Genomic DNA, 57,671 nt, shown 5'->3' with positions numbered 1-57,671 from the left:
TCCGGCCCCTGAGAACTACAAAATAGAGTGGATGGTGCGCAACGAGGACTTCTTTATTCTCCGGTGGGGCGAGCCAGACTTTATCCGTAGCCATATCAAAACTAATACAGCCGACTTCATGAACGGGTATTATATTGGTTCTGAGGGCTATATACCTGCTTTCGAATACTTCACCAAACCTGAAATAGGTCGCACCTGGAACTACGCCTTCGAGCGCCAGTGGTTGTTTTACAGTCTTTGGGGCAGGCTACTGTACGATATAAATACGCCTGACAAGGTATTTGAAGAACAGTTCAATCGAAAATACCAGATGGATCAAGGGCCGCAGATGCTGCATGCGTATAAGCTGGTGAGCAAGATGCCTTTAAGGCTGGCTTCGTTCTTCGGTTCTACCTGGGACTACACACTTTATGCTGAGGGGTTTATGTCGCCGGTAACTCCCCCCGGGTATGGCTACGACGATAAAGCCTCCTTCTTTATTTCATTGGAAGAGCTAATGGACCGTAAGGTGCTGGATCCGAGCTACATTTCTATCAAGGACTATGTGGCTATTCAGGCTGAAAAGAAAGAAGTCTCCAAGAGTAACAAAACACCGTTGGATCTGGCAAATGAGTTGACAGGCAATGCGGCGGAAGCAGATGTCTTGATAGAGACTTTGGTCACAAAAGGCTCTGTTTACACCAGTGAATACAATCAGGAAATAGATGATTTGAGAGCCTGGTCGCTCCTGAGTCGTTATTTTGCTAAGAAGCTGCAAGCAGGGGTTTATCTTGGGCTATTTAGAAAAAAAGGGGACGCACTTCAAAAGCAACAGGCAGTCAAGGCTCTGGAAGAGGCCCTTGCTATCTGGAAAGAACTTTCGGACGTAACCTCCAAAAACTACCTCGAAGTACCCTACATCGTTGGTGGTGTTTTTGGTTTCCAGGATGAGAGGAAGGACTACTTTTCATGGAAAAGCCTTACTCCAGAAGTGGAAAGAGATATTGAGGTGGCTAAATCTGCCAGCTTCCAGAAGTGACTTTTTGAGCAATTACCCGAAGCACTGCTGATCTCTTTTTGGGGTAGGAAGCTATTTCTCACGTTGAGGAATCGAAAACGCCTCTCGCACCTTTCAGGAAGCGAAAATATAAGATTGGTGTTCATTTCTTTAACCAATGCTAAAAGCCCTATATTTGTCCCATAGTCAAAAATGAAAGTCAGAGGGTACATATTCACACGCAAGTTCCTTGCTTACTTCCTTGCCCTCTATTTGCTTAACTATAGCATCGATGGCAGGGATGCACAGCCCGACCATGTGGCCGAGGATCTGACCCACAACGACATTGAAAGTATCCTGGAATTTGCTTTGGAGTCGGTGCTGGGTATTGAAAATGCCATGCAGGAACACGATGAGCAGGATGGCGAAAATGGACACCCTGGTGTTCATCATGTGGTCTACTGTCAGCTGCCCCTGCTACCTACAATTTCGCTCGGCAATGACTTTGTGAGTGTTGTTCACACCTTCGGAAATCCCTTGTCTCTCATTTCACAAAATTTTTTGGAGATTAGCTCTCCACCGCCCAAAGCCTGAGCATAAACCCAAAGTTTCCTGAGTTCAGCTTTTAGCTCTTGCATTTTTGCATCATATTGAACCTGAGGAATTTTGGTGACCTGCTCCTGCAGCCAAAATGCCATATTGAAACTAACCGTTAGCCTGGTAGGTTATTTGTGTTTGCTGGGATAGTCCAACGGTATTTTTCCTTTGTGTGGCGAATTTCGGAGTAGTCGAATACAGACAAAAATGTTTTTCTAAGGCAAATTCTGTCAAAAAGTTTCTTCAAATGAAAAATTACCCTTTTCGGGAAAAACTAAATTATAAGTTCGATAATTTGATGTCAGCCGGTCCGGTGGCACTCATACTTTATCTCACTATTTTCTCTACAGTTATACTATCTGTTTTTACCTGCATCCTCTTTTTTGCCAATATTCGCCCCGATGAAGCGCTGCCTGACGGCTACATCAATATACTATGGTTCGGCTTGATGCATACGCTTGACCCTGGCACATTGGCGGAGCATGAGGGGGACTGGATTTACAGGTTCTGGATGTTTGTGGTCACCGGGTACGGTATCATAGCGCTCAGTACACTGATTGGTTTGATTTCAAACGGAATCATGGACAAAATTGATCGGCTCCGCAAAGGAAGATCCCGTATTGTGGACGACGGCCACGTGTTGATTCTGGGGTGGTCTTCGAAGATTTATACCATTGTGTCTGAATTGATCATAGCCAATGAAAACCAGAAAGATCCTCTTATTGTGATTTTGGCAGACAAGGACAAGATTGAGATGGAGGACAAGATTCGTGACAAAATACCCGACCATAAGAACACCAAGATTGTTTGTCGTACCGGGGATCCCATTGACCTGCACGACCTGGATATAGGGAATCCCGCAGGGTCAAAGTCGATCATCATTCTTGACAAGGAAAATGAAAACTCAGACAGCCAGATTATCAAGACAATTCTGGCGATTACTTCTAGCGATACCCGAAGGGAGACGCCTTACCACATTACCGCCGAGATAAAGCACAGCGAGAATTATGAGGTGGCCAAGATGGTAGGAAAGGAAGAAGTAGAACTGATCCTTTCAGATGAATTTGTGTCGAAGGTGATGGTGCAAACCAGTTTGCAATCCGGGCTTTCTGTTGTTTACACGGAGTTGATGGACTTCGGAGGTGATGAAATCTATTTCATGGAGGAGCCAAAGCTGGTAGGTAAAACCTTCCGAGAGGCCGTTTTTAGCTACGAGGATTCTGCCATCATTGGTATGCAGTCGGCTAATGAAGTTGAGATACTGATTAACCCACCGATGAACAAACTCATACAAAAGAGAGATAAGCTCATTGGTATCACAGAAGATGACGATACGATGGTTGTATCGGGCAAGTCGTTTGTGATCGACGAGCAGCGCATCGTTCGGAGAGAAAAGAAGCCAAGTGTCGTAGAATCTATTCTTGTTATTGGCTGGAACCACAGAGCCAGCCTGGTGATCAGGGAGCTGGATAAGTATGTGGATGAAGGATCCACCGTGCATATTATTTCAAAATTTAAGCTAAGCGAAGAGCGCCTGGACAAACTACAGGCTTCGCTGGAGAATATCAGGTTGGAATTTCAGCACAGCGACACGACCGACAGAACCGAGCTTGAAAAACTCAACTGCCAGCAATACAATTACATCATCATGCTGTGCTATCAGGACGACTTTCCACTTCAGGAAGCAGATGCACAAACGCTGATTACCCTGCTGCACCTCAGGAATATACTGGAGAGTGCCCCCACAAAGGTGAACCTGGTTTCGGAAATGATGGATATCCGCAATCGCCAACTGGCAGACGTAACCAGCGCCGACGACTTCATTGTGAGTGATAAGCTGCTTAGTTTGCTAATGACCCAGGTGGCAGAGAACAAGTATTTGATGCGTGTTTTCGAGGAACTGCTTGACGCCGACGGGGCTGAAATCTATATCAAGCCAGTTACAGATTACATTTCTTTAGAGGCAAACAGCATGGTGACGACCAATTTTTACGCAGTGCTGGAGTCAGCCGCACGCCAAAATGAAATTGCCATTGGCTATCGACGGATGTCAGACGCTAAAAATGTGGAGATGGGCTATGGAGTGGTGGTGAACCCGAAAAAGTCGGACCTGATAGAGTTCAGCTGGAAGGACAGGGTGATCGTGATTTCCGAGAGCTAGTCTCATGCCTGAGGGGGAATGGAGCAGGGCAATTAGAAGTTTTCTTCAAAAAGGAGCTCTTCATCTTTTCCCCAAAGCTTTACATAGTTGACACTTCCTGTTCCCTGAAACCGGAATTTCAATCCAACCACTTCGACTGGCCCGAAATGGAGGTTCAGGCTATCGTATGCCAATTCATCGTTGATAAAAAGCCGCCCTGCCATATCTTTTACCTCATACCTCACCTTTACCCAATCTGAGAAGTCTACTCCCAATGGCGTCGGGTCTTCAACTTTTCCATCCACGTCGTACAGCGCCAGGCCGGAAATGCAGCCCTTGATGGCCAATGGAACAATAAGCGCTCCTCCTGCCAGCAGGAGATGAACCTCGGTATGCTGACAAATGCCGGCGCCTTCTCTAAAATCATTCCGTAGTTCTGCCTCGAACACTAAGTTATCGGACTGCAGTCCCTCAAATGCCTTCACATAGAAGTAGGATGTCCAGGGCGTTTCTGGCTGCAGGTGAATATTGTTACTGGTCAGCTTTTCAAGTGGAAGCCACAAAGCCCCATTTCCTTTGATTACATCTTCCACTTTGAAATACACCGGCACCGTCTCCTGCTCTACCAAAGGCAACCAACCCATTGAGGTGATATAAACAGGGTGCTGTTTCACAATACTGTCGTTGACTACCAGCTTTGCCTGAAAGTAGCCGGGGTAGTAGTAGATAGAGGTGTGTACCTTCTTGTCGTAGGGTACCTGTTGGCGAAGCCTTTCGTCCCAGCTTTGTTGGATAAAGACCGTGTCGGTAGCGCTGGCAGGCGATGCGTCATAATTGAAAATCACAGAATTGGGCACGCCTTCTGATACCGCCTGCTTACTGCTGAAGCTGAACAGGCTGGCATCGGGCAGAGGCTTTACCTCTTCCTCGTCTTTGTTCGAAATATAAAACAGCAGCCATGCTCCCAGAGGAAGTATGACTAGCAATGAAAGAATGATGCCGACGGGACGGCCTTTTTTCGTCTCTGCCGAAGTCGGCTCCTTTTGGTTGTGTTCTTTCGGCAGGCTGTTGGTGTATTGATAGGCCTTCCAGTTCTCATGACCGAGGTACTGAGCAAGCGCATTGAGTGTGGTGGCTGTTGGCTTGCTTTGGTAGTCGATAGTACCCCACAGGCGCTTCAAAGTGGCCACGCTGAGGTTGGTGCCAGTGGCAGCATGGATTTTCTCGCTAAGCGCCTTGAAGTCGTTGGTAGTCCACGCTTCGCCAGGCCCCCAGTTGAGCCGCTTCTCTATTTCAACAAGACATTCTTTTATATTGTTATCGTCTGACTCCATGCCCAAAATTTAGCTGAATAGGGTTAGAAAAAATAGTTGAACCGACTTGAGCAGGTTTGAACAGACAAGTCCGGGCGTTTTTCGACAGTCTGTTATTCTTTTCGATTGATTTGTTGAAACCAAAACTCAAAAGTATGCAAAGAATATTACTTGTCCTGCTTGTGTTAGTATCGCTTCCTGGTCTGCTCAATGCTAACGGCTCCCTCAGCCACCCCCAAATCAAGTGGCGGTTTGAAACCGGAGCACCCGTGAGGGGTACGATTTCAATCAATGATGGCAAACTTTACTTTGGGAACTCGGCAGGTACCTTATACTGCGTTGAAAAGGAGTCGGCCAGGGAAATCTGGCAGTTCAAAGCTGGGGGTGCCATTGTTTCGCAGCCACTTTTGGCAGGAGGAAAGGCAATTTTCCAGGCAAGAGACAACAATGTATATGCCGTTGATGCCCTTTCAGGCAAACTGTTGTGGTCATTTCAAATGGAGAAGCCCGTTCCACACACCTGGGGGTGGGACTATTACGATGCCTCGCCTGTTGCCCATGGCAGCAATGTTTTGATAGGTTCAGGCGACAATAATCTCTATGCGCTCAATTTGCAGAATGGAAAACTCACCTGGAAATTCTCCACGGCAGATAAGATAAGGGCTACGCCGCTCGTGAACGGGAACAAAGTGTATGTTCCTGATTTCAATGGATTTCTTTATGTAGTGAATGCTGCCAGTGGCAAAGAGGAAGGGAAATATGAGACCGAGGGGGTAAGTTATTACACCGAAGTGTACGGATGGGACAGAACATCATTGATCTCCAGGCCAGCCATGAAGGACAATCAGGTGGTGTTCGGTGCAAGAGATGGTGGCTTGTACAGCATTGATGCTAGGTCCCTTGAAAAAAAGTGGAGGTTTACTTACGGATCCTCCTGGGTCGGGAGCTCGCCAACAATTGATGGAAATACGGTATATGTTGGGTGGTCCGATGCGCTTGCTGTTTCCGCAGTGGATATGAGAAGTGGGAAGGAACTGTGGAAATTCGATGGAGGATCCTATTTCTACTCCACACCTGTGGTGGACGAAAAGCACGTGTATATTGGTTCGTTCACGGGCTTGGTTTATGCATTTGAAAAAGCAACCGGCAGGGTGGCGTGGAAGTACCAGACAGAAGGAGCCGTGATGTCTTCGCCTGTTCTCGACGACGGTACGCTCTATGTCGGGAGTGACGATGGTTCCTTGTATGCCTTTGAGGAAGGGGAGGAAAGAATGCTTGCTGTTTACTTCCCGGAACTGAAGGCACAAAAAGAGATGATAAGCTCAGAAAAGATTTCGCCATACCTGGAGCCCCTGGGCTATGCCCGGCTGGATACCGCTACGCTTACCACGTTCATGAGAGATCGGATTGCCGACAAAAAACAAAGCAGCATCGTGTTTGCCCATCAGTATATGCCAAAGGCGGTGGTAGGGAAAGAAGCTGGGGGAAGCCTGCTGAACCAATATATGGAGGCGGGCGGCAGGGTAATCTGGCTGGGTTATTTTCCTAACTATTGGGTGACCAACAAGGACTTCAACATTGTGGCATCCAATGCCCAGTATTCGGCCGATTTGCTGGGAATATATTTTGATGTCAACATGGACTTTGGTGTGTACTACGCAAAGGCAACGCCAGCAGGCCGCCATTGGGGGCTCCCCGAATCGTTTGCCTCTTTGGGATCATCGATCTCTGGGGGTGAAGGCATTGTACCCCTGGCAATGAATGAACATGGGCGGGTGGCTGCCTTTTGGAAACCAATCGGTAGTTTGAAAGGCGGGTACATCTCATTTTGTTCGTGGCACTACATGCCTATTCGGCAAGGCGATTTGGAAACAATAAGAAAGCTGGCCGAACACGGACTTTAGAGCAGGGAGATTTGGAGAGAAGAACGAGATTAGCAAACTTGGAGGCGGCAACAACCATCGCTAAAATTCTGCCAACCAATGTTTGCAAGTATTACCAAATCGCTGCTACAGTTACACCCTTTTTCAGCGCATGAGCTGGACCTGATCACGGTTCGCCTTAATTCGACTCAGTTAAACAAGGGTGAATTCTTGCTAAAAGCGGGGCAGATTTGCGGTGGACTTTTTTTTCTTGAACGGGGCAGCCTGGTGCAATACCGGCAGCATGATGACTCAGACACTATCGACGGTCTCTATTTGCCTGGCGACTGGGTAATTGATAACCTTAGTTTTGTTTCCAGAAAACCGGCTCTGGCCAGCATTGCCGCTTTTGAAGACTCGACGGTGCTGGGACTTGACGTTAGTTCAATTCATGAACTCATAGGCATTTCTCCGGTTTTCTTTGTACTCGGGAAGCTTCTCGAGCACAACTTCATTGGGGTGGAGGGCAAGCTAAGTCCAAAGTCGATTGACGAAAAGTACGTGGAGCTACTTACTACCCGGCCTTTGCTCTTTCAGGTATTTCCCCTGAAACACATTGCATCATATCTCCAAATCACACCAGAAACGCTGAGCAGGATTAGATCCCGAATCAAGTGATTCATTTCTTGATTACGATCAAGTCTTTCCATTTTTAAACTCTCTATAATTGTCCATCATTCAAACAGATGAAAGATGGACAGTAGACTGGAGAAATCAAGCGGAATAGCCATTATCATTGGCTCAGTATTCATGGTGCTCACAATGGTGCTGCACCCGGCTGGTGGCGATACAGCCCGCATCAGGCAAATGTCTGACATCATCATCGCCAGCCACTCTTTGGCAATTCTGTCCATCATTGTGCTCTGCTATGGCCTTTTGGGGCTCGCAATCAAGCTCAAGTCCGACATTGTTTTGTCCTATGGAGGTGCAGTGCTTTTCGCCTTTAGTGCCGTAGCTGTGATGATGGCAGCGGCATTGAATGGCCTGGCAGTACCGTTTTTCATGGAACGAATGGGCGAGATCACCAGTGAAAACAGTGGCATGATAAGAACTGTGCTGATCTACAACTACTCACTAAACAAGGCATTCGACCTCATCTTTATCCTGGCGTTGTCTGGCGCCGCCGTTCTTTGGTCGTGGGCGATTGTAAGAACAGGGCTGCTAAGAAAGTGGTTAGGGTGGCTTGGATTGGTGGTTGGCACCCTCGCCATTGCTATGACGCTGTTGGGGTTTGTTTTTACCGACCTGGAGGGGCTTCGCATTTTTATCGGGGCTTTTGTGATTTGGCTTCTTGCAGTTGGCGTGGCATTAGCCAGAACCTCAGCTACGTCGCAGACATGATGAGCGCACTGTAAATGCCCCCTCGCTGAAACTGTGAGGGAGTGGTGCCCAGCCTGGTGACAATTCCAGCCGATGTTTCGGTCAGCAGGTTAGTCAGCGAACTGAAGCTGAGCGGGTAGGGCACCCACATATTTCCTCGGTCCGTGTCATATTCTACCACGATCAGCCTGCCGCCTGGAAGCAAGCTGTCCAGCGCCTTCATAAGAAATCCTTTTTGATCCTTCACATAGTGAAGAGAATTTGCCATCAAAATGCCATTCGCCTTCAAATCTTCTGAGCGCAATGTGGTGAAATCTGCAACCCTGGTTTCGATACGGGTGGTACCTTTGAGGTCGCTTTGGGTGGGCGAGAATGAACTCCTTTTATCTATTGCAGTAACAACACTGCCTGAAGGCAGCAGTGGAGCCAGTGCCCTAGTAAACAGGCCATTGCCAGCGCCCAAATCAAACCACGATTGGGCATCCCCGGCGTTGGACACGCCATTCTCTATCAATTTGATTGCGGTGCTCAGTTCCATTTCTGTGTGGAGACTAAACATTGAAAGCCTGAGAAATAGTTTAACTTGTTCATAAAAACATCATGGTGCTGAAAGTCATTAATTCAATTCTCATCCTGTTCTCAGTGTACATGGGCTTCAAACATGGCTGGGGAATGGTAAGTGCCGAACCCAAAATGCTGGAGATGTTTGGCAAATGGGGCATGAACAAGAATGCCATTATCATTTTTGGTGCTGTGGGAATTTTCGCCACCGTGTTGATTCTGTTTCCCAGAACCTTCTTCCTGGGCAACTTTATCACGGCTGCCAGCCTTTTGTTGATTGTGGCCCTCTGCCTGCAGCAGCGTGACTTCAAAACGGCGCTCATTGAGCTTCCTTTTATGATTTTGCCCCTGGTAATGATCTATCTTAAACACCCGTTAGCTAAATAAAGACCAGACCTTGGCCATAATCCAGATTTCAGCATTTATTTTTGTGTCGAAACGCAAATTTGAATCGGGCATGTTGTCAGAGCTGGATCAGGAAAAATTAATCAGGCGCTTACACAAGAAGGTGTGGGCGGTGCAGGAAGACTTCGGCCTCATAGAGGCTGGGGACAAGGTAATGGTGTGCCTTTCAGGAGGCAAAGACAGCTACACCATGCTCGACATGCTGCTGCACGTGCAAAAGTCGAGACAGCACGACTTCGACATCATAGCGGTCAATCTCGATCAGAAGCAGCCGGGTTTCCCTGAAGAAGTGTTGCCCAACTATCTGACCAATCTTGGCGTTGACTTTCGCATAGTAGAAAGAGATACCTATTCCGTGGTGGTTGATAAGGTACCCGAAGGCAAAACCATGTGCAGCCTTTGTTCCAGGCTCAGGAGGGGCATTCTCTATACTACAGCCGAAGAGCTCGGGGCCACAAAAATTGCGCTTGGGCATCACAGGGAAGACGTGCTGGAAACGTTTTTCCTCAATATGTTTTTCAGCGGCAAGTTGGAAGCCATGCCAGCGAAGTACCGTACCGACGACGGTAAGCATGTGGTGATACGCCCGCTGGCTTATTGCAAGGAAGAGGACATCATTCAGTATGCTGAGTTAAAGCAGTTCCCGATCATCCCCTGCAACCTCTGTGGCTCTCAGCCCAATATGCAGCGCAAGGTGATCAAGCAGATGATGAAGCAGTGGGAGCAGCAATTCCCTGACCGCACCGAGATCATGCTCACGGCCTTGAAGAACGTTTCCCCATCGCATCTGTTCGATAAAGATATTTTTGACTTTGAGGAGCTGGTTTCGAAGGTCGGGAGGGTAGATGAGTTTGTGCCGTGAGGCATCTCTTCACCAGGCATTTGCTCTGGCTTTCGAACTTCATTGAGTTTCAGATTAAGAAACCGTCGTAAGCGATTAACTGCTTGCCTACGAAAGGAGTGTGAGGTATTAAAGAATTCACTATTCGGCAGACACCGTTTATCATTCAGGCGCTCACATGTATAGGCTTCTATGTCGATGAGGCTACTTTTTTAATATAGACTATAGCGGGTTTTCTGCCAAAGGTACTTCTACTCCAATTCTTTGTGCTGCCTGCATCAAATTCGTAAGCATTTGCGCCAAATTTGCACGTGCTCAAGGGGCTTTTCTCCGACCTTGCCTTTCAAATAATCAGAAAAAATGAAAGATCAGTTTCCCAAGGTTACTACAGCTTTTTGGCTGTGGTTGATGGCTACATTTTTGGCTTGTGCGCTCACAGGATGCCAGGAAGACGAGCTACCCAACGACGACCCGGCGTTCGACGAGGTACTGTCAGCAGCAGGTAAAACAGCGCCGGCAGAACCCGACAAAGATGAAATCACGGAAGTAGAGAAGGACACAGTGAACGGTCATGTGTATTCCTACGAGAAGCATGACATAGTGGACAATGTAGAAAGCATCGTGTATCTCGGCTTAAATGACGATATCATCTGGCCAGGAAACCTGATAAAGGGAGAGAAGGCCAATGACTTTGTATATGAACCCATTGTCCTTCTGCGGGCTCCTATCACTTTTTCTATCTCTCTTGAGAGTTCGTCAGTTGGTGAAAGCCTTAGTCAGACTGTAGATGAGCCCAAGCTCTCCACGGTGAGGCAGGGCATTTCGGATTTGCTCAAAAAGGCGGTAACCTCCGACACCAAAGTGCCAGCCAAGGTGGATTTCACTTACCAGGAGATGCACAGCGAGTCACAAATGAATCTGTTTGTGGGGGCCGATATCAACTATGGAGCTGGGAGCCTGAAGTCAAAATTCGATTGGGAGTCCAGCACAAAGAAGACAAGGATCATGGCCAAGTACACCCAGATTTACTATTCTATTGATGTGGATCCGCCCGCTTCGCCCCGTCGTTTTTTTGGCTCGTCAGTGTCGGCCGAAGAAGCTGAGTTTGCAATGCCAACGGGTTCATCGCCGCTTTATGTGGCAAGTGTCAGCTATGGCATGATGGCGCTGATCTTTATAGAATCCGATTACACGTCGGATGTGATGGACCAGGCATTGCAGGTGGCCTACGGAAAAGGGAACCTGGATTCGGAAATATCGGTGGGAGTGTCCACAAGGAATGTGATGGAAAATTCAAGCATTTCCATCGTGGTGTATGGTGGTTCCACCGCTGGGCTGAAGGACCTGGAAACGGGCATGCAAGGCTTCCTCAACGTGATCAGTGCAAGTAAAGACTTTACGAAGGATTCTCCGGGCGTGCCTCTGGTATATAAGTTCAGGCATGTAGTCGACAACACGTTGGCACTGGTGACACTTACTTCGCAATATACCCTGGTGAAAACCCTGCAAATAGAGCAACGGGTGCGGGTGCGGGTCAACCGGTTTCTTATTGTGCAGGCAGACGACGAGGGGTTTGATAACGATATAGAAATAGACCGGCTGTATGTCTACGCCAATGCTTTTGAGCGGGAAAACTCCTCAAGCGATTTTGTGCGGATTAATCCCGTGGATCAGCAGGTGTATGCCTACTCAAGCGGGGGAGACGGCCATGTAGTGGGCTCGGGGGCTATCATCCAGGCAGGTAATTTTATCGATTTGACCTTTCATACGAATACCCACGACTACTCACTTGCCAAAATCCAGCTATCAGCGTGGGCACGTGACTATGACGGTGGAAGCGCCAACGAGGAAGACCGCAAGTCGATTGAGCTGTCCAGCGACCAGTTCACCGCCAATCCTCACACCATCAGACTCAGCTCCGCCGATTTCGAAATTGATGCCGAAATTTCTCTGGAACTGCTCAATTGACCCTCAAACCATTCGGTACTTTAATCTGCTCGACATGAACTATAAAGCACTTTTTATTTTTCTTTTTGCCGTTTCCTTTTTGCCCAGTCATGCCCAATTTGTTCTTGATGAGATCAACAATGAGTTTCTCGGGCAAGACCGGGGGGGCGACACCGCCGCCTGGGCTGACCTTGATGGTGATGGAGATCTTGACCTTGTCATTGCTCCGCCTGATTGGCTGTTTCTTGAACTGTACGAAAATAGGCACGGAGTTTTCTTCCCCATCGAAACGGGGGCTTACGGAACAAATGGCGGCAGTATTGATGCGGCAGACTATGATGGTGATGGAGACCAGGATCTGCTGGTGACACGTGCCAGATCTATCGGCGTGGATGATTTTTATGCCCGGCTCTATCAGAACAATGGCATGGTGTTTTCACTTGCAATCAATTCAGGCCTGCCTGGAGTAGCTTCCCACGATGGGAAATGGGGCGATTATGACGGAGATGGCGATCCCGACGTGGCTGTGATCGCAAAGAAAAATGGAAAGTTCAGGGGTGTCATTTACCGCAACGATGGTGGCTACTTTACGGATATTGGGGCTGACCTGCCTGTTTCTGAAGAAGGGTCGCTCGACTGGGCCGACTATGGAAACGACGGAGACCTGGATCTCCTTATCACCGGCTACGATCCCCTGCAGGGGGTGCATAGCTCCATCTATGTTAACAACGATGGCGTTTTTGAAGACCTCTCTGCCGGACTGGAAGGGGTGATGTATAGCACGGGGCGATGGGGCGACTATGATAACGACGGAGATTTGGATGTCGTTATTACCGGGTCCACGATCAGCATTGACCTGTATCCGTTCGGTTTGCCCAAATCTGTGATTTATCGCAACGATAACGGCGTATTTACCGACATAGAGTCGGGCATTGACGACTTACTCTTTAGCCATGTGGAATGGGGCGATATGGACAATGATGGTGACCTGGACTTGCTGCTCACCGGTCTCCCCAGTTATCAGGATGTGCCGCCCGTTTCAAAAATCTACCAGTATGCCGATGGTGCCTTTACTGATAGTGGAATCGACCTTCCGGGAACAGTGTTTGGAGAGGGGCTTTGGAGTGATTATAATGATGATGGCGTGCTAGACTTTCTACTCGTTGGACACGGTTCATGGCTTGATGACCTTCCACATGTGAAACAATTATATACCACGGCTCCTGCTGTCCATGGGCCACCGGTGGCACTGCCTCAAAACCTGACCCTGGAGCTGGATGGAGCTGGAGTGGCCACAGTTCAGGCTGGTGACCTTGACTTAGATAGCTATGATCCGGGGGGTGAAGAATTGACTTTCTCGGTCGATAAGTCTGAATTTTCTTGCGTTGACGTGGGAGAAAACACCGTTGAGTTTACCGTGACGGACGCTAGCGACAATACGTCAACCGCTTCAATCACCGTAACGGTCGTTGATGCGCAGGCCCCCGTTGTGCAGGCGCAGGACGTAACCTTGCAGGTGGATGCCGACGGAAATGCTACCCTAAGTGTTGACCAGGTGGACAATGGCTCCACTGACAACTGCAGCTTTACTTCCAGCTTGAGTAAAACTGCATTTAGTTGTGCAGATGTTGGAGAAAATACGGTTGAGTTTTCGATAACAGACGCTGGTGGCAATACATCAACCGCTTCAGTTACCGTAACGGTCGTTGATGCGCAGGCTCCCGTTGTACAGTCGCAGGACGTAACCTTGCAGCTGGATGCCGAAGGAAATGCCACTCTCAGTGTTGATCAGGTAGACAATGGCTCCACTGACAACTGCAGCTTTACTTCCAGCCTGAGTAAGACATCATTTACCTGTGCTGAGCTGGGAGAAAACACCGTAGATTTTACTCTGACCGATGCAAGTGGCAATACCTCAACCGCTTCGGTTACCGTAACGGTCGTTGATGCGCAGGCCCCAGTTGTACAGTCGCAGGACGTAACCTTGCAGTTGGATGCAGATGGAAATGCTACCCTGAGTGTTGATCAGGTTGAGAATGGCTCCACTGACAACTGTAGCTTCGCTTCCAGCCTGAGCAAGACATTTTTTACCTGTGCTGAGCTGGGAGAAAACTCCGTTGATTTTACCCTGACCGACGCTAGTGGCAATACCTCAACCGCTTCAGTCACCGTAACGGTCGTTGATGCGCAGGCTCCCGTTGTACAGTCGCAGGACGTCACCTTGCAGTTGGGTGCAGATGGAAATGCTACCCTAAGTGTTGACCAGGTGGACAACGGTTCCACCGATAACTGCAGCTTTACTTCCAGCCTGAGTAAAACTGCATTTAGCTGTGCAGATGTTGGAGAAAATACGGTTGAGTTTTCGGTAACAGACGCTGGTGGCAATACCGCAACGGCGATGGTCACCATAACAGTCGTTGATGCGCAGGCTCCGGTTGTGCAGGCTCAGGACGTAACCTTGCAGCTGGATGCCGACGGAAATGCCACTCTCAGTGTTGACCAGGTGGACAATGGCTCCACTGACAATTGTAGCTTTACTTCTAGCCTGAGCAAGACTTCATTTACCTGTGCTGAGTTGGGAGAAAACACCGTTGATTTTACCCTGACCGACGCAAGTGGCAATACGTCAACCGCTTCAGCCACCATAACGGTTGTTGATGCGCAGGCACCTATTGTGTCGACAAAGGACATCACGCTCTATCTTGACGCCCAGGGAAAAGCTATACTTGCTGCCGGGCAAGTTGACAATGGTACAACCGATAATTGTAGCTTTACTGCCAGTTTGAGTAAAACCGCCTTTGACTGCTCGGATTTGGGAGAACACCAGGTTAGCTATAAGGCCACTGATGCCAGCGGAAACGAATCGACTGCCGTCGTAAGTGTCAATGTTCTTGATGAATTGCCTCCGCAGGCGGCTCTCAAAAACATTGTAATCAACCTGGACGAAGAAGGGAACGGCAGAGTCGCCGCAGCGGAGGTAGATGATGGCTCCACAGACAATTGCTTTTTTGTAATAAGCCTGAGCAAGGAAACATTCACCTGCGACGACCTCGGCGAAAATGAGATAACTGTTACCCTGACAGATGGATCGGGCAATGAAACGCAGGCGACAGTTATTGTTACTGTTGAAGGAGTATGCCCTGCTGAACAGCCGGGTGCGCTTGGTGTGGAGGACAACTTACATCAGCTGACAGTTTACCCGAACCCAACGTCAAACAGACTTTTCCTTTCACCGCAATCACCGTTTGAACAAGGCGACCAGTTACGGATTGTCGATAGTTCGGGGAAAATTGTGTTGACCGTACAGGTGAAAAAGAAGACAGAACAGTTAGAACTTACCGTTGGGAATCTTGAAAGGGGCATCTATCAGTTAATGGTTTTCAAAGCGAATAAATGGGCCAGAACCCCTTTTATAAAGGACTAAGGCTGATGGCAGCTTGCTCAGTTGTATCGTCTTTGTGGGGCAAGGCAGCAGAGAAGCATGACAGTCGGCGGTGGTGGACAAAGCTCATTGGCATGCACAGCGAATGCGATGGATATTTATCTGTCTTCGTACATGATTTTAGTTTAAGTTTAACTGGCCAACCAGTTTTAGTTAGTTTTAGAAATGAAGAAATGCTGCCTTCTCATTGTTTCCATTTTTACAATACAAGCGCTATATGGTCAGGTGTCCAAAAAAGACAGTCTACTCCACGAGCTCTCCGTAACAAGCAGGAGTGATACCACCAGAGTACTGGTGTTGTTGCAGCTTTCGGAGATAGCGGTCGAAAGCGGTGAGGAAAAGGATTTTTTGGCCCAGGCGTTAAATGAGTCAAAACGCATGCAGTATGAGCATGGAGTTGCCGAGTCCTGTTATTCTCTTGGGTGGTTGTCTTTCAGGAACGACGAATACGACGCATCCTTAGCATATTTTTCGCAGGCGTTAGATGTTTTTTCCTCATTGAGCGACCAGCTGGGTAGCGCTAAAACGCTTTCCCGTATTGCCACGGTTCGGGAGGAACTGGGAAGCTACGAAGAGGCATTGGAGTATTACTTCCAGGAACTGGAAATTCTTGAGGAGATAGATGCGAAATACTCCATTGCCAACTGCTACAACAATATCGGGAACCTGTTTCGGATACAGGATGACTTTGACAAAGCGATGTTCTACTTCAAGTCGGCTTTGGCCATTCAAAATTCGCTTGAAAACGAACTGAGTGCCGCCGGCGTCCTTAATAGCATAGCGCTTGTGCATGGAGAGCTTAAGCAATACGATAGTGCTATCCATCTTTATTATCAGGTGCTGCATGTTGCTGATGAAAATAGTAGCAAGAACCTGGCAGCAATAGCTTCCAATAATTTGGGCAAAGACTATCGGAATATTGCAGCCTACGACAGTGCCTTGAAATACTTAAAAAGAGCTGATGAGCTGAACGTAGCAGATGGCAGCGCCAGTGGGCATGCGCTGGCGCAAACAAACCTGGCGGAGACTTACTTGCTGAAAAAGGACTATGGCGAGGCCCTGAAATATGCTAACGAAAGCTACAGACTTGCGAAAGAATTGGGAAATAAAAGACTGATAAGCAGGTCTTCCAATCTACTTTATCAAATCCATGAAGCGGGAGGGGATTATAAGAAAGCTTTTGAATACCTCAAAAGTTATAAGATATATGAAGACAGTCTTTTTGACAGTCAAAAATATGAGTCGATAGCCAAACTGGAGCTGGCCTACAATGTGGAAAAGAAAGAACAGCAAATAGCTGCGCTCCAACGAGAAAATGAACTGGCCGCACTGCGAAGAAACATTTTGATAGGGTCGGTAATTGTTACAGGCCTAATTGGTTTCCTTCTCTACAATCAGCAGCGCCTCCGCAGCAGGAAGAATAGGTTGCTGCTGGAAAAGGAAAAAGAAGTCGATCGCATGAAGTCCAGGTTCTTCGCCAATATTTCTCATGAGTTTAGAACTCCCCTTACGTTACTCATCGGCCCTATTGATCAAATAAAACAGTCGGTTTCCGATGAGAGGCTCCAGCTTTTTCTCGACATCATGAAAAGAAATGCGGGCAGGCTGCTGGCACAGGTAAATCAGTTGCTGGACTTGTCAAAGCTTGATTCGGGGCAGCTAAAGCTCAAAGTAGTTGAGTTTGATTGTGTTCCTTTTTTAAAGGGTATAGTGATGTCTTTTGACTCTCTGGCCCGGACACGTAAAATCAACTTTGGTTTCAGCAGCGAAGTGGATCAGCTAATGCTATGTGCAGATAAAGATTCGCTGGAAAAGATAATTGTCAACCTGGTAACCAATGCGCTAAAATTTACCCGTGCTGGCGACACGGTAAGTGTTGCCGTGTTGAAGGTAGAAGGCAGCCAGTTGCTGCCGTCCGGAAGTGAGGCGCTGGAGATTGTGGTGAAAGACACTGGGATAGGATTTGATGCGCAGACTGCTGAGCATATTTTTGAGCGATACTATCATACCGAGAGCGACATGCAGGCAAGCACAGGCATAGGGCTGGCCTTGGTGAAGGAGCTGGTGGAGAGCCACTCGGGAGCTATTGAGGCGAAGGGTGTTAAGGGAGAAGGCAGCCTGTTTCGGGTGCATCTTCCGCTGGGCAAAAGCCATTGGGAAAGATTGACTATATACCCAAACACTGCGGACTATACAGCTGAGGTTATGGCAGACGACGTGCCCCTGAATGATGCTGAGGCTGGGACAGACACCGGGGCGGAAAAGACGCTGCTCCTTATTGAAGACAACGAAGACGTGCGGTTGTTCATCCGCAAGATCCTTGAAGATCAATTCAAGGTACTAGAAGCCCCCGATGGCAAGTCAGGAATCCGGCAAGCGCAGGAGCAGGTGCCGGACTTGATCGTGACTGACATCATGATGCCGGGAATGGATGGGTATGAGGTAACCCGACAGCTAAAAACCCATATGGAAACCAGCCACATTCCGGTGATCATGCTTACAGCCAAAGCAGACCTGGAAAGCAAACTCCAGGGCCTGGAGACAGAAGCGGATGACTACCTCACCAAACCCTTCGAGGCGACGGAGCTTTTGGCAAGAGTGGATAACCTGATTCAATCAAGGGCAAAGCTCAGAGAGCAGTTTAGCCAAATTGTTACTCTCAAGCCGAAAGGAGTGGCTATTACATCAATTGATGCTGCCTTTCTTGATAAGCTTATGGTTTCCATCGAAGATCATCTGGATGACGCCAACCTGAGTGTGGAGTATTTGGGTGGCCTCATCGGAATGAGCAGAAGCCAATTGTACCGGAAGCTACAGGCCATCACCGGCCTTTCGCCTAACCAACTCATACGTGATATCCGATTGGCCCGCTCTATGGAATTGCTGAAGAACAATTCGGGCACAGCAGCGGAAATCGCCTACATGGTTGGGTTTAGCAGCCCCAATTATTTCAGCAAGTGCTTTCACGACAAGTATGGCTTTGCGCCCGGCGAAGTACGCAAGCAGTACGACCCGCATAGCAGCGGCCTATGACGGGCAGCGATGACGAAAAGGGGAAGTAGTGGGATCACTACCTCGGCCAAAAAGCAGGTTTTTCAAGCGTTCCATGGTACCGGCAGTCGCCACATTCGGCAGGGATCATAACGATGGGCTCAATGGCGGCGATCAGGTAATCCCATTGCCTGTAGAGACCAAAGTCTACGGCAGTTAGCGGATAACGGAGCTCAGCAATGCAAGGGTCGCTGGGGTACTGGACTCCCTGGCCAAGTAGTGTTACTTTGTCCACGAAGAGCATTTTCTCCGACACCGCCCCCGCATCAAAATAGCCCAGCACAGCCGCTTCCGGGTCGTTTACCTGTCGGATGTTGCCCCTAATTTCATAAGGCTGGGGATCGAACAGTGTGCCAAGCGATTCGGAAGTCTTTTGAAGCTCGTACCAATAGCGGTAGGATGGCTCACTAAGGGCATATTGTTTCACCAGAATGCTATACAGGCCACTCAATTTGTAGCCACCTGTGCTCACGTAGGTCACCTCGAGTTTCTTTACACGATCCTCGGTATAGCTACTTGTGTTGGCCACCAGAATGTTGCTACCCGGGTGAGTCGCATAGCAAAGTCCCAGCCTGGGATTTCTGACTACGAAGGCATCCTGCGTGGGATCAGCAACCCAGTCGCCAGGGTAACTGAGCTTCACCTCGTAAGTTTCTATGTAGTCGTATCTGTAAAACCTCGTTTGGCCGGTGCTATCATGCGCATCCACGAAAATACTGATCCCATCATTCACTTCTCCTGCCACATCAGTGAGGCGAAGTTCCCGCTCGTAATATACGCTGTCGATAGGAGGGCTTTGCTTTAGCTGCACGATGTCGGATTGGTACTGATCGCCCGACGATGCCACGATGCTGAGCTGGTATTTGCCCCCTATATGCCCGATAAATACGTTTGGATCACTCTGGTAAACTCCGGGAGCTGTTTCCACGAAAAGATATACTTCCCCTTCTTCATCGACAACGGAGACCGCCGCCCCGGCTTCCGGCAAAGCGCCAGGACTGCTGAGTGGCGCTGTTCTGCTAAGAGTGATCGTGTAGGGTTCGGTGCTGTTGCTTATAAAGCCATCTACCACCAGCACACTTTTGAATCCGGGGTCTTCCGGTTCAAATGGCTCAACGCATGTGCTGAGTAAAAGAGCGATAAGAATGCAGCTAAATCTTGTGAACAAGGCGGTGAGGTTTTTACTCAGAGTCTTAAACATTTTAGCGAGGCTGCGCCCCAATGCCCGGTATTCACTAAATAAATTTTGTTCAAAATACTCACCTCCTTTGCCTTCTAGAGCCAGGTTTCCGGCAGGAATGGTATAGATAGGACTTGCAACCCTCGCATTTGGGCCGGCCTGGCAGGCACGTGAAAAAGCTACTTTTCGTAAACTACCAGGGGAAAATCGTTGCCATAGGAATAGCCTGAAGGGAATTGCGGCTTTCCCTTGTGGGTTTGTGATAGCTCTGGCACTCGTGATTCTACCCAGGCACTCAGTTCCTTGATGGTGATCTGCTGGTCGGCATTGGTGCCGTCAGCAGCTCCTGTGAGGCCTTCCAGCAGGGCATAGGTAAACACACCATGTCCCAGCGATTCGAATTCAGTGGCAAACTGCTCTGAACCTGCTGCCATTAGCCAGAAGGTACCAGTGCTTCTGGCCAGTCGGGCGATGGCCCTTTCCTCGGCGGCGCCCCTGGCAGCTACTGCTCCCAATGCAGCGGCGGACTGACAGGCATCGAGGATATACACCTGCTTCTGAGCGTTAATCGTCTGCGCAATGTCTTTCAGCTGGCTGGCCGACAGTGCTTGTTCAAACAGCTGTTCATCCCTGCCATATAGCTGGGTGATGTTGTGTGGCACAAGGAAAAATTCGGATGGCTCTGAACCACCTTCCGACCTTACCCCGTGGCCGGCATAGTAAAATACAAACAGGTCCTGCTCCTTGGCCGACTGACTTACAGTTTGCAGCGCCTTCATTACGCCCTCTCGGGTGAAGTCTTCATTGCGGACGGTGATCTTTTCTACAGTACTAAAGACGCCCGAAGCTCCTTTTTCCATGGCAGTGGCGAAGGCATCAGCATCGGCAATGGCATAGTTGAGATTGTACTTGGGATTGAGGTAGCTGTCGATGCCTACTGTGACCAGGTACAGCCTGGGCGGATCGTCACTTTTGCCCTGGTAATTCACCACGAGCTTTTTCTTCTCCGACTCCAGGTTGTCGGCGGTTGCCACTACAGCGTAAAAGTAGTTTTCCTCCCCGAAGGTGGTGGTCAGGTTTACCTCAAACTGTGCGAGCCCATTGACAGGTGCTGCTGTACCCACTAGCTTGTTATTATGAAACAGCTTAAGCTGACTGGCATTTTCAACGTTCTCGGTCACCTCCAGGGTGATGGTAGATGCACGGGTGCCCGACTTTACCTTGGGTATTTCCTGTCTGTCAGAAATGGTTGCGCCATTGAAAGACTTAATTCTGAGTGAAGGGACGCTAGCTATCTGTGCTTCCATATCCACTTCAGGGATGGCCGCTTCACCTGTCATCAGTTCGGCCAGCAAGCCTGGACTGAATTGTTGGTTGAAGGTGCTCTCCAGCTTCGTTCGGGTGAGCGATTTTCTGGCCGCCCAGTACAGCTTTTCCGATGCATCGGTAGTCCCGTCAAACCGGCCATCTCGGGTTACAACAGCCAGGCTGCCTCCTGCATCCACAAAGATGTAACCGACAATGGCATTCTGAGATGCACTGTAGATCTGATTGATATTGTCGCCGTAAGCGTTGATGATTACTTTGTCATCGCTTAGGGTGTAATGTGGATGCGCAAGGTATGTTTTGGGGCTGAGCATCCTGTTTCGTTCGTTCAGGCTGACCTTGGTGGTAAACACCTTACCGTTGCCATGGATGTCGAACACACTAAAACCACGGAAGCCGACCGTGCCCAGCACTTTGTCTTTTACCCGAAGGAAGGTAAGGTAAAAACCCACGTCGTCACGCTGTTCGTTAGACTTGCCATTTACTACGCCAAGAATAAATAGCTCCGTACCTGCATCGGGATTGGCTGGGGGAGCATGTCTGAGCACAGGAACAGAAATGGCTGTTTCTACAGATCTGTTTTTCCACCCAATGACCTGGCCTTTTTCCAGGTGATCATAATCTGTCAGGTAGATACCCTCATACTTCTGTAGCAACGTGCCCGTTTCGTACTTGTATTCGAGGGAGTAGCGCTTTTTGAAGCCGCCGATTGAAGGAGTTACCAGTATTTTTTTCTCAAAAGGGCTGAAGGAAATAATAGAGATCTTCTTTGGATGCGAAATGGTAGCCACGAGAGTTTTGGTGGTGGCGTCCCAAATAAATGCATCGTCTCCGGATACGATACCAAAATGGTTGCTCACAATTCCCACGGCGATCGTTTTGATAAACCCTTCCGTGTTCTGTGTAAGGGTAATATTCCCAGTTTCGAGGTCTACAAGCCGAAATCTGTTTTCTTCTACAAGAAGGATGCTTTGCTGGTCTTGGGTGAAAACAATCTCTTTGACGTCTTCGATGTCTATTTTAAAGGTTTTGATAAAGGTAGTATGCAGCAGGTCGAGCACGCTCAGCTCGCCATTACTTAGCAGGAAGGCAGCTAGCTTCTTATCGGGCGACACCGTCATGCCCAGCTGTCGTGCCTGAAGAGCGTCTTCATCATATTCCAGCCGTGTGGCATCTACAACCTGGCCCTGAAGGCTCCATGCCGAAAGCAGCAACAAAAAAAATATGGAACAGGTGAGCTGTTTCATAGAAGGAAGGTAATAAATTTTTAAAGGCGATGCCAGTTAAGAGATTGTTGGGTGTCTCAGCGAAACGTGTCGGTTGTTTCCCCTATGTTCCCCGGTGTGTCTTCACACCGGCCCTACGAAGTATCATCGTCATAGGCTGCTGGTGCGTGGAGATACGCACCAGGACGGGAGTAAGACAATGTTGTGGCACCACTGAACTTCCCACAACCACGTCATCTCTTGGCTATCACTGCACTGCGAAATGACGGTGCTTTTGGTGGCGAAACTAGGTTAACTCTCCTACGATACTTCCAATGTTTGCGTCATCAAGAGCAAAGACCTGCTTAAACTTTCAATAATATTTGAAACATCTATAAGTATCATTACGTTTGCCTTCATATGGAATACAACGAAGCGAAAAAGAAGTTCATAGAAGCCTGGGGCACCCTCGGTTCCAACTGGGGGATCAATCGGGCCATGGCCCAAATCCATGCGTTGTTGCTGATTTCTACAGAGCCATTGTCTACCGAAGACATCATGGACGAGCTGCAAATGAGCCGTGGCAATGTCAACATGAATGTCAGAGGGCTGATGGACTGGGGCATCGTGAACAAAGAGCACAAGATAGGAGAGAGGAAGGAGTTCTTTACCGCAGGAAAGGACATTTGGGAGTTGGCCAGGCAGGTAAGCAAAGAGAGAAGAAGAAGGGAAATTGAGCCAATTATCAAGGTGCTAAGTCAGGTGCAGGACGTGACAGGAGATAATAAGGAACAATTGAAGGAGTTTAAGAAAGTAACCAGCGATTTGCAGGATTTCTCTCTAAAAGTGGATGGCGTACTGGACAAGTTCACGAAGTCTGATCAAAACTGGTTTTATAAGCTGCTCATGAAGCTCTGATATTTTTTTTGAAACAAACTTTCAAAATTTATTGAAAATAATGGAAGTATCACTAAATCCCATATATCATGAATTACAACATCGTTAGTTACCTGATTTACATCCCCGTGAGCGTGGCCATCACAGTATGGGTAGCCTCAACACTGTTCAAGAACGGCAGACTATTTCTGGTAGACATTTTTCATGGCAATGCAGAGCTGGCCGACAGTGTGAACAGGCTGCTGGTCGTCGGCTTTTACCTGATCAATGTAGGCTATGCCATCTACACACTGCAGATCTTCGGCACCATCGACAGCGTACAGGTCGTAATGGAAAAGCTCAGCACCAAGCTCGGCGCCATCATTCTTATTCTTGGTGGCATGCATTTCTTCAATTTGTTTGTCTTCTTCAAACTTCGGAGCAGGGCTAATCAAACTCTTCAACCTACCCAAAAATGATCCGGTTCAACTTCTTTCTACAGTCAGTCCTTTGCGGGCTGGCTGTTCTACTCGGGATGGCACAGCTGGCCTTTGGCGAGTCAGTTTATTGGCTGCTCATATTAGCCCTGCCGCTGGGCGTCACGCAGTTTCTGGCGTCCATTCAGCTGGCGGCTTCCGCACAGCACCGAAGCAAACCGGGGCTGGTGCACACGACCGTGTCCACCCTTTACCTCGTCACTGTCATGTTTTGGGGAGACAATGCTCCTGTACTGATCATTGCCATTCCGGCGTGTCTGGCTGTGTTGTTTTGGTATGTTTCATTTCAAGCCTACAGGCAAACCCAATTATGAAAAAAATCATCATCGCCGGGGGCTCCGGTTTTTTAGGAACGGTGCTGGCGGACTATTTTGTTGCCCGAGGGGCACAGGTTGTCGTGCTTACCAGGACCCACCGACTGAACACGCCCGGCATCCACTACTATAAGTGGGATGGCCGCACTCTCGGCTATTGGACAAATCAGTTGGAGGGGGCCACGGCGCTCATCAACCTCAACGGCAAATCAGTCGACTGCCGCTACACGGAAAGTAACAAGCAACTGATTTACGATACCCGAATAGATGCCACCTACGTACTCGGCAAGGCCATCAGCCAATTGAAAAACCCGCCAAAAGTATGGGTCAATGCAGCCTCGGCCACTATCTACCGGCATGCACTCGACAGACCCATGGATGAGGCTACCGGAGAGTTGGGTGAAGGGTTTTCCGTAGATGTGTGCAAGAAGTGGGAGCAAACCTTCTTTGATGCTGACACACCAGGTACCCGCAAAGTAGCCTTACGAACAGCCATCGTGCTGGGCAAAAATGGTGGAGCCTTGCAACCGCTGAAGCACCTCGCTAGGCTAGGGATGGGTGGAAAGCAGGGAAGTGGCAACCAATACTTCAGCTGGCTACACGAAGCGGACTTTGCCAGGGTTGTGGACTATGCAATTGAAAATGAGCAAGCAAATGGAGTGTATAATGCTGCTGCGCCTCACCCTTTACCTAATAGTGAAGTGATGAGGCTTCTCAGAAAAGCGGTAGGCAGACCTTTTGGCTTGCCTATGCCAGCATGGATGTTAAAGATGGGTGCATGGCTCATCCAAACGGAAACCGAACTGATACTGAAAAGCAGATGGGTAGTTCCCCAGCGGTTGCAAGAAAGCGGGTTCGAGTTTCAGTATCCGAAGCTTGATATAGCACTGAGTGAACTTTTAAAGAGGTAAGAGGCCCGAACCAATGACCGATCATTTCCATAATAGGTTTTCTCAAGTGCAAAGAAACTTTTAAACTCTTAGTTGACTTTAATCGGTCATTCATCGTATTCTTGAAAACATGGAAGATTTGATCAGGAAAAAACTTACTCAAATAGAGCAAGATTACAATATAAAGGTACTTTATGCGTGCGAATCGGGATCTCGTGCATGGGGCTTTCCCTCGCCAAATAGCGACTATGATGTACGGTTCATCTACGCCCATAGCCTCGACTGGCACCTGTCGTTAACAGATAAAAAGGATACAATAGACCTTCCCATTAATGACGAACTGGACATCGGAGGGTGGGAGATCAAAAAAGCACTACAATTGCTGTGGAAATCAAACGCACCCATTCTCGAGTGGATTCAGTCTCCCATAGTCTATCAGGCGGACCTCACCTTCTTATCAGGCATACGGGAGGTGGCTGCCCAATGCTTCTCACCAATCGCTACTATGCATCATTATCTGAGCATGTCAAAAAAATACCTCGAGGCGTGTAGTAGCGAAGAAGTAAAGCTGAAAAAGTATTTCTATGCGCTTCGAACTGCTATTGCAGGTGCCTGGATCCGGGAAAAAGGCTCCGTTCCTCATATTGAAATAACAAAAATGTTAAGTGTTGCCGGTGAAGAAGTTCGGGATAAAATAATATCGCTTATCGAGCTCAAAGCCACGCAGAAAGAAGACTATCTTCATCCTCAGGAACCAGTCATTTTACACTTTCTGCGGGATGTGATTGAACAGAATGAAACTGCTTTCCCATCACTGTCACCCGGAAAAGGCGACTTTGATAAACTGGAGGAATTTTATCGAAAAACCGTCAAGGCCGAATAATGTCAATTGAAGAATTAAGAGCCAGAGACATCATCATATTTGAGTGCCTAAGTGGAAGTCACGCTTATGGACTTGCCACCCCAACCTCTGATGAAGACATTAAGGGAGTATTCATTTTGCCCAAAGTGGACTACTATGGGCTAAATTATGTCGAACAGGTAAGCGACGCCACCAATGACACGGTTTACTACGAGTTAAAACGCTTTGTTGAATTGCTGGCCAGAAGTAACCCCAATATGCTGGAAATGCTTTATACACCCGATGATTCGGTACTGAAGATTCATCCACTGTTTAAGCGTTTGAGAGAGATGGATTTATTATCGAAGCAGTGTAAAGAAAGCTTCGGAGGATATGCCATGACACAGGTACGAAAAGCAAAGGGGCTGAATAAGAAGATTCTTAATCCAGTGGAAAGAGATCGAAAAAGCGTGCTGGACTTCTGCTTTGTAGCGCAAGGACAGGGCTCAATTCCTGTGATAGACTTTCTGAATAAAAATGGTATTAACCAAACTGAGTGTGGGGTAGCGAATATTCCTCATATGCATGAAGTATATGGGCTTTATCAGGGGCCGGGAGAGTTCAGGGGAATTGTTAGCGGATCGGAGGCAAATGATATTACGCTTAGCTCAATTCCATCAGGACTAGCCCCTGTTGCCATATTGTCCTTTAATAAATCTGGCTATTCAAAGCATTGTAAAGAGTACAAAGAATACTGGGAGTGGGCAGAAAAACGAAATGATGTACGGTATCAAAACACCCTCCAACACGGTAAGAATTATGATGCCAAGAACATGATGCACACATTTCGACTGCTGACCATGTGCGAAGAAATTGGCAGAGAAGGGAAGCTCCATGTGCGAAGGCATGACAGAGAGTACCTGCTCAGTATAGAGACGGGAGAGTTTCAGTATGATGACTTGCTGCAGCGGGCTGAGGAGAAAATTGGCGAGATTGAAGTTGCCTATGCGACATCGGCATTGCCCGAGTTCCCCGATGTTGCAGAACTTAACAGAGCGCTGGTCGACATGCGGGATCAGTTTTATCGGAACAGGTAGGTCTAAGTTGCAGGCGAGCGGTTCATGATCCACCTGTTTCTGTTCAGCGTCTTCATTTGAAATTAAAACTGTGAGGGTGGTTTTTTGTTCTTTGTAAGTGGACGAATCACCTCGGTTGTTGTATATTAACCAACCGTGAAACTAAAGAGTATGAAACAGCAATTCTCTCTGTCAGTTGCCAGTCCATGCACTGAAAACTGGTCCAACTTCCAAACCACACCCGAAGGCGGGTTTTGCCAGTCGTGCCAAAAGACTGTTGTTGATTTTACGAAAATGAACGATCAGGAAATTCTCAGGTATTTCAGCGACCGCCAGTCCCACACCTGCGGACGATTTCACCCGGCGCAGCTCAAAGAATATGCTCAGGTGACTGCACCCACCACGCATGCAGGTTGGAAATGGTTGCAGGCCGGATTTCTCACGGCGTTGCTGATGTTTGAAAGCGGAAGGGCCGATGCGCAGACTGTTTCTGGAAAAGGAGAGGTTGAGGATGTGCAGAGTAAAGATAGCAAAGAGGAAAAGAGTGTGGCGAACCTGGAAGGATATACGGCGAAGGGAACCATAGTTGATAATGAAACAAAGGAAACTCTTGCAGGGATTACTGTTGTCTTAAAAGGTAGCACAACCGGGGTTGTTTCGGATATTGATGGGCAATTTGTATTTCCTAAACCATTGATGCCTGGCGATGTCCTTGTTTTTAGCTTCATAGGATATAACACTCAGGAGTATATTGTCCCCAAGAACGCAGCATCAAATCTTGAAGTCCCCCTCGAAATGAATTTGAAGTTTTGCTCCATGATTATGGGGCAGTTATCTATTGACCACATTTACGCAACCAAATCAAACCCCTTCCGCAACGCATGGCAAAAAGTAGCCAGCCTGTTTTGAAGCAGATGCTCCTTGTTGTGCTTCACGTTCTTTTTTCGGTGCAGCTATGGGCACAGTCACCAGCAATAGCGCAGGCGGATTTTGCCCGGGCCGACAGCGTTGCTGCGCTTTACCCGGGCTATTCTCTGGCCAACCTTAACGGTCTTTCTCATAAGCTCACCCAACCCTTTACCAACGACATTGAGAAGTTCCGGGCCATTTACCGCTGGGTGTGTAATAATATAGATAATGACTTTGAGTACTTCGAACGCAACCAAGCCAAAAGAAAAAAGCTACTTAGCGATGCGGATGCTCTTGACGACTGGAACAGGAAATTTGCGCCGCAGGTATTTAAGAGGCTGCTTCAGCAGCACTCAACGGTGTGCACTGGCTATGCCTACCTGATCCGGGAGCTGGCGTACCATGCCGGCATTGAGAGTGTGATCGTAGATGGCTACGGCCGTAATGCCGAAGCTAATATTGGTGGGCCTGGAGTGCCCAATCATTCATGGAATGCCGTGCAGCTCAGCGGCCAGTGGTACTTATGTGACGCTACCTGGTCGAGCGGCACCATCGATACGCAGCAGGGCTTGTTTATCAAGCAATTCAGAGAGGCTTATTTTCTCACGCCGCCGGAGCTGTTTGTGCTCAACCATTACCCGCTCGACACCCGCTGGCTGCTGATGGAAGCCCAGCCCAGCCTGACCTCCTATCTCAACGGGCCATTGGTTTACAACGATGGCATAGGTCAGGAAATCCTTCCGGTAGCACCAGCCACTTTTCATGTTACCGCTACTAGGAAAGTACCTATAACCTTTCGCTTCAGTGCTCCGATTCAACCAGAAGAGCTGACCCTAGAAATTGTGCAGGGAAGCCATGTACTTGATCTCAGTCCAGAGGTCACTCCGGAAGCAGACGGACTGTACAACATCATCCACACTTTCCCCGCTCGTGGCACCTATGCCCTGCATGTGAGAAATAGTGGCAATTACCTCTTTACCTATGAAGTAAGAGTAGGGAAGTAGTAGCACCCTTCCGGAGTGAAATGCTCTGATAAAAGGGGTTACTCTAGCCACTCTGCATGTGTAACCCCTTTAATGACCGGAGCGATAAAGGGTTTTTTCATAGTGCAAGCTGGCCAGCGCTGCCCAGACTACAAAAGTTTGGGAGCCCAGCCAGCGCAGGTTTTTCGCAGCACCGCTGCCAGCCAAGCAGCCTTATGCTCAACAGACAAAACTTTTGTAGTCTTTGTTGCTGCTCTCCGCAACTCGGAGCTCAATGGCCTTTCTAAAACCAAGTAAACTTCCCCCGCCTGGCGCACCCTTCCGGAGCCAAATGGTCTGATTAAGGGGGTTACTCTAGCCACCCTGCAAGTGCAACCCCTTTAATGACCGGAGCGATAAAGGTTTTTTAGTAGTGCCAGTTTCCATCCCGGGACCGCCAAAGGAAGGAGGGCGTTGTCTTTGCACAGTTACTGGAAGAACTGGCCAGGCAATCGGACGTGGTAATGACTGTGCGGGTGGCGGCGCCTGGTAGCTCGGTAGACAAAAAGAGAGCTTCGCAGTGGCCCTGGAGGCCGCCATTTGATGTTGTCTATGATCATTATGTAATAGAAAAGGTGCTTTTTCGAAGCACCCGGGAGAAAATGCCAGCGACTAAAGCAGGCAGCGAACTGAAGGCAGTTTCCGCTCGAAACCCCTTCCGGGTGCAAAAGAAACGAGCTATTTTTTGATTATTCTGACCTGTTGGCGCATGCCATCATCCAACCGAATATTGACCAAATACATGCCCACCGGCACATCAGCGAGAGACACTGTTAGGGTTCGTCCTTTTGCGTTTTGGTTCGAATACACGGTCTTTCCTGCCATATCCACTACCTGTATTGATGCAGCCACCGGGCTCTTCATGAATTCAATAATAAGATCTTTACTTGTTGGGTTAGGATAAGCTTTGAAATAAACGGCATCAGTTTTCATTCCAAGGAGTCCTTCGTCTACATCTTCCAGTGTTATGGACAACGATCCATTAGAATGTCCGCCGTTGCCGTCGTCAACACCAATCGTCAGCTCAAAGGAGGGCATAGTTTCAAAGTCAACTGCGTCACTATTATTGACAGTTACCTGCCCACTAGCAGCGCTTATGGCGAAGGCGTCGCCAACATTGCCGTTTTCTATGGTAAAGGTTAGTGCATCTCCGTCAGGATCACTAGCGGCTATTTTTGTCACGAGAAACCCTACTGGTTGCTGTTCCGGTATAGAAATTGACATATTTTGCACAGTAGGTGCCGAGTTACCCACGTCTTCGTTGATGTCTGCCAGGTTCACTGTGATTTCCGCCGTCACAACACCGCCTCTGCCATCAGAGACTTCAACCGAAAGCACAAATGTTGGTGTTGTTTCAAAATCCAGGGCAGCAGGATTCAATACTGACAACTGACCTGTATTCGAGCCAACTTCAAAGGCATTGCCAATATTGCCAGCTGTGATCGCAAACACCAGGTTGTCGCCATCTTCGTCGCTTGCAGTAATGTTGCCGACTATTGTTGCGAGCGGACTGTTTTCGTTGATGGTAAATGTTTCGTTGGAAGCATCTGGAGGATGATTGCCAGTTTCGTCCACGTCGGTAAGCTGGACGGTTATTGAAGCCGAAGCACTGGCGCCCTGGTCATCAGTTACCTGAATCAGTAGACTGAAGGAAGGGTTTGTTTCAAAATCCATAACCTGGGTGCTGGCCACCCTCAGTTGCCCCGTTGAGGGGCTAATCGAGAAACCTTCTTCAGTATTTCCCTGGACAATAGCAAAGGTCAGGGCACTTCCCTCTGGGTCGTTGGCCTGCACGGTTCCCACAACGAATCCAGATTGGCTATTTTCCGGGATAGTAAAGGTTTGCGCACTAATAGTAGGTGCGGAGTTATCGTCTTGATCTGTTACTGTGACCGTGAGCCCAAGTTCGGTAGAGAAGGCACCGTCACTTGCGCTGATAGTTACTTCATAGGTATTGGCTTGGTCGGCGTCGGTTGGATTTTCGAAGTCGGGTGGAACAATAAAACGGACAGTTCCGGACCCGGCGTCTACACTAAAGAACTGTTGATCATTGCCCCCGACTATGCTGTACGACAGTCCCACGTCCGAACCACCACCATCTCCATTATTGGCATCTATATCTATTACTGTCTCACTGCTATTCTCGGGGAACGACACCTCCCTGCCCGACACGAAAATGGGAGACTCGTCAACATTGGTTACCGTAATAGTAACCGTTTGCATCGTATTATTGACCCCGTCGCTGGCCTTTATTTCAACAGAATAGGTATTGTCTGTGTTTGCATCCGTCGGATGTTCAAAGTCCGGTGGAACATTAAAATATAGGTATCCAATATTTTGATCTATGTAGAAGCTGGTCATGTCAGTGCCACCCACCACGCTATAGGTGACCAGCTCGTCATTCGTCGGTCCGTCACCATTATTGGCATTAATATCCATTGCAAAGGACGTCTGATTTTCTGGATAATCTGCTATACTGGCACTTACGAAGATGGGCGGATCGTCCATATTGGTAACAGAAACTATCAGGGCCTGCACTGTGGTATATTCGCCATCTGCCGCACTTACTTCGATCAGGTAGGTGTTGTTGCCGTCATTATCGCCGGGATGTTCAAAATCAGGCGGGTTTTTGAATGCTAAAACACCAGAGGCGGTAACAAGGCTGAACAACGACTGGTCAACACCACCACTAATATTGTAAGTGATACCGTCGTCGGACGCCCCACCGTCTCCATTGTTAGCATTGATGTCGATGACAGCTTCACTGGTGTTTTCGGCGACGATTGGCGTTGAAGAGGTTACAAAAACGGGTGCTTCATTCACGTCCGTTACCGTTATGGAAACAACCTGCACTGATGTATGACCAGTATTGTCCCTTGCTGTCACTTCCACCTCATATACATTGTCAGCATTGGCATCGCCCGGGTTCTCAAAGTCAGGTGGCGACACAAACTTCAAAAGGCCATCGGACGTTGACGGAAAGGTGAATTTGGCCTGATCTGCGCCACCACTGGTAAAGTAAATGAGACCTTCGTCGGCTGATCCGCTTTCATCGCTGGCGTTGATATCCAGCACCGTCCCAATCCCGTTCTCCTCAAAATCGGCACTGGAAGCAGAAAGGAATACGGGGTCTTCGTCAATATCGGTCACGCTGATGGTAATGGTTTGGGTGGCGGTGCCGTTAGAGGCGCTACCATCATCAATGGTTACATCAATAACATAGTCATTGTCGGTGTTGGCATCAGTAGGTGCGTCAAAGTCGGGGGCTGTAGCGAAACTCAATTCGCCAGTTGCCGGGTTGATCGAAAAGATTGATGCATCCGCTCCACCACTTATAGTATAGGTGATATTGGCATCTGCTGCACTTCCCTCTCCATCAGTGCCTTGTACGTCCATTGCAATTCCTGTTCCGTTCTCCACAAAATCTGCGCTGGTAGCTGAAAGAAAAGTGGGTGTATTATTGTCTCTGAAGTCTATGCCGGCGCCAGTGCCGGCAGCTGTGGAATTAGCAACGGCGGATGCATCGTTGCCTGAAAAGGCAGCATTTAAGAATGTAATGACCAGCTCTGCTACATCGTCGGCATCTTCATGGTTGTCGGCCTGACCTGACCATCCAAGGATAGCTGAACGCCCTGTGGGATCAACGGATAAAATGGGAGAAAGGCCAGCAGGAGCTCCGGTGATTGTGTAGTCAGCAGACAATGTCATGGTACCGCCGCTATGGGCAAATGTATCACCAATCAAATCTACCGAGAGTCCACCATTTACACTGCCATTGTTTAAGGGTGCTTCGTAGAAGCCGTTTACTGAAATGGCAAATTGATTGATTTCCCTTTTCGTTGGCCCAACCCCCTGATCCAGCCCCACCGTGAAAAGTACTTTACCATTATTCCCCAGGACTATACCGTTCGGTAGCATTGCCCCCGCAGGGATTGTGTAGGGGTTGCTATCGTAAGTTACATCTGACGTCAGATCGAACGGGCTGGAAAGGCTGTATTGATGAATTTTCTTGCTCAAAACACCCGACACCAACAATTTCTTTCCATCAGGTGAAAAAGCGAGATCACTGGCAAGCGTTTCCTGGCTGCTGACATCGAAAAGTTCCCCTGCGTAAGCCAATCCGTCGGTTATATAGTAGTAGGCTGGCAAATCATATTGCGCTATCGATTTACCTCCATTACCAATCACAAACATCCTGAGACCGTCGTTACTGAAAGCCAGGCCTGTACAATTGTTGACCTCAGGCTGGGTATTGTAGGCGTTTCCATCAAACGTCACACCCGACGTGGTGCTAAAAGGTGTGGATAAACTGTACTGCCTGAGGTCACCATCAACGCCAATTACAATGAGCTTTTCTCCGGAAGGGGTAAACGCCAAACTTACCGGCACGAATCCTCCTGCAGACAGGTCAAGTGGAGTCCCATCAAAAGATACGGATGAGGTGACATCAAAGGGAGTTGTGAGGCTATACTGGTTTAATTCTTTGGCTTCATAGCCCACCACATACATTTTGTAGCCGTCGTTTCTGAAAACCAGGTCGTATGGCGTCATCTCTTCAGCCGATAAGTCAAAGTGATTGCCGCTGTAGACAATAGCGTTGCTGGCGGTGATGTCAATAGATGGGTGATAAGTAATCGCAGGATCGCCTGTGAAGCTAATAAACCAACCAGTGCCTGCCGAAACTGCCTGGTCAATATATGCGGCTCCTCCATTAACAAATGCTGCATCGGTAAAGGTTAATTTTAGGTTGCCCACGGCATTAACGTAGTCGTGTGCGATGGCATTTCCTGTTAGGGTGAGCACAGCAGACTTGCCATCAGCATAAACGTCGATTTGAGGTGTAAGACCTGCTGGAAGATTGGCGATGGAATAATGTGTGCCCGCCGAGAGGGTGCCACCGGCATTCGTAAAACTGCCTCCCTTAAGCCTGATCATCCCTTTTCCGTTTATACTGCCATCGTTGGCTCCTGCCTCTTCAAAGCCGAAAGCCAAATTGTATTGGCTAATCTCTTTGTCTCCGCTTCCCAGTACAAACATCCTGGTTCCGTTGGGATGCAAAATGATATCCACAGGATTGGATTCCTCGTTGGCTACACTGAGAGGACTGCCATCGAATGTTACACCTGAGGAGATGTCGAAAGGGGTAGCCAGGCTATAGCTATTGATCTCATCGTCGCCTTCACTGACGATAAACATTTTGGTGCCAGAAGCATTAAAAGAAATGCCTCGGGGGCTGGTGTTCTCGTTGGATAAACTGAAGGAAAATCCACTATAACTTGTGCCGGAAGTAATATCAAATGGGGTTGCCAGATTGTACTGATACACAGCTTTACTGGTGGTGCCTACTACAAACAATTTGCTTCCTTCCGGATCAAAAACAAAGCTTGTTGGTGAGGCATCCTGTGAGGAGAGGCTCAATGGATTACCTTCCAGGCTAACACCCGAGGAGATGACAAAGGGAGTATGCAGGGCATACTGGTTGATCTCTTTCTCTGCACTACCAAGCACATACATCTTGTGGCCATCGTCGCTGAAAGCGACATCCTGCGGAAAAGTGAGTGCTGAAGATACATCCAGCGTATTGGCCTGGTGAATAGCCCCTAAGGTGATATTGAAAGGAGCAATAAGCTTGTATTCATGAACCTCTGCATCCAGACCCGTGACAAAAAGCTTTGACCCATCCTTGTTGAAAGCAAAGCCGGCCGGAACGTTTATATCGGCAGACACATCGGAGGTTTTGCTATTGTGGATAATTTTATTTGTCTTCGCCAGGTCAATTTCTGGCGAATAGGTCAGCTTTCGTTCGTTGAACCGAATACCCAATTTGCTGTTCCCTGCGACTGCATTGACGATGCCTGCAGCGCCAACACTGGTGAAGGCATCGTTGGTAAAGGTGAAAGTGAGGGCACTGACATCATTCCAAACTGTGGCGTTTCCGGAGAGGGTCAAAACGCCATAAACACCGGAAGAGTGCACCGCAATGCTTGGTGTGAGCCCGGCTGGTAGGTTGCTAATGGTAAAATGAGTAGGTGAGGTAAGGGTGCCACCTGCATTGGCGAAAGTATGCCCCTTCAGTGTGACGATCATTGAGCCTTCCAGGGTACCATCATTAGCGCTGGTTTCGTGGAATACATCGCTGCTTTGGCTGTACTGATACACTGTTTTGTTTTGCAAGCCCACTACATACATGTGGGTATTGGTATTATTGAATGTCAGGCCGGTAGGAGTGGATTCCTGGGATGAAATATCAAACGCCACGCCATCGTAACTCACACCTGCCGTAATGTCGAAGGGAGCCCCTACACTGTACTGGTGAACCTTCTTATCACTGGTACCAAGTACAAAGAGCTTGGTGCCGTTGGCATTGAAGGCAAAGTCGGTAGGACTTGATTCTTCATTCGAAACATCTATCGCTGTGCCATCGTAGCTCGGCCCACCCAGGTTGATGACGTCGTATGGTAGCGTAATTGTGTACTGACGCACATTGGCATCATCGCCCAGCACAATGATTTTGGTGCCGCTGGTGTTGAAGGCTAAATCTTCCCAGGAATTACCCCCCGGTGTGCCGTTATAGGTCACGCCTGAGGTTATTCCAAACGTGGAAGAAAGGGCAAATTCATGAATACTGCTGCTACCGGTACCCACGGTAAACATTTTGTTGCCATAAAGATCAAAAGCCAGACCGCCTGGATGGCTTTCATACGAGGTAAGCGAGTAGCTGTTGCCTGTAAAACTAACATCAGTGAGGTCAAAGGCATTGGTCAGACTGAATTCTGATATTTTTGAGAAGGCGGCAAGTTGCCCTCCAATAATAAACAGGGCTTGTCCATTCAGGCTAAAACTCAGACCACCCGGAACTACCTGCTGGGAGCTAATGCTGTGGGAAATACCACTATAGCTGACAGAGCCGGTTTGTGAGAAGTCAATAGGAGCAGAGTAGTTCAGGTAGGGTGCCTGGGCCAGAGTATTCTGAAAAATAGTAACAACAGTAGCCAGGGTGAGCAGGTAATTTCTCATAATGTTCGGCTTAAGTTGAAATGAATATACTCACTTTCAGTGAGATAGACTAGTTTGACCAGGGTCAATATTTGCTGGCGGGAGGCCGCTATGGCCTACTAGCAGAACAAGTTGAAAGTGTTGTTGAAGCCTGGATTCATTGGGCGAAAAATGGCTTGTCAGGAGGCTTGACAGACTTTGAGTCGTTGGCAAGAGTACTGAAATAATACGTGTTGCGGGGCACTTGCGATGGAGCCGATTGCTATCGGCTGAGCTGACCGCTAGTCGTCCCTACGGGATTTGGCAGTCAGGCGTCGGTACGGCGGAGAAAGCCCCTTGGGCAGCGGCGGTCAGGCGCCGGAACTCTGGTAGAAAGGCAACAGTTTGGTGTGATTCCTGGTTGAAGCGTATTTTTGGAGAGATACCCCATCACCTTAGAATTATACCCGCCTCGATGCCACCGGTAAGGCCTCCATAAGTCCCATAGGGACGCCAGCCCGGTAAAACTGGTGCTTACAGCGAGGCTGAGTGCCGTAGGTACGACATATATAAGTGAACTTCCTTCAGGGTCTTCTACAAGGGACGCTGGGAACCGCACAAGCCGCAGCTTTTTTCCTTCCCTTAAGTGGCTTTAACCAATTGGTTGTTCTATCTTATATCAACCGTGAAGCGAAACGCTATGAAAAAGCAATTCTCCCTGTCTGTAGCAAAGCCATGTGATGAAAAATGGTCTGATTTCGAAGCCAAGCCCGAAGGCGGGTTTTGCCAGTCGTGCCAAAAGACTGTTGTTGATTTTACGAAAATGAACGACCAGGAAATTCTCCGGTATTTCAGCGACCGCCAGTCCCACACCTGCGGACGATTTCACCCGACGCAACTCAAAGAATATGCCCAGGTAACAGCACCCACCACGCATGCAGGTTGGAAATGGCTGCAAGCCGGATTTCTTACGGCGTTGCTGATGTTTGAAAGCGGAAGGACCGATGCGCAGACTGTTTCTGGAAAAGGAGGGGTTGAGGATGTGCAGAGTAAGGATAACAAAGAGGAAAAGAGTTCAGTGAAGCAGGCAGTGCATACTGTCAAAGGCACCATTATTGACCGAGAATCAAATGATGTTATTCCGGGCGCTAATATTTATTTAAAGGGTGATACAATAGGAGTGGTTTCAGACATGGACGGAAAATTTACGTTTCCCAAGCCATTGCAGCGGGGCGATGTGCTGGTATTCAGTTTTATCGGCTACGATCACAAGGAATATACCGTGTCAAAAGATGCACCAGCCATTATTGACATACCTATGAAAATGTGCTACGATATCAAGGGCGAAGTATCCGTCAACCATATCTACACCACCAAATCAAACCCTTTCCGCAGCGCATGGCAAAAAGTAGCCAGCTTGTTTTGAAACTGACTCTTCCTGGCCTTCCTTCAACATTTCCTGCGAGTGACTTTGAGCACTGAAGTAGCCGCAGCTTTTTTCCTCCCCTTAAGTGGCTTTAACCAATTGGTTGTTCTAACTTATACCAACCGTGAAGCGAAACGCTATGAAAAAGCAATTCTTCCTGTCTGTAGCAAAGCCATGTGATGAAAAATGGTCTGATTTCGAGGCCAGGCCTGAAGGCGGGTTTTGCCAGTCGTGCCAAAAGACTGTTGTTGATTTTACGAAAATGAGCGATCAGGAAATTCTCCGGTATTTCAGCAACGGCCAATCCCACACCTGCGGACGATTTCACCCTGCGCAGCTCAAAGAATATGCCCAGGTAACAGCACCCACCACGCATGCAGGTTGGAAATGGTTGCAGGCCGGATTTCTCACGGCGTTGCTGATGTTTGAAAGCGGAAGGGCCGATGCGCAGACTGTTTCTGGAAAAGGAGAGGTTGAGGATGTGCAGAGTAAAGATAGCAAAGAGGAAAAGAGTGTGGCGAACCCGGAAGGATATACGGCGAAGGGAACCATAGTTGATAATGAAACAAAGGAAACTCTTGCAGGGATTACTGTTGTCTTAAAAGGTAGCACAACCGGGGTTGTTTCGGATATTGATGGGCAATTTGTATTTCCTAAACCATTGATGCCTGGCGATGTCCTTGTTTTTAGCTTCATAGGATATAACACTCAGGAGTATATTGTCCCCAAGAACGCAGCATCAAATCTTGAAGTCCCCCTCGAAATGAATTTGAAGTTTTGCTCCATGATTATGGGGCAGTTATCTATTGACCACATTTACGCAACCAAATCAAACCCTTTCCGCAACGCATGGCAAAAAGTAGCCAACCTGTTTTGAAGCAGATGCTCCTTGTTGCGCTTCACCTTCTTTTCTCGGTGCAGCTATGGGCACAGTCACCAGCAATAGCGCAGGTGGATTTTGCCCGGGCCGACAGCGTTGCTGCGCTTTACCCGGGCTATTCTCTGGCGAACCTCAACGATCTTTCGCATAAGCTCACCCAACCCTTCACCAATGACCTGGAGAAGTTCCGAGCCATTTACCGATGGGTATGCAATAATATAGACAACGACTTCGAGTACTTTGAACGCAACCAGGCCAAAAGAAAAAAGCTACTCGACGATGCGGATGCCCTCGACGACTGGAACAGGAAATTTGCGCCGCAGGTGTTTAAGAGGCTGCTTCAGCAGCACTCAACGGTGTGCACTGGCTATGCCTACCTGATCCGGGAGCTGGCATACCATGCCGGTATTGAGAGTGTGATCGTAGATGGCTATGGCCGCAATGCCGAAGCTAATATTGGTGGGCCTGGAGTGCCCAATCATTCATGGAATGCCGTGCAGCTCAGCGGCCAATGGTACTTATGTGACGCTACCTGGTCGAGCGGCACCATCGACACGCAGCAGGGCTTATTTATCAAGCAATTCAGAGAAGTCTATTTTCTCACGCCTCCGGAGCTGTTTGTGCGCAACCATTACCCGCTCGACACCCGCTGGCTGCTGATGGAAGCCCAGCCCAGCCTGACCTCTTACCTCAACGGGCCATTAGTGTACAACGATGGCATTGGCCAGGAAATTCTTCCCGTAGCGCCAACCACTTTTCATGTTGCCGCTACGAGGAAAGTACCTATAACCTTTCGTTTCAGTGCTTAGATTCAACCAGAAGAGCTGACCGTACAAATTGTGCAGGGAAGCCATGTACTTGATCTCAGTCCTGAGGTCACTCCGGAAGCAGACGGACTGTACAACATCATCCACACTTTCCCCGCTCGTGGCACCTATGCCCTGCATGTGAGAAATAGTGGCAATTACCTCTTTACCTATGAAGTAAGAGTAGGGAAGTAGTAGCACCCTCCGGAAGCCAAATGTTCTAATTAAAGGGGTTACTCTAGCCACTCTGCAAGTGTAACCCCTTTAATGACCGGAGCGATAAAGGGTTTTTTCATAGTGCAAGCTGGCCAGCGCTGCCCAGACTACAAAAGTTTGGGAGCCCAGCCAGCGCAGGTTTTTCGCAGCACCGCTGCCAGCCAAGCAGCCTTATGCTCAACAGACAAAACTTTTGTAGTCTTTGTTGCTGCTCTCCGCAACTCGGAGCTCAATGGCCTTTCTAAAACCAATTAAACTTCCCCCGCCTGGCGCACCCTTCCGGAGCCAAATGCCTCGATTAAAGGGGTTACTCTAGCCACTCTGCAAGTGTAACCCCTTTGATGATCAGAGCGACAAAGGTCTTTTTGATAGTACCAGCTGGCCAGCACTCTCCAGACTACAAAAGTTTGGGAGCCCATCCAGCGTAGGTTATTCGAAGCGCCGCTGCCAGCCAAGCCGCCTTACGCCTAACAGACAAAACTTTTGTAGTCTTTGTTTCTGCTTTCCGCAACTCGGAGCTCAGTAGCCTTTCTGAAACCGAGCACACTTTTCCCGCCTTGTACACTCTTCCGGAACAAAGTGGCTTGATTAAAGGGGTTACTCTAGCCACTCTGCAAGTGCAACCCCTTTAATGATCGGAGAGGCAAGGGCCTTTATTCATAGCGCCAGCTCCCATTTCGGGGCACGGTGAGGGAAGTAGAGCACTGCCTTTGCTGGGTTAGAAATCGGTTTTTACTGCCGGGCTCAGTTTCCCCATGCTAATATTTCGAAAGCGATAACTCGGAAGATTTCCAGCTGTTACCACAAAATCACTACCACCAGTTAAGTAGATTACTTAAAAAAATCATATTAAATATCAAAATAGTTATCTTATAGAGATTGTAGTATCAAAAAATACCAATTTTTAGGTATATATTTTTGATTCTAATTATACCTAAATTAACATGGTTTATATGGATATGAATAACTCCATGTCAACACTAGCGGAAATGAGGTTGTGAGAAGATAGTCGTTGACATCCATGAGGTTAGCCCAAAAGTTAATGTTTTACTCGTAGGAACTAAATGCTTACAATATGACCGGAAGCGTTGCATTGGATGTTGTGATAGGGTTGGTGTTTATATACCTGCTCTACAGTTTATTTGCTACAGTCATTATGGAGATCATTTCTAATTGGATTGGTCTCAGGGCAAGAAACTTAAAGCACTCCATTAACCGAATGTTGGTGGACGATGAATACAAAAGCCAGCATCCTTTTTTTAGCCTTAAAGTCGGTGCATATTTAATAGGTATTGTTTTAACTGCAAGAGACTTTCTTGGCTTGGTAAAAAAGTCTGATAAAAAGAAGAAGTTGTTTTTTGATTTCTACAATCAGCCCTCCATCAAATACCTAAGTAACGGGGGCATTTTCACCAAACCTTCGTATTTGACGGCAGGAAGCTTTTCAAAGGCACTTCTGGACAGCTTGAAGAAAGACCAGGTCGGTAACACACCTTTGACCAGGATTCAAAATGGGATCAACGCACTTGCTGCAGGTTCGGACACAAGGGCACATATTCAGTCTCTTTTGGATGATGCCAACAACGACCTTGAAAAGTTCCGGGTGCTGCTCGAAAACTGGTTCGAAGACACCCAGGAGAGGAGTATAGCGTGGTTTAAAAGAAACAATCAGGTATGGCTACTGATCATCGGTATTTTGATGGCCGTTTCTTTTGATGCCAGTACGTTCAAAATGGCTAAAAAACTTTCTTATGACAAAGAGGCCCGTGAGCAATTGGTCAAAATGGCGTCTGATTACATTAAAGAAAATCCAAGACCAAAGGAGGCTCCTTCTGACACCCTTTATGAAGAAAATCTAAAGATACTTAACGAACAAAAAAAAGAAGTTCAGGAACAGATCAATAGTGCTCACGCTATACTTGGAATCGAAAATTCTACGTTTATAGCGCCCTGGTGCGGTTGCTTTTGGAGAAAACTATTTGATGATTTTTTTGGCTATTTTATTACAGCCCTCGCTATTTCGCTTGGAGCACCTTTTTGGTTCGACTTGCTCAATAAACTCGTCAAGCTGAGGGGGTCGGTGCAGGAGCCCACACGATCTGAGCAGGCCAAAGCCAACATTGCAAATTCGAATCAGGAAATCTTAGATGTGAAAGCATGATCAAGGCAAGAATAAAAGTCGCTCTCAACAAACGTGGAGCACCCAGCGTCAATGCCAGCAAGGATAAACATTACGTTGCCGGTCAGGAAGTAAATATTGTCGACTTGGTCAATGGCGATGTAGTTGATGGTATTGATGTTTGGTATAAGCTTGACAATGGGTCGTTTGTTTGGAGCGGAGGGGTTGAGGGGATTACTGCAATTCAGCCACAGTCTCCTTTAGATTTGCCAATAGACCCAGAATTACTACAATGGCCAATAGAACAGTATGGCATAAATGACATCTGGAAGTCGTTCAAAGGTAACGGTATTAAAATTGGAATTCTTGATACTGGAGTTCAAAAGGACCACCCAGAGCTAGTCCATTCGATAAAGTTAGGATATAACTTCGTCGGAAATAATGATGACTATGATGACTGGGATGGCCATGGCACACACTGTGCCGGAATTATTGCATCCAAGGGATTGAGGAGTGTTTTTGGGGTTTCACCAAACGCTGAGCTTTATATCGCTAAAATTATGAACTCTGTCAATTCAGGGATCAGAGAAAATGTTTTGTTAGGTGCCCTTGACTGGATGGTTGGAAAGGTAGATATCATTTCTATTTCTGGTGGAATCCCAGATGACTTGATTAAGATTGAACAAAAGATAGATGAACTAACAGGTCATCAAAATATAGTTGTTGTGGCTGCGATTGGAAATCAGGGAGCAAGTCCTGATGGTCAATACCCCGCTAAATACAAAGCCTGCATTTCTGTAGGAGCTGTTGATATTCAAGGGAAGCTCTGGGACGGGACAGTTCGATACAATGACCTGACCATATGTGCGCCTGGAGTTGATATAAAATCTACCTGGAAAGGTTCTTCTTACACTACGGAAACAGGCACAAGTATGGCAACACCGTTTGTTTCAGGTATTGTGGCCCTTCTCAAGCAGAGGGATCCCAGCCTGAATCCAAGCAAAATAAAAAACACTCTTTTTAAATATTCTCAAAGGAAAAAAGAAGGGGGTTTCAGTTTCAATCTTATTCAACCCAAATCAACTCTCCAATTATGAAAAAGATTACAGTGTTTTTTATACTTATTCTGCGAGTAGTACACTGCTATTCTCAATCCCCATATTATGATGCGCTAGAGCTTAGAAAATATATTCAAGCAGGCCAATTTGATGCACGCCCTGGAGATTTGGATGGCTATATTAGAATTCTTCGTAATTATATAGCAAATCAATCTACCTTAGATGATCGAGCAATACTTGCAACTATAAGGGCTGGTAATCCACTATTGAATAATTACATAGTCTCGGGTGGCGGTTCCTCTGGTCGAAATTCAGGAATTTTGACTTCTGTTGTTTCTGGTACGGGCGGCCTCAATGTCACCAACGTTGCAGACGGCCTTGCTAAATTCCTTGTCGAAAGAACCAAGCAAGAACTAAGCATTGCGTTCTTTCAAGATTTCAAATCTGCTATTTCTGCCAATTCCGACTTCAAACAGCTATTTCCAAAAACAGAAGCTGTATTACTAGTCGTGGATAAGGAGATTTATCATTATTCCAGCTATTTGAATACGCTTAAAGAAGCTTTTGATGACGATCTTAAAGGAATTTTGAGGCAATTAGAACCTTTTCTAAAAGCTAAACAAGCCGCACTAGTCGCAACAGACCCTGTTGCCGCTCAGAAAATAGATTATTTTATCTCTGCACTAATAATCGTCAACAATATAAAAAGTGGTGTTCACCCGGCGAAAGCCATTGAGCAGTTGAAGGGGCAGGCCCTCACAACGGGCAATACGGCATTAGCGAATGTTCAGGAGAGTATTAAACTATTTAGCATCTTCTCAAATTCCATCACCTCGAGGCACCCTGACAAATATTGGATCGGGTTAGATTCTTTGGATCTGTTACTGGATCCTATCACCTTCAAGATTTATCTCGGCCTCTTATATGAGAAACATGGAACAGAAACGATTTTCAGCCGCCCATTTCGTGACTACCTAAATGAAGCAGCTACAAATGTCACGAAGATAGAACACTATAAAGACTTCCTGAAAGGTCTGGTTTACAATGCCAATAATCTGGATGTCGCTATAAAAGGAATTAAGGAAAAAAAGGAAGCGGGAGAAAAAATAGATTCCTATGCAGATGTTTTTAATTCAACATTGGCCCTGATCAGGCATTTGGACGAAACGAAAAACTTAGATCCGAGATTCGCAATCCCCGCTTTGTCTGGTGTAACTCAAATTATGGATTTAGTCAACGACGTTTATATAGATATTAATGAACGGCATTACAATGCTTTGATCCTGGATGCTTCTGGTCTGTTAAAAAATGTATTAGGTACACACTTTACCTGGGATGAGCAGCTCATCAGGTATGGTACCTTTATAGCCAATGTGGCCCAGGCTGAAAATTCGGATCAGATACAGTCGGCCATTGAGGCAATAGCTCTTCCTGTTGGAAGCGCCTCGATAAAAAAGAATTCTACATTCAATGTTTCTTTAAATGCATACGTAGGGCCCTCAGGTGGCACGGAAATGAATGGAGACACGCAAGAATGGAAAGGTATTTTTGGCTTGTACACCCCGGTAGGAGTCGCATTCAATTGGGGTAAACAGAAATCGTGCAAATCCGGAAAGGTCAAAAATGTGTCGAACTCTATATTTTTCTCAGGTGTAGACATAAGCGCTTTTTCTCAACTAAGATTCGATGACTCAAAAACAGAGGAACTCCCAGAGGTAACTCTCAGTAATATCTTTGCACCAGGACTTTATTATGTCCGAGGCTTTAACAAAATACCTCTCTCATGGGGCATTGGAGGGCAGATGGGGCCGCAGCTTCGACAAATTACCTCTTCAGCTGTCACATTATCAAACGCACCGACTTTCGCTATCAAGACTTTCTTGGCCGTCGACATCCCTATCATCAACTTCTACACCAAATCCAGATGAGATGAAAATCACCATCCCCATCATATCGTTGTTCTTCCTCTTCTCCTGCAATTGCAGTCAAGAGTTAACAGACACCACCGACCCGGGGGGCCGCTACGCTGCGGCGGCGGATGATGCCATCAAAATGGAGCCCGGCGAGTTTTATAATGGTCTCCGTGTTTTGGAGGAAGACTCCGTTCTGCTGGTTACCTGGATCAGCGGTGAGCGTTTGAAAGGCTATAAGGACAGCTGGTCCACCGGCAAGCCTCTGGAAGTAAAGGGATTTAATGTGTGGGCAACAGCTGTGCCCGACCTGAAGAATTTCTGTGACAAGGAGAAATTTACTGACTTGGACAAAGCCGAGGCCAGACTAAAGCAGCTACTCGGTTTGCGTCTGTCCAGCGACAAACAATACTTCGTAGAACTCAAGGTGAAAAGAGACGATGTCTTTCGCCCGGCTCCCGACGCAAACGTAATGTCCGTAGGCAAGTTTATGATGGATGATTTTGTAGCGGGGCCAAACAGTTTTAAGAAATGGTACCTTGAAAATCTCAAGGCTTCCTATGCTAAGGAACCGAAAATTATTTGGACAAGGTTGGGCTATACCTACGACTGGGGGAACCCTTATTCTGAAATCGGTCTGAGTGAGTTTGTAATTCCAGGCACAATGGATTCAGCGGATTTCAAGGTAGAAGTGGTCAATATTTATAACACTGAGCAATACTGCCTATTAGTCAAACAAGAGAACTAGACAATGGCAAATAGAACATCATGTGGCAACTATCGAACAAGGCTCTCAAAATCAAAAGCTGGAACGATGGATTAATAATTATTATACTACTATGTCAAACAAAAAAATGCAAAAGGAAGAACCCTCTGGAAGTATCTGGATGATGTTGCTAGGTCCAGAACTACTTGGGTTCATTGGAGGAATTATCGGTAAGTTGATTAATTGGAAAAAGGATAATCAACTTGCTATTTCTAATTTATATTTTTTTGATCCAAACTATTCAATTTACATTTTTCAGTTTTTTAAGTGAAAAAATTTAAACCAAAACAGAAACTTCAACCGTATGGTTATCGCTTTTTGAAAGCGTTCTTTTTGATGCGAGAGTTTCCGAAAGGGCTTCTTTTCGTTTTTGGAATATTAAGTTTTCTCATCAGCTATTCCTGGGATCAAAAGGTAGTAAAGATTACGTCTAAAAATGTACGTACGTCGCCCGTAGATAGTTTACTGGCTGAAAACCAATTAGCGAAAATGAAAAATGACAGAATGAGTTGTAAAGAACTTAGTTGTGCTAAACTTTACCTCTTTCAATATGACGTTGAGAATATCACTCTGGATGGATCAAAAATTGATTCAATATATATGGAGCTTTTGTATGCCAGCATTAATAATGTCCTGATTGCCGATTATAAACTGATTCCTGGTTTTGGGCTTCTTAGGCCCAAAGTTACGCTTGAGGACAGTTGCGCCGAATTACAGAGAGTAAAAATCGTTGACTTACAACCGGGAAACCTAGTAGAGTTATTTGTTTTAACGAACTCCAAACAACCTCCTACATTCTATTCTGAATATATTTCTTCAGAGTTCAAAGTGGAAACAGGCTTTGGTTTTCATTCTCTAATGAGTTTTTTAATGAATCACTTTACTGCCAGCCTTAGTGTCGTCCTTTTTATTTCACTGATCTATCTGATGTTCACTATTAGAGAGTCACTAAAATCTTAAGATGAGTTATGAACTGTATAAAGCTATCTATTTGCCTGATTTTTATCTCGCAGCCTTTATTTTCACAATCAAAGCTTCAGGTCATCCTCAATGGCGATGAATCCGTCGACCTTGTTTCGGAAGGAAAAGGATACAGATTTGAAGTGTATGACGGAAATAACCCAGTGAAGGTGCTTAGGCACACTGATTTTGTTAAAAATGGACTTGCAAAGCTAAGCCCTTGTGGTGACTTGGTGATTAAACTTCGACTCGACATTCGATCGGCGGCCCATTATGCGCCATTAGAGTATACTTTGTCCTGTGAGGATATTGGCAATCTAAAACGCTACGAATTTAGCAGCCATTTCAACCCAAAAAGAAATGTAAATTCCCAGAGTGTAAATGGCTTTACACCAGTAGGAGATGATTTTTTCCCCGTCCTGGAAGCAGATGAAGAGCATAAAGTATTGCTGAAAAGATATTTGCAATCATTTGGTCTTAACGAGTTGCAAATTGAATTATGGAAGGCACCTACGCTAGAAACATTTGGAGAGCAGAAGGAATTGATAGAGTTGGATGGTGAGCCAATGGTGCATGTAAATTTATTCTACAACCCCGAATATCTTGCCGATTTATCTGGTCGTATTAATCAAACCGAGTTGAAGATTATTTTACTTCATGAGATAGGACATATCATGGTTGGTCATTCTTCAGGAGCAAAGCAAGAGTATGACGCAGACAAGTTTGCCGGTAGGTGGGTAAGAAAAATGGAAGCACATATATCTGATGAGGTATTCTATGCCGCAGTTGATTCTTTACTTGCTAATTACGAATTGGAGGAGGGCTACCCAACAAAGCTCGAAAGAATGACTGCATTTAAGGATGGTTGGAAGGACGAGGATGTCCTAATTAAGGTAGCCGCTGAAAGGCAAAATCAAAGATTTCTTGATCAGTTAACTTCTATTGAAAAAATGCCAGCCGACCAATCTCAAACAGCTATTAGTTCGCTTGAAATGCTTAGTTCTGACGGTATCAACCAATTACTGTTAAATAAGAGATATTTGATGCTTGCAAAGAGAAGCTTCTACCTAAATGACTATATCAAAGGCCGCACCTATTTGAACACCTATTTATTCAGGCACCCAAATGATATCGATGCATTGCTTTTAAAAATGCAGGAAGGCTCAAAAAACAAGGACGCAAGCGCTATGAAGGAGGCCATTAATCGAATAAACAGCATTGAAAGCCTAAGTTCGGTATTTAAGGCTGAGATGCTCTACTTTACGGCGAGAAATATGTTTATTGAACGTCAGTATGAAGAGGCGCTCAGAAATTGTCTGCAAAGCATCCAGTTAGACCCAACTAACACACTAGCTAAGTTTCTTGTTATAGAAGCAAAGTTAAAGCTCGAACGGGTTGACTTTTTTCCGATGATGACTTTTCTGATAGAAACAATAGATAGCGAAAAAAAACAAATTACTCATGATAGTCGACTTGAAAAGGCTGGAGTATTATACAAGAGTTTAGTAGCAAAGGCAGAAAATTATTTCACAACTTTTGCTTCGGCAAATACTGAAAGCCTAAAAGTATTGTATGAAAACTATCTAAAATTTGATGCCCAGCTTTCTGACAACTCGCTGAGGCTGATTGCTAACAAATACGCTTCTAATGGAGATTTGAGGTCATCTATTTTGGTGATGAACCAAATGAAAACATTATTTAAAAATGATTTTGAGTTATACGGAGAGGCTTTGATTAAATCGGGTACCTCTGAAGCTCAGATAGTGCGCTGGTTAGAAACACAAACGAATTTGTCGTATTACGAACATTCGAATTTTATTAACCAGATGGTTACTGACTATAATGACAATCGAAAGGGACTATTGGATCCGAAAATTACTACTCAAGTGGAATTCTTTTACTTGGTACACAAGGAGAGCAAGAAACTGAAACGGGCATATGGGATTCAATAATAAGGCATAGTGTAGCCTTCCTATTTTTTAGCCTTCTTTTAAGAAGGCATAGAGTGAAAATTGCAAACATTGGGTGTTGACGATAAAGCAATAGTAGCTGTCCCAACACCAAAGCCATTTCAGTTGACAATGCTACCGCTTCGACCTTGTCAGCGTTTTGCTAGCTCTGCATCAACCTCCCAAAAAACCACCACAACCACCCCTTAAGTCCCAAAACCCCACATATTTTCTGAAAACCCCAGAAATAGAACTTTTCAAAGACAAATTGATACTTCTTCAATGAGAACTATCAAATGGCCTTTGTATTTATCCAATATTAAGCACTTAAATAGCATGTTTTTGAGTTAAAATAATTAAACAAATAGTTTGCTTTTTTGACATAAAAAACTGAATTACAGTAAGTAATTATTTTTTAACCAAAAACTAAACGTATGTCCATCTCTTTTAACATCGTGGGAAGAAAGAATCCCATCGACCAGAGTGCCCCGGCAAAGTTCTATGCCGTAGTGAACGCCACAGGAGAAGTCAACCAGCGGGACATTTCCCAGGAAATCGCTGAAAGGTCTACTGTAACACCTACCGACAGCATGGCTGTGGTAGAAGCTTTGCTTACCATGATCCCCAAGATGCTTGCCGATGGCAAGATCGTCAGGCTGGGGGAGCTCGGTACTTTTTACACCAGTGTAAAGTCGGAGGGAGCCACCAGCCCTGAGGAGTTCAAAAAGAGCCATATTGCCGCTGCCAAGGTAAGGTTCAGGCCAGGCAAAGTTTTTATGAGAACGCTGCAGGCAGCTGACTTTAAGCGGATCAACAATGGCACCATGCCACCAGAGCCCAGCAACGGCAGCACTCCCTGATTCAGGGCCTGAGAAAGTTGGTGAGGAGTTCAAAAAAGACGGCGAACTTTCCGGAAAAGTTGGCCGGAAAACCAGAACTCACCGCCAGCTTTTAAAGACCCGACGTAAAAAGCCCCGGAAGTGAGCAGTTTCACTGCCGGTTAAGATGATAAAAAAGGCCTTCGGGCCTTTTTTTGTTGGGTTAATTTAGCCGGCAAAAGTAAGATTTGACACTGCTCTCTGAAGCTGTAGAAACGCCGTGTTTATTCTTCTAGCTCCTTGAAATAGGTTAGCGTGGATTTTTGGATATCGAACTGTTTCAATACGCTTTGAGGCAAACTTTCAAGCCTCGTTAATGAGACTGGGTAATTTGCATAGTAGGTAAAGCTATTCCCACCTAAATCGTACTGGTAGAAGTTGTAGTAGTTGATATCCAACGAGTCGTTATAGGAAGGAATAGACTTTCTATAGGTTAAAAAAACGATATGCATCCCGGTGTCAGCTAAACTTCTTGGATTCAGAACTTCCAGGTCTTTACTATCGAGGAACCCAAACCAGTCCAATGAGACATCTACCTCACCGTCAAGTATCGTGATGGTGTGCCAATTATGACCGTTTATCACTACGTATGATTCAAACCCATCCACATGCTCCTTCCAAATTCCCTGAAGTGATGCGAGACTGGTTTGACCGTAGCTCACTGTCTGTGCAGTTACTACAAAAATAAGTATGGCTAAGTATTTCATTTGATTGCCAATATGCCCTCCCAAGTTCCATAGTTAAATAAAAAAATGGGCATATTAACTGCCTCAAAGGCGCCGATCAGAGATCGGTTGTTATCCCAGGTTCGACATGCGCAGGCTACCATGTCGAATAGCGGGAAAAGGGTTTAATGAGTTGCTACAGGAGCGGCTCCGAAAAATTGCCCATGGAAACTCAATTACGATGAGAGTGTTTTGGCTCCGCAGGCTATTCATTCGGACTTCAGAACATTGTCTTTAAAGAACTTCAAAGCATAATTAGCACTAGTATAGGATGCATAGTTCTGATGGTTGTCCGACTTTTCCAAATCCGCAAAATCAGAAACAGATTTTATCGAAATTACACCCTTTGGTTTTGGTTTACTACAATTATTTGCAGCATAGTAGACTCCGTAGGTTTCCATGTCGATCCCTATCAATTTTCTTGAATGTTCGGTAATTGTTTCAAGTATTGAAGTGTTTTCCACTACACTTCCTCCAGAGGCAATTGGACCAATATGAACATTTAAACTATGGCTAGGTGTACTATCGCCAACCCAATCATTTTTAATCCCGTCTAAAAAAGACCTGTTTCCTCTGCAAGATGTGGCGCATTCGAGTAAATCCCTAGAAAGTCCGATTGACTTAAAATCGGGCTGAAATACTTCTTTGCTATTGGAGTCTTTGGTCGCCTTGCCACTTGTATAGTCGAATGCCAATTCGGAAATTAATATGTCACCATAATTTGACTTTCCTCTAATACCCGCCGCTATCCCAGTCATCACCACATACTTTGGGCGAAAGGAATGTATGAGTTTCATCGTAAGTGTAGAAGCTGCGACCATCCCCATTTGGGGTGCCGAAGCAGCAATCAACGAAAATTTCTTTTCTTCAATTTTTAGTTCGCCATGGTAGTATTCAGTTGGATCATTTGATAGTTTGAAAGGACGCCAATCACATGGTAATTTTAGAACAAAGTCAAGTTCTGGAATTCTTAAAGCCGTTATAAAAGCTAGATCAAATTGATGTTCACTTGATGAGGATACCAGCATGGAAGACTTGGCATTAATCAAATAGTTGATCTTTGAACGCAACTGACGTTCCCATGTTATGGAACTTGCCTCATAAAGCACAATTGACCAAAAATGCTCCTCAAAATCTTCTCTATGCCTGACTCTTAGCTCATCAAACTCAGTCAAACCAATAACAAAAGATGGTGTTACTAATCTTTGACTTTGACCTAACTCACGAATTAAGTTTACACTATTTTCAGCGTTAGGGTCATCGCCAAATCGTTTGGGGATGTTCAAATCTAAAATTGCCAGGTCATAAAAAGATGTAGCTAGGAGCCTCCTAGCTTCAGTCGCATCATGACATATCTTGTATTCAGAGACTTCCGGAATGCTATCCAAAAGTGGTCTCAGTGTTTTCAATTTTGTCGGGTTGTCCTCAACTACTAGAATCTTTATCATTCCTTTTCTCTTTTTCAATCAGTTTAACTAATTCTTCTTTCCAAGTTGTTCTTCCAGGATGGTATGAAATGGTATCGACATAACTCTCTGGAAAATCAAGACGAAGGGTCATTCTTAAATCCTTTAATGATATGTATTGTCTCCCCTCTCCAAACCGTTCGAATTGTGTGACAATTATGACTCTTGCTAACTTTTTTTTTCGTTTGATTTCAGAAAGAATATCATGCCCCGCAAGATGTCTAAATTTATAAGCATCCTCACCTGGGCGAATGTCATAAGTTGGCAAGGACATGTCTAGCAAGACAAGATTATATTCAGAATCGTAGAGTTCTTTCAAACCAGATTGATATGACCTTTTGTGTGCTACCGAGGAAATGGACTCGAGTTCATTTAAAAAATTCAAAACTTGGGTAGCTTTATTTGGATCGTCCTCGATAACTAAAACCTTCATCAATAGTCTTTTAGTAGGTTCTCCAACTCAAATTCAACAAGAGATTTAAATATTCTATCTTGATTGATCTGGTCAAGTTTGATTCGACGTTTTTTCCTTTTCAAATGACCTTTCAAAATACTATTTATTTTTAGGTAGCCTGACCCGCTTTCTCCTTTGACCAATATTTGTTCTTGCGCTTTATCAATTCTATGTTGTGTAGTCGCAATGTTCTTGTTCTCATTCTTTAGATTGACAGTTGACGCCACATTGTTTTCCAACTCAATTCTTAGCTTTCCATTAGCGTGCGTAATACTCAAGCCTACGTTTAGTTCAGGTTCAACTAATTCTGAGTGTTTGAGAATATTGTCAAGAATGTTGCGGAGGATATCTATAAAGAAGGTGAAGAACTCACCTTTGAATATCACTTTGCTGTCGATGTTAAGATTTGGGTGCAGAATTGGTGTCTGAGGTTGCATCTTATTTACTATAGAAAAGCATATATCTACTACGAGGCGTATATCGAACTCATTTATGCTGTTACTATAGCTTCTTCTAAACCAAAGAGATATTTTTTCCAATGCATTAGTCGTATCAGTCTTGCAGGCTGTGACATCTCTCACTAGCTCATTTGTATCACCCAGTAACTGGTATTTTGAATGGCCAATATTTTCCATGAGCGTGTCCAACCGCTTTAAAAGAACATTGCAAAACTCGTTTTGAAATTTATCTCTAAGATTGGTTAAGTTCTCCTCTGTTCGTTCCCAAAGCTTAGTGATAACAGTTTCAAAAAAAACTTCATGGTCGTCAATTTCATAAAATGTATCCTCATAAAGACTGATAAGTTGAGTTGTGCTATATTTATAATCAAATAACCCAATTGAGGCCTTGTCTTCAGTTTTTATCTGTAGATGTGAGTTTTTTATTTCTTCCGACAATTCGTCGACAGCTGCCGAAAAAATATTAAACTGATCTTTCACCGAAGCACTATTTGTTTGGTTCTGGCAAAGTTTTTCAATCCAATAATCATTCGGTTCATACTGTTTAGTGTATGAATTTCTTTTGGTTATTAATTTGTATCGATCAAAAATGCTACGAATCTCACCCAAGAGAGTCCCATGCCTAATCCTAATGCTGATGTATGAATCTAGTCCAAACTCATTACTTGAAATAAACCTATCTCTGATCAATAAAAAGGTCTCTTTGAAGTTCTCAAAATGAGGATGATTGGCAATCCCCAATTCTTTGGTAGTAGACTCATCAAATTTGACGACTCCCCGTTCGTCATCTTTTTTTGGTACATATAATAGAAGAACACTTGATGACATTTCAAGGAGATATTCAATTTGCTCTTTTTTTAACTTGTATAATTCGCGGCCTCTAGCGAACCTCTCTTTAACTTCGTTAGATATCTCCCTTTTTATTCCAACCGTATCAACATAGATTTTACTCTCGTCAATTTCCTTTATTCCTCTTTTTATCAAGGTTCTGGTCTCGATTTCGGTTATCTCATTGATGTATCCGTTTTTTTGTTCAGGATCTATCAAACATAGATAATTGCATATTTCTATTCGTTCATTGTCCAGATGCTCTGGGCTAGTAAAAAATGGAGACGAATCATAGACATCCTGTATGCATACGTATGATAAGAAAAACCTTTTTAAATCTGAATTGACAAAGTCTGAGTTAAACAACTCAGTTGGAAATGTATAGCCATTTTCATACATAAAATTATCATATGCTATCCAGATGTTGTTGATCTGGTCTGGCTCATACACACGTGCCAAAATTGGAACGCATATGTTACTTAAAATGATAGAATCTTTGGAGTTGAAAACATTTTGAAGCAATTCCTGATTATAGAGCGCCGAGATAATTTTCTCATCTGAAATGATCGCATGACAAATTAATTCAATAGCCTCACTAGTCCGTTTGCTCGCATGATAAACCCTTGCTTTTGCTTTAACAATTTCGATAAATACGAACTTAACAGTTAGAAGCTCTCGAATCTCACTGCTACATTCTATCTCCTCCAGAATATCAGTAGCTTCGTTGAGACAGCCTTGGCTCTCGAACCATTTCACTTCATTTAAAGAATTAAACAAGCTTTTCTTCTGGCTACGCTCTTTGGTTTTTTTTAGGCGAAAATCAGTGTAAGCGCTTGAAGAATAAGGCTTAAAAGACTCATGCGCTTTGCAAAAGTTTTCAATAGCTTTTGAGTCTTCCAGGTGCTGCGAAAGATTTGTCGACAAGTATTCCGCCATTAATTCGGAATGGAGTTCAAAATTATACTGTTTCAATCCGACGGGTTGAAAATCGTTCAAAATTTTAACGAGGCGTCCACACCAAATCGGGCAAGCTATCGATTTGGCAATTTTGTTCATTTCGTACATAGCCAAATCGTAATCGTTACTAAGTGTAAAAATATCCTTGAGGCGCTGTAGGATTATGTTTACTAATGACTTCGAGTTTCCTATTGTAGGAATAGGACAATTCAATATGATACAGGATTTGATCAGGTATTCAATTGCCTCGATCTTATATGGGGCTTGCTTTACTGTCAAATGCGCATGCTTAAAACACGCTGTGAAATTTCCATCAAAAAAAAGTTCTTTAACCTCGACAACGTCGCTTTTGTTATCCTCGCTAGTTTCAACTTTGTCGCCCAACAAAAGGCAAATATTTTTTAGCCTGGGATCATTAATAATTCTGCAAAGTTTAACGACAAATGGCCGAACTGTGGCTACATGTTGATCCTGTGAGGACTTTGAACAAAGAAGGGAGACAACCACTTGAATAAATGTCAAGTATCGATCGACAACTGAGAAATTGGATTCTAGATACAGCGCATATTCGGGCTGTTCAATCACTAAATTTTCGAAATAGTTAAGCCTAAAAAGAAAATAGTTTGACAAAACCTGCTGTCGTTGCTTTGCTGCAAATTTGTTTACCAGATCATCGTATCTTGCTGGAGGCAAGTCTCGTTCAAATCGAGTAGATAGGTAGGAGGAAAATATCTTTACGAGCCTCTCTGAATCATTCCTTATAGCTTCAGTTAACCCACTAGTTTTCGTCCTTGAAGGCTTGATATACTCTTCTAGGAGAAGCCTTTTTTCGATTGCCCAAAACGAAGTGCAAATATTAGATTCAATGTGATTTAGTACTTGCTCGGCAGCTTGATAGTTACCTTTCAAAAATGCCGTTTCAAACTCTCGTTCATGATGCAAAAAGAGTTGAATTTCCTTGTGATAATATTGGAAGGCTACAAAAAGCCAACTTACCTCAGAAAAGAATGACAATTTAAATGGAGATATGCCATCACGGCCTAATTCACTCATTGAAACAGGTAAAGGCCTTCCCAGTAGGTAATTTTTAATGTCAATGGAAAGTGTATCAATTATCGATGAAGTTATTTCATGATTTAAACTATACTTCATCCGATAAAGAATGTCCTGAAGTTCTCGTTTGTTTGTAAGTTTATCTGTCGCAATCTTTCGTTTGACATCTCTCCTTATTAGCCTAGATGTGGAAGCTGTATTTTTTTTCATTTGTTGCAGTCTGACGAGTTACAATACAAACAGTGGCTGTTTTTGATATGGATAGAAAATAAGCTCTGCTTTAGCCAAAAAGACACGAAACTGCAGCGTTAGGATTTTAGGTGTGTATTCCAATCGGCTGATATTTGGGTCTTGAGGTTTTTTTTAAGAAATCTAAGTTGAATAAATTTTAGAAACAGACCCTAATTTATAAATAATTTGATAAACCGAACAGATAATAGTTTTGGTTGCCTGTATGACAATGACCGTATCACAAGAGGATGTAAAAAATTCAATAAAGGCAAGCTCAAGCCACGAGGCAAAAATTTGTACTTGTCAAATAAACCTCTCCCTGAACGGTAAATTATACATCCCGTACAGCAGGCATAGGCATGTGGCTACCAGCAGGTAGAGGCAGTTGCGGAAGGTGACGGTGGTCAATTTCATGTAATTGTTTATTTTCAACCGTGTCAAATGCCAGAGCTCATATGCGGTTACTTTCTGCCATAGTTTTCCTTGGATTCCTCTTTAGTGCTTCTTTAGCCCAGTCGCAAAATGTTTCTTTTGAATCGGAAGAGCAGTTTTCTGAGTTCATTGATTTTTTAAATATGAAAAACAGTGATGGCAAAAGGTTTTACAGCAGGATTTATATGAAGAATTTCAGTTCATCTGACTTGGAAAATGATTATACGTTAATTCCAGACACAGCCATTGTTTTAGATAATCACGTATTACTTGCTTACGATCTGCAACAAAACGATCCGCTTGGAAGAATTACCAGGCAAATACTATTGTATTCACTGAACGGCCGTTTTGAGGATGTGTTGACCATAAAGCCATTTTATGAAGACTGGGCCGAAGATGCCACTTATTATTTCTACGAAAGCTACGTGGTAACTAATAATACACTGGTAGTATCACGAACAAGAAGAAATCATTTGGTAGTGCCGATTGTGAATGTGCCGAGAAGTGAGAATATTACGCAGTCCATAAGCTTTTATACTATTGGGCCAAAATTCATTGCGAACACTGATAAGCAGCAGTATCAGGAGACAGGTTATATGTATACGTTCGAAAGCCTGGCACCGCTAAGTCGCTTAGATAAAAATGAATTGAGGCTGGTGAGAAACTACTTTTTCGCCAAATATGACTTTGAGTTCTCCGACAAGGAATTAGAAAATTACTATCTGAACCATCTCATGTATTATAAGCCAACCTACAAAAATGTATCAGATCGACTGACCAGCAATGAAAAAATGGTTGTGAATTTCATCCTTCGGCTTGAGGCTGAAAAATAGCTTTCAGTATTCTGTATGGTTCTAAGTTCTAACTAACAGATTGCTTCGGTCGTTTGATGACTGGTAACATAGATGGCCATTTATTCTACTCCCTCGCAATGACGGCCAGGTGGTGTTTGGTGCTTCGTTTTTAACAATCGGGATTCCAAAATTTGACCGTCATTGCGAGGAACTAGTGGTGGTTTTCATTGTGTGTACCACTCATAAAGTGACGAAGCAATCTTGCCTATTTCGGAGCGAGGGTTCTGATGACGAGGATTGCCCGTGAGGGGGAAATTCAGTCGTAGGGTGATCGTAAACATAGATAGCCTTTTGGTCTACTCCCTCAATGACGGTCAGGTGGTGTTTGGTACTTCGAAAGTACTATTGTTGTATACCAACCGACTAGATCCCTCAAATAAACCTCTCCCTAAACTGCAAATTATACATCCCATACAGCAGGCATAGGCTCGTGGCTACCAGCAGGTAGAGGCGGTTGCGGAAGATGATGGTGAGCCAGATGAACTCGCTCATGTCACGGGGTTCGCTGAAGGGGTTGAGGAACACGTTGTAGGCGCTGTAGCGCAGGGGCTCGGAGAAGATAAAGAAGATAAAGGCAATGATTACAATCACGATGGCGGTGCCGTTGCCATTGCGGATAAGGGTAGACACCACAAAGGCCACCGACGAAAGGAACACGATGGGAAACATGACCTGGCCCAGCATAGGCAGGAGGTCGAAGCGGAGCAGGGTGAAGTTGGCGATCATGGCCAGGAAGACGAGGATAAACGCCGCCACCCCGGCGGTGATGGCAAAGCGCACCAGCCACACCTTGTAGCGGTAGTTGGGGATGCCAAAGATGGTTTCCAGCATTTTGGAGTCGTCGTCGTTTTGAATGCCGTAGGCCATGGGGTAGAAGATGAGCAGCAGGCCAGGGAACACCAGGAACCCGTAAATGACGGCCTCATTGAAGTTGGGGTCGTCGAAGATGGCAATGGTGATGATCAGCCCAAAGAACAGGAAGGCCGCCACCACAAAGTACACAAACTTGTTGGCGAAGATCACCTTGATATTGTAGGTGATCAGTCTATACAGCAGGAACAGGTAGCTCTTCATTGGCTTTGTTGTTTTTACTTTTCATTAACCACAGGTAGGCATCTTCGAGGTTGGCCCGCACCGGCGTGGCGTCGGCCCGGGGCTGCTCCCCAGCCAGGCATTTCACCCGGATCTTGTCGCCCTCCCGCATGTGGTGCACAATCACATATTGGTCTTTTTCTTCTTCAAACTGCTCCGGCGAGAGGTGAAACTCCCACACCTTGCCTTTGGCCAGCTCGGCCATGCTGGTGGGGCTGCCCATGTACTCAATATTGCCGGAGATGAGCACGGCCAGGTTGTTGCAGCTGCTGGCAATGTCTTCGATGATGTGGGTGGAAAACACCACAATGCGCTCCCGGCTCAGCTCCACCAGCAGGTTACGGAAGCGGATGCGCTCCAGAGGATCCAAACCAGCCGTGGGCTCATCCACCACCAGTATTTTGGGTAGGTGAAGCAAAATCTGGGCTATGCCTATGCGCTGCTTCATACCACCAGAGAAGGAGCCGATCTTCTTGTGCTGGTGCTCGTCCATGTGCACGGCTTTAAGCACGTACTGTACCCTGTCT

The 57,671-nt window shown here is 46.0% G+C and carries 43 protein-coding genes (2 of these 43 cut by a window edge); 32 read left to right on the top strand and 11 right to left on the bottom strand.

The window, feature by feature from the left end; translation table 11 throughout:
- The 3 genes from ACMVP2_RS26210 to ACMVP2_RS26200 all read left to right on the top strand — a co-directional run.
- A protein-coding gene (locus tag ACMVP2_RS26210; RefSeq protein ID WP_416865799.1) for a hypothetical protein crosses the window boundary here: on the top strand, window positions 1–1,018 show its 3' end. The gene continues 1,079 nt to the left of window position 1, outside the view; the window shows 1,018 of its 2,097 coding nt (coding positions 1,080–2,097); its start codon lies beyond the left edge, outside the window; its stop codon occupies window positions 1,016–1,018.
- A gap of 171 nt (window positions 1,019–1,189) precedes the next feature.
- The gene (locus ACMVP2_RS26205) at window positions 1,190–1,570 is read left to right on the top strand and encodes a hypothetical protein (RefSeq protein ID WP_416865798.1); all 381 of its coding nucleotides are present in this window, start codon (window positions 1,190–1,192) and stop codon (window positions 1,568–1,570) included.
- Between the two features lie 250 nt (window positions 1,571–1,820).
- Window positions 1,821–3,734 (top strand): CASTOR/POLLUX-related putative ion channel, encoded by a 1,914-nt coding sequence (locus tag ACMVP2_RS26200; RefSeq protein ID WP_416865797.1) that lies wholly within the window; start codon window positions 1,821–1,823, stop codon window positions 3,732–3,734.
- Window positions 3,735–3,766: 32 nt separating this feature from the next.
- On the opposite strand, the gene ACMVP2_RS26195 is transcribed toward ACMVP2_RS26200, so the two are convergent.
- Window positions 3,767–5,047, bottom strand: a complete 1,281-nt coding sequence (locus ACMVP2_RS26195; RefSeq protein WP_416865796.1) for a hypothetical protein — start codon at window positions 5,045–5,047, stop codon at window positions 3,767–3,769.
- A gap of 134 nt (window positions 5,048–5,181) precedes the next feature.
- Here ACMVP2_RS26195 and ACMVP2_RS26190 point away from each other — a divergent pair, with 134 nt between their 5' ends.
- From ACMVP2_RS26190 to ACMVP2_RS26180, 3 genes are all read left to right on the top strand, one after another.
- Window positions 5,182–6,930 carry a PQQ-binding-like beta-propeller repeat protein gene (locus ACMVP2_RS26190; RefSeq protein WP_416865795.1) on the top strand — a complete coding sequence of 583 codons (1,749 nt, stop codon included), beginning with the start codon at window positions 5,182–5,184 and terminating at the stop codon, window positions 6,928–6,930.
- A gap of 78 nt (window positions 6,931–7,008) precedes the next feature.
- Window positions 7,009–7,566, top strand: coding sequence for a Crp/Fnr family transcriptional regulator (locus ACMVP2_RS26185; RefSeq protein WP_416865794.1), 558 nt, complete (start codon window positions 7,009–7,011; stop codon window positions 7,564–7,566).
- 75 nt (window positions 7,567–7,641) lie between these two features.
- Complete coding sequence (locus ACMVP2_RS26180) at window positions 7,642–8,289, top strand: hypothetical protein (RefSeq protein ID WP_416865793.1); 648 nt, start codon at window positions 7,642–7,644, stop codon at window positions 8,287–8,289.
- Here the strand turns inward: ACMVP2_RS26180 and ACMVP2_RS26175 are convergent.
- Window positions 8,273–8,806 (bottom strand): class I SAM-dependent methyltransferase, encoded by a 534-nt coding sequence (locus tag ACMVP2_RS26175; protein WP_416865792.1) that lies wholly within the window; start codon window positions 8,804–8,806, stop codon window positions 8,273–8,275. The two genes, ACMVP2_RS26180 and ACMVP2_RS26175, sit on opposite strands and share 17 nt — an antisense overlap.
- 62 nt (window positions 8,807–8,868) lie before the next feature.
- On the opposite strand from ACMVP2_RS26175, the gene ACMVP2_RS26170 reads away from it, so the two are divergent.
- The 5 genes from ACMVP2_RS26170 (at window position 8,869) to ACMVP2_RS26150 (ending at window position 18,497) form a co-directional block, all read left to right on the top strand.
- A complete protein-coding gene (locus ACMVP2_RS26170) occupies window positions 8,869–9,216 on the top strand; it encodes a hypothetical protein (protein ID WP_416865791.1) in 348 nt (115 codons plus the stop codon).
- Window positions 9,217–9,259: 43 nt separating this feature from the next.
- On the top strand, window positions 9,260–10,096 hold the full coding sequence (gene ttcA, locus ACMVP2_RS26165) for a tRNA 2-thiocytidine(32) synthetase TtcA (protein WP_416865790.1): 837 nt from the start codon (window positions 9,260–9,262) through the stop codon (window positions 10,094–10,096).
- A 339-nt stretch (window positions 10,097–10,435) separates the two neighbouring features.
- Entirely contained in the window at window positions 10,436–12,043 is a 1,608-nt protein-coding gene (locus tag ACMVP2_RS26160; protein WP_416865789.1) for a thiol-activated cytolysin family protein, read from the top strand.
- A gap of 34 nt (window positions 12,044–12,077) precedes the next feature.
- Complete coding sequence (locus ACMVP2_RS26155) at window positions 12,078–15,446, top strand: FG-GAP-like repeat-containing protein (RefSeq protein WP_416865788.1); 3,369 nt, start codon at window positions 12,078–12,080, stop codon at window positions 15,444–15,446.
- A gap of 183 nt (window positions 15,447–15,629) precedes the next feature.
- The gene (locus ACMVP2_RS26150) at window positions 15,630–18,497 is read left to right on the top strand and encodes a tetratricopeptide repeat protein (RefSeq protein ID WP_416865787.1); all 2,868 of its coding nucleotides are present in this window, start codon (window positions 15,630–15,632) and stop codon (window positions 18,495–18,497) included.
- A 37-nt stretch (window positions 18,498–18,534) separates the two neighbouring features.
- Here the strand turns inward: ACMVP2_RS26150 and ACMVP2_RS26145 are convergent, their stop codons facing one another.
- Window positions 18,535–19,716 (bottom strand): DUF4249 domain-containing protein, encoded by a 1,182-nt coding sequence (locus ACMVP2_RS26145; protein ID WP_416865786.1) that lies wholly within the window; start codon window positions 19,714–19,716, stop codon window positions 18,535–18,537.
- Between the two features lie 158 nt (window positions 19,717–19,874).
- Window positions 19,875–22,268, bottom strand: coding sequence for a caspase family protein (locus tag ACMVP2_RS26140; RefSeq protein ID WP_416865785.1), 2,394 nt, complete (start codon window positions 22,266–22,268; stop codon window positions 19,875–19,877).
- Between the two features lie 378 nt (window positions 22,269–22,646).
- On the opposite strand from ACMVP2_RS26140, the gene ACMVP2_RS26135 reads away from it, so the two are divergent.
- The 8 genes from ACMVP2_RS26135 to ACMVP2_RS26100 all read left to right on the top strand — a co-directional run bounded on the left by ACMVP2_RS26135 (window position 22,647) and on the right by ACMVP2_RS26100 (window position 28,633).
- The gene (locus ACMVP2_RS26135) at window positions 22,647–23,144 is read left to right on the top strand and encodes a GbsR/MarR family transcriptional regulator (RefSeq protein WP_416865784.1); all 498 of its coding nucleotides are present in this window, start codon (window positions 22,647–22,649) and stop codon (window positions 23,142–23,144) included.
- Window positions 23,145–23,212: 68 nt separating this feature from the next.
- Window positions 23,213–23,581, top strand: a complete 369-nt coding sequence (locus ACMVP2_RS26130) for a hypothetical protein (protein WP_416865783.1) — start codon at window positions 23,213–23,215, stop codon at window positions 23,579–23,581.
- Entirely contained in the window at window positions 23,578–23,913 is a 336-nt protein-coding gene (locus ACMVP2_RS26125; protein ID WP_416865782.1) for a hypothetical protein, read from the top strand. The genes ACMVP2_RS26130 and ACMVP2_RS26125 overlap by 4 nt, the downstream gene beginning before the upstream one ends.
- Window positions 23,910–24,824 (top strand): TIGR01777 family oxidoreductase, encoded by a 915-nt coding sequence (locus ACMVP2_RS26120; RefSeq protein ID WP_416865781.1) that lies wholly within the window; start codon window positions 23,910–23,912, stop codon window positions 24,822–24,824. The genes ACMVP2_RS26125 and ACMVP2_RS26120 overlap by 4 nt, the downstream gene beginning before the upstream one ends.
- Window positions 24,825–24,933: 109 nt before the next feature.
- Window positions 24,934–25,686, top strand: a complete 753-nt coding sequence (locus tag ACMVP2_RS26115; RefSeq protein ID WP_416865780.1) for a DNA polymerase beta superfamily protein — start codon at window positions 24,934–24,936, stop codon at window positions 25,684–25,686.
- Window positions 25,686–26,741, top strand: coding sequence for a DNA polymerase beta superfamily protein (locus ACMVP2_RS26110; RefSeq protein WP_416865779.1), 1,056 nt, complete (start codon window positions 25,686–25,688; stop codon window positions 26,739–26,741). Before ACMVP2_RS26115 ends, ACMVP2_RS26110 begins: the two co-directional genes overlap by 1 nt.
- A gap of 150 nt (window positions 26,742–26,891) precedes the next feature.
- Entirely contained in the window at window positions 26,892–27,629 is a 738-nt protein-coding gene (locus ACMVP2_RS26105) for a carboxypeptidase-like regulatory domain-containing protein (protein WP_416865778.1), read from the top strand.
- Window positions 27,602–28,633 (top strand): transglutaminase domain-containing protein, encoded by a 1,032-nt coding sequence (locus tag ACMVP2_RS26100; RefSeq protein ID WP_416865777.1) that lies wholly within the window; start codon window positions 27,602–27,604, stop codon window positions 28,631–28,633. Before ACMVP2_RS26105 ends, ACMVP2_RS26100 begins: the two co-directional genes overlap by 28 nt.
- A 696-nt stretch (window positions 28,634–29,329) precedes the next feature.
- Here the strand turns inward: ACMVP2_RS26100 and ACMVP2_RS26095 are convergent.
- Entirely contained in the window at window positions 29,330–35,668 is a 6,339-nt protein-coding gene (locus ACMVP2_RS26095) for a cadherin domain-containing protein (protein WP_416865776.1), read from the bottom strand.
- Between the two features lie 658 nt (window positions 35,669–36,326).
- Between ACMVP2_RS26095 and ACMVP2_RS26090 the strand changes: the two genes are divergently transcribed.
- The 12 genes from ACMVP2_RS26090 (at window position 36,327) to ACMVP2_RS26035 (ending at window position 48,576) form a co-directional block, all read left to right on the top strand.
- Window positions 36,327–37,052, top strand: coding sequence for a carboxypeptidase-like regulatory domain-containing protein (locus ACMVP2_RS26090; RefSeq protein ID WP_416865775.1), 726 nt, complete (start codon window positions 36,327–36,329; stop codon window positions 37,050–37,052).
- 139 nt (window positions 37,053–37,191) lie between these two features.
- A complete protein-coding gene (locus ACMVP2_RS26085; protein WP_416865774.1) occupies window positions 37,192–37,929 on the top strand; it encodes a carboxypeptidase-like regulatory domain-containing protein in 738 nt (245 codons plus the stop codon).
- Window positions 37,902–38,741 carry a transglutaminase domain-containing protein gene (locus tag ACMVP2_RS26080; RefSeq protein WP_416865773.1) on the top strand — a complete coding sequence of 280 codons (840 nt, stop codon included), beginning with the start codon at window positions 37,902–37,904 and terminating at the stop codon, window positions 38,739–38,741. Before ACMVP2_RS26085 ends, ACMVP2_RS26080 begins: the two co-directional genes overlap by 28 nt.
- A gap of 30 nt (window positions 38,742–38,771) precedes the next feature.
- On the top strand, window positions 38,772–38,933 hold the full coding sequence (locus ACMVP2_RS26075; protein ID WP_416865772.1) for a hypothetical protein: 162 nt from the start codon (window positions 38,772–38,774) through the stop codon (window positions 38,931–38,933).
- 1,096 nt (window positions 38,934–40,029) lie between these two features.
- Window positions 40,030–41,115 carry a hypothetical protein gene (locus ACMVP2_RS26070; protein ID WP_416865771.1) on the top strand — a complete coding sequence of 362 codons (1,086 nt, stop codon included), beginning with the start codon at window positions 40,030–40,032 and terminating at the stop codon, window positions 41,113–41,115.
- Window positions 41,112–42,170, top strand: coding sequence for a S8 family peptidase (locus ACMVP2_RS26065; RefSeq protein WP_416865770.1), 1,059 nt, complete (start codon window positions 41,112–41,114; stop codon window positions 42,168–42,170). The genes ACMVP2_RS26070 and ACMVP2_RS26065 overlap by 4 nt, the downstream gene beginning before the upstream one ends.
- Complete coding sequence (locus ACMVP2_RS26060) at window positions 42,167–44,059, top strand: hypothetical protein (RefSeq protein WP_416865769.1); 1,893 nt, start codon at window positions 42,167–42,169, stop codon at window positions 44,057–44,059. The genes ACMVP2_RS26065 and ACMVP2_RS26060 overlap by 4 nt, the downstream gene beginning before the upstream one ends.
- Window position 44,060: 1 nt before the next feature.
- Window positions 44,061–44,789, top strand: a complete 729-nt coding sequence (locus tag ACMVP2_RS26055) for a hypothetical protein (protein WP_416865768.1) — start codon at window positions 44,061–44,063, stop codon at window positions 44,787–44,789.
- A 22-nt stretch (window positions 44,790–44,811) separates the two neighbouring features.
- Window positions 44,812–45,078 carry a hypothetical protein gene (locus ACMVP2_RS26050; protein ID WP_416865767.1) on the top strand — a complete coding sequence of 89 codons (267 nt, stop codon included), beginning with the start codon at window positions 44,812–44,814 and terminating at the stop codon, window positions 45,076–45,078.
- Window positions 45,075–45,767 (top strand): hypothetical protein, encoded by a 693-nt coding sequence (locus ACMVP2_RS26045; RefSeq protein ID WP_416865766.1) that lies wholly within the window; start codon window positions 45,075–45,077, stop codon window positions 45,765–45,767. The genes ACMVP2_RS26050 and ACMVP2_RS26045 overlap by 4 nt, the downstream gene beginning before the upstream one ends.
- Before the next feature lie 8 nt (window positions 45,768–45,775).
- On the top strand, window positions 45,776–47,719 hold the full coding sequence (locus ACMVP2_RS26040) for a hypothetical protein (protein ID WP_416865765.1): 1,944 nt from the start codon (window positions 45,776–45,778) through the stop codon (window positions 47,717–47,719).
- Between the two features lie 431 nt (window positions 47,720–48,150).
- Complete coding sequence (locus ACMVP2_RS26035; protein ID WP_416865764.1) at window positions 48,151–48,576, top strand: HU family DNA-binding protein; 426 nt, start codon at window positions 48,151–48,153, stop codon at window positions 48,574–48,576.
- A 242-nt stretch (window positions 48,577–48,818) separates the two neighbouring features.
- On the opposite strand, the gene ACMVP2_RS26030 is transcribed toward ACMVP2_RS26035, so the two are convergent.
- The 4 genes from ACMVP2_RS26030 to ACMVP2_RS26015 all read right to left on the bottom strand — a co-directional run bounded on the left by ACMVP2_RS26030 (window position 48,819) and on the right by ACMVP2_RS26015 (window position 54,745).
- Window positions 48,819–49,301: a hypothetical protein gene (locus tag ACMVP2_RS26030; RefSeq protein ID WP_416865763.1), complete on the bottom strand. Its 483-nt coding sequence runs from the start codon at window positions 49,299–49,301 to the stop codon at window positions 48,819–48,821.
- A 227-nt stretch (window positions 49,302–49,528) separates the two neighbouring features.
- Window positions 49,529–50,767 carry a hypothetical protein gene (locus ACMVP2_RS26025; RefSeq protein ID WP_416865762.1) on the bottom strand — a complete coding sequence of 413 codons (1,239 nt, stop codon included), beginning with the start codon at window positions 50,765–50,767 and terminating at the stop codon, window positions 49,529–49,531.
- On the bottom strand, window positions 50,745–51,218 hold the full coding sequence (locus tag ACMVP2_RS26020) for a response regulator (RefSeq protein WP_416865761.1): 474 nt from the start codon (window positions 51,216–51,218) through the stop codon (window positions 50,745–50,747). The genes ACMVP2_RS26025 and ACMVP2_RS26020 overlap by 23 nt, the downstream gene beginning before the upstream one ends.
- On the bottom strand, window positions 51,218–54,745 hold the full coding sequence (locus ACMVP2_RS26015; protein WP_416865760.1) for a hypothetical protein: 3,528 nt from the start codon (window positions 54,743–54,745) through the stop codon (window positions 51,218–51,220). The genes ACMVP2_RS26020 and ACMVP2_RS26015 overlap by 1 nt, the downstream gene beginning before the upstream one ends.
- 476 nt (window positions 54,746–55,221) lie before the next feature.
- Here ACMVP2_RS26015 and ACMVP2_RS26010 point away from each other — a divergent pair, with 476 nt between their 5' ends.
- The gene (locus ACMVP2_RS26010) at window positions 55,222–56,031 is read left to right on the top strand and encodes a YARHG domain-containing protein (RefSeq protein ID WP_416865759.1); all 810 of its coding nucleotides are present in this window, start codon (window positions 55,222–55,224) and stop codon (window positions 56,029–56,031) included.
- 393 nt (window positions 56,032–56,424) lie between these two features.
- On the opposite strand, the gene ACMVP2_RS26005 is transcribed toward ACMVP2_RS26010, so the two are convergent.
- Both ACMVP2_RS26005 and ACMVP2_RS26000 read right to left on the bottom strand, forming a co-directional pair.
- Window positions 56,425–57,126, bottom strand: coding sequence for a hypothetical protein (locus tag ACMVP2_RS26005; RefSeq protein WP_416865758.1), 702 nt, complete (start codon window positions 57,124–57,126; stop codon window positions 56,425–56,427).
- Window positions 57,098–57,671, bottom strand: the 3' end of a protein-coding gene (locus ACMVP2_RS26000; protein WP_416865757.1) for an efflux RND transporter permease subunit. Its footprint extends 4,160 nt past the window's final position; 574 of the gene's 4,734 nt are visible here — the last part of the coding sequence; the start codon falls outside the window, past its right edge; its stop codon occupies window positions 57,098–57,100. The genes ACMVP2_RS26005 and ACMVP2_RS26000 overlap by 29 nt, the downstream gene beginning before the upstream one ends.

This window comes from Imperialibacter sp., from assembly GCF_048007035.1.
Lineage (GTDB): Bacteria > Bacteroidota > Bacteroidia > Cytophagales > Cyclobacteriaceae > Imperialibacter.
The sequence above is the reverse complement of the archived record's forward strand: the minus strand, read 5'-3'. Positions and strand labels throughout refer to the sequence as shown.

Coding starts and splice junctions, on each gene's coding strand:
- ACMVP2_RS26085 (WP_416865774.1), top strand. CDS start 37,192: ATGAAAAAGCAATTCTTCCTGTCTGTAGCAAAGCCATGTGATGAAAAA.
- ACMVP2_RS26055 (WP_416865768.1), top strand. CDS start 44,061: ATGAAAATCACCATCCCCATCATATCGTTGTTCTTCCTCTTCTCCTGC.
- ACMVP2_RS26110 (WP_416865779.1), top strand. CDS start 25,686: ATGTCAATTGAAGAATTAAGAGCCAGAGACATCATCATATTTGAGTGC.
- ACMVP2_RS26005 (WP_416865758.1), bottom strand. CDS start 57,126: ATGAAGAGCTACCTGTTCCTGCTGTATAGACTGATCACCTACAATATC.
- ACMVP2_RS26140 (WP_416865785.1), bottom strand. CDS start 22,268: ATGAAACAGCTCACCTGTTCCATATTTTTTTTGTTGCTGCTTTCGGCA.
- ACMVP2_RS26145 (WP_416865786.1), bottom strand. CDS start 19,716: ATGTTTAAGACTCTGAGTAAAAACCTCACCGCCTTGTTCACAAGATTT.
- ACMVP2_RS26065 (WP_416865770.1), top strand. CDS start 41,112: ATGATCAAGGCAAGAATAAAAGTCGCTCTCAACAAACGTGGAGCACCC.
- ACMVP2_RS26125 (WP_416865782.1), top strand. CDS start 23,578: ATGATCCGGTTCAACTTCTTTCTACAGTCAGTCCTTTGCGGGCTGGCT.
- ACMVP2_RS26130 (WP_416865783.1), top strand. CDS start 23,213: ATGAATTACAACATCGTTAGTTACCTGATTTACATCCCCGTGAGCGTG.
- ACMVP2_RS26150 (WP_416865787.1), top strand. CDS start 15,630: ATGAAGAAATGCTGCCTTCTCATTGTTTCCATTTTTACAATACAAGCG.
- ACMVP2_RS26060 (WP_416865769.1), top strand. CDS start 42,167: ATGAAAAAGATTACAGTGTTTTTTATACTTATTCTGCGAGTAGTACAC.
- ACMVP2_RS26170 (WP_416865791.1), top strand. CDS start 8,869: ATGGTGCTGAAAGTCATTAATTCAATTCTCATCCTGTTCTCAGTGTAC.
- ACMVP2_RS26180 (WP_416865793.1), top strand. CDS start 7,642: ATGGACAGTAGACTGGAGAAATCAAGCGGAATAGCCATTATCATTGGC.
- ACMVP2_RS26015 (WP_416865760.1), bottom strand. CDS start 54,745: ATGAAAAAAAATACAGCTTCCACATCTAGGCTAATAAGGAGAGATGTC.
- ACMVP2_RS26185 (WP_416865794.1), top strand. CDS start 7,009: ATGTTTGCAAGTATTACCAAATCGCTGCTACAGTTACACCCTTTTTCA.
- ACMVP2_RS26115 (WP_416865780.1), top strand. CDS start 24,934: ATGGAAGATTTGATCAGGAAAAAACTTACTCAAATAGAGCAAGATTAC.
- ACMVP2_RS26200 (WP_416865797.1), top strand. CDS start 1,821: ATGAAAAATTACCCTTTTCGGGAAAAACTAAATTATAAGTTCGATAAT.
- ACMVP2_RS26090 (WP_416865775.1), top strand. CDS start 36,327: ATGAAAAAGCAATTCTCCCTGTCTGTAGCAAAGCCATGTGATGAAAAA.
- ACMVP2_RS26030 (WP_416865763.1), bottom strand. CDS start 49,301: ATGAAATACTTAGCCATACTTATTTTTGTAGTAACTGCACAGACAGTG.
- ACMVP2_RS26025 (WP_416865762.1), bottom strand. CDS start 50,767: ATGATAAAGATTCTAGTAGTTGAGGACAACCCGACAAAATTGAAAACA.
- ACMVP2_RS26135 (WP_416865784.1), top strand. CDS start 22,647: ATGGAATACAACGAAGCGAAAAAGAAGTTCATAGAAGCCTGGGGCACC.
- ACMVP2_RS26205 (WP_416865798.1), top strand. CDS start 1,190: ATGAAAGTCAGAGGGTACATATTCACACGCAAGTTCCTTGCTTACTTC.
- ACMVP2_RS26195 (WP_416865796.1), bottom strand. CDS start 5,047: ATGGAGTCAGACGATAACAATATAAAAGAATGTCTTGTTGAAATAGAG.
- ACMVP2_RS26035 (WP_416865764.1), top strand. CDS start 48,151: ATGTCCATCTCTTTTAACATCGTGGGAAGAAAGAATCCCATCGACCAG.
- ACMVP2_RS26160 (WP_416865789.1), top strand. CDS start 10,436: ATGAAAGATCAGTTTCCCAAGGTTACTACAGCTTTTTGGCTGTGGTTG.
- ACMVP2_RS26040 (WP_416865765.1), top strand. CDS start 45,776: ATGAACTGTATAAAGCTATCTATTTGCCTGATTTTTATCTCGCAGCCT.
- ACMVP2_RS26120 (WP_416865781.1), top strand. CDS start 23,910: ATGAAAAAAATCATCATCGCCGGGGGCTCCGGTTTTTTAGGAACGGTG.
- ACMVP2_RS26010 (WP_416865759.1), top strand. CDS start 55,222: ATGCGGTTACTTTCTGCCATAGTTTTCCTTGGATTCCTCTTTAGTGCT.
- ACMVP2_RS26070 (WP_416865771.1), top strand. CDS start 40,030: ATGACCGGAAGCGTTGCATTGGATGTTGTGATAGGGTTGGTGTTTATA.
- ACMVP2_RS26100 (WP_416865777.1), top strand. CDS start 27,602: ATGGCAAAAAGTAGCCAGCCTGTTTTGAAGCAGATGCTCCTTGTTGTG.
- ACMVP2_RS26095 (WP_416865776.1), bottom strand. CDS start 35,668: ATGAGAAATTACCTGCTCACCCTGGCTACTGTTGTTACTATTTTTCAG.
- ACMVP2_RS26105 (WP_416865778.1), top strand. CDS start 26,892: ATGAAACAGCAATTCTCTCTGTCAGTTGCCAGTCCATGCACTGAAAAC.
- ACMVP2_RS26080 (WP_416865773.1), top strand. CDS start 37,902: ATGGCAAAAAGTAGCCAACCTGTTTTGAAGCAGATGCTCCTTGTTGCG.
- ACMVP2_RS26155 (WP_416865788.1), top strand. CDS start 12,078: ATGAACTATAAAGCACTTTTTATTTTTCTTTTTGCCGTTTCCTTTTTG.
- ACMVP2_RS26190 (WP_416865795.1), top strand. CDS start 5,182: ATGCAAAGAATATTACTTGTCCTGCTTGTGTTAGTATCGCTTCCTGGT.
- ACMVP2_RS26020 (WP_416865761.1), bottom strand. CDS start 51,218: ATGAAGGTTTTAGTTATCGAGGACGATCCAAATAAAGCTACCCAAGTT.
- ACMVP2_RS26175 (WP_416865792.1), bottom strand. CDS start 8,806: ATGGAACTGAGCACCGCAATCAAATTGATAGAGAATGGCGTGTCCAAC.